At 62.4% G+C, this 55,538-nt stretch carries 55 protein-coding genes, 1 tRNA gene and 1 pseudogene (1 of these 57 running past the window's edge); 34 read left to right on the top strand and 23 right to left on the bottom strand.

The window, feature by feature from the left end; translation table 11 throughout:
• A protein-coding gene (gene purB / locus SOQ14_RS02280) for an adenylosuccinate lyase (RefSeq protein WP_322896425.1) crosses the window boundary here: on the bottom strand, positions 1–967 show its 5' portion. Its footprint begins 344 nt before the window's first position; 967 of the gene's 1,311 nt are visible here — the first part of the coding sequence; its start codon is at positions 965–967; its stop codon lies off the left edge, out of view.
• A gap of 90 nt (positions 968–1,057) precedes the next feature.
• Positions 1,058–1,747, bottom strand: a complete 690-nt coding sequence (gene radC, locus SOQ14_RS02275) for a RadC family protein (protein ID WP_322896707.1) — start codon at positions 1,745–1,747, stop codon at positions 1,058–1,060.
• A gap of 139 nt (positions 1,748–1,886) precedes the next feature.
• Between radC and SOQ14_RS02270 the strand changes: the two genes are divergently transcribed.
• The 8 genes from SOQ14_RS02270 to SOQ14_RS02235 all read left to right on the top strand — a co-directional run bounded on the left by SOQ14_RS02270 (position 1,887) and on the right by SOQ14_RS02235 (position 8,564).
• Complete coding sequence (locus SOQ14_RS02270) at positions 1,887–5,132, top strand: intermembrane phospholipid transport protein YdbH family protein (protein ID WP_322896424.1); 3,246 nt, start codon at positions 1,887–1,889, stop codon at positions 5,130–5,132.
• Positions 5,129–5,392: a YnbE family lipoprotein gene (locus tag SOQ14_RS14450; protein ID WP_416232716.1), complete on the top strand. Its 264-nt coding sequence runs from the start codon at positions 5,129–5,131 to the stop codon at positions 5,390–5,392. The genes SOQ14_RS02270 and SOQ14_RS14450 overlap by 4 nt, the downstream gene beginning before the upstream one ends.
• Positions 5,393–5,489: 97 nt before the next feature.
• Positions 5,490–5,819 (top strand): YdbL family probable chaperone protein, encoded by a 330-nt coding sequence (locus SOQ14_RS02260; RefSeq protein ID WP_322896423.1) that lies wholly within the window; start codon positions 5,490–5,492, stop codon positions 5,817–5,819.
• Between the two features lie 165 nt (positions 5,820–5,984).
• Positions 5,985–6,332, top strand: coding sequence for an AtpZ/AtpI family protein (locus SOQ14_RS02255; protein WP_322896422.1), 348 nt, complete (start codon positions 5,985–5,987; stop codon positions 6,330–6,332).
• 93 nt (positions 6,333–6,425) lie between these two features.
• Positions 6,426–7,181 carry a F0F1 ATP synthase subunit A gene (locus SOQ14_RS02250; RefSeq protein ID WP_527194245.1) on the top strand — a complete coding sequence of 252 codons (756 nt, stop codon included), beginning with the start codon at positions 6,426–6,428 and terminating at the stop codon, positions 7,179–7,181.
• Between the two features lie 50 nt (positions 7,182–7,231).
• Positions 7,232–7,459, top strand: coding sequence for a F0F1 ATP synthase subunit C (locus tag SOQ14_RS02245; protein ID WP_027442220.1), 228 nt, complete (start codon positions 7,232–7,234; stop codon positions 7,457–7,459).
• An 87-nt stretch (positions 7,460–7,546) separates the two neighbouring features.
• On the top strand, positions 7,547–8,041 hold the full coding sequence (locus SOQ14_RS02240) for a F0F1 ATP synthase subunit B family protein (protein WP_322896420.1): 495 nt from the start codon (positions 7,547–7,549) through the stop codon (positions 8,039–8,041).
• A complete protein-coding gene (locus tag SOQ14_RS02235; RefSeq protein ID WP_322896419.1) occupies positions 8,034–8,564 on the top strand; it encodes a F0F1 ATP synthase subunit B family protein in 531 nt (176 codons plus the stop codon). The genes SOQ14_RS02240 and SOQ14_RS02235 overlap by 8 nt, the downstream gene beginning before the upstream one ends.
• Before the next feature lie 61 nt (positions 8,565–8,625).
• On the opposite strand, the gene SOQ14_RS02230 is transcribed toward SOQ14_RS02235, so the two are convergent.
• From SOQ14_RS02230 to aroA, 6 genes are all read right to left on the bottom strand, one after another.
• Complete coding sequence (locus SOQ14_RS02230) at positions 8,626–9,606, bottom strand: NADPH:quinone oxidoreductase family protein (protein WP_322896418.1); 981 nt, start codon at positions 9,604–9,606, stop codon at positions 8,626–8,628.
• A 106-nt stretch (positions 9,607–9,712) separates the two neighbouring features.
• A complete protein-coding gene (gloB, locus tag SOQ14_RS02225) occupies positions 9,713–10,468 on the bottom strand; it encodes a hydroxyacylglutathione hydrolase (RefSeq protein ID WP_322896417.1) in 756 nt (251 codons plus the stop codon).
• Between the two features lie 122 nt (positions 10,469–10,590).
• On the bottom strand, positions 10,591–12,297 hold the full coding sequence (rpsA, locus tag SOQ14_RS02220; protein ID WP_322896416.1) for a 30S ribosomal protein S1: 1,707 nt from the start codon (positions 12,295–12,297) through the stop codon (positions 10,591–10,593).
• A 381-nt stretch (positions 12,298–12,678) separates the two neighbouring features.
• Complete coding sequence (locus tag SOQ14_RS02215; RefSeq protein ID WP_322896415.1) at positions 12,679–13,299, bottom strand: (d)CMP kinase; 621 nt, start codon at positions 13,297–13,299, stop codon at positions 12,679–12,681.
• Positions 13,296–13,568: a CBU_0592 family membrane protein gene (locus SOQ14_RS02210; RefSeq protein ID WP_322896414.1), complete on the bottom strand. Its 273-nt coding sequence runs from the start codon at positions 13,566–13,568 to the stop codon at positions 13,296–13,298. Before SOQ14_RS02210 ends, SOQ14_RS02215 begins: the two co-directional genes overlap by 4 nt.
• A complete protein-coding gene (gene aroA / locus SOQ14_RS02205; protein WP_322896413.1) occupies positions 13,565–14,881 on the bottom strand; it encodes a 3-phosphoshikimate 1-carboxyvinyltransferase in 1,317 nt (438 codons plus the stop codon). Before aroA ends, SOQ14_RS02210 begins: the two co-directional genes overlap by 4 nt.
• 223 nt (positions 14,882–15,104) lie before the next feature.
• Here aroA and SOQ14_RS02200 point away from each other — a divergent pair, with 223 nt between their 5' ends.
• The 13 genes from SOQ14_RS02200 (at position 15,105) to rimK (ending at position 25,835) form a co-directional block, all read left to right on the top strand.
• Positions 15,105–15,437 (top strand): TIGR02300 family protein, encoded by a 333-nt coding sequence (locus SOQ14_RS02200; RefSeq protein ID WP_322896412.1) that lies wholly within the window; start codon positions 15,105–15,107, stop codon positions 15,435–15,437.
• Positions 15,438–15,593: 156 nt separating this feature from the next.
• A tRNA-Ala gene (locus SOQ14_RS02195) sits at positions 15,594–15,669 on the top strand.
• 160 nt (positions 15,670–15,829) lie between these two features.
• Positions 15,830–17,293: a signal recognition particle protein gene (gene ffh, locus SOQ14_RS02190; protein ID WP_322896411.1), complete on the top strand. Its 1,464-nt coding sequence runs from the start codon at positions 15,830–15,832 to the stop codon at positions 17,291–17,293.
• A 52-nt stretch (positions 17,294–17,345) separates the two neighbouring features.
• A complete protein-coding gene (gene rpsP / locus SOQ14_RS02185; protein WP_322896410.1) occupies positions 17,346–17,804 on the top strand; it encodes a 30S ribosomal protein S16 in 459 nt (152 codons plus the stop codon).
• An 8-nt stretch (positions 17,805–17,812) separates the two neighbouring features.
• Entirely contained in the window at positions 17,813–18,313 is a 501-nt protein-coding gene (rimM, locus tag SOQ14_RS02180; RefSeq protein ID WP_322896409.1) for a ribosome maturation factor RimM, read from the top strand.
• A 9-nt stretch (positions 18,314–18,322) separates the two neighbouring features.
• A complete protein-coding gene (trmD, locus tag SOQ14_RS02175; RefSeq protein WP_322896408.1) occupies positions 18,323–19,198 on the top strand; it encodes a tRNA (guanosine(37)-N1)-methyltransferase TrmD in 876 nt (291 codons plus the stop codon).
• Positions 19,195–19,563, top strand: coding sequence for a 50S ribosomal protein L19 (gene rplS, locus SOQ14_RS02170; protein ID WP_322896407.1), 369 nt, complete (start codon positions 19,195–19,197; stop codon positions 19,561–19,563). Before trmD ends, rplS begins: the two co-directional genes overlap by 4 nt.
• A gap of 185 nt (positions 19,564–19,748) precedes the next feature.
• Positions 19,749–21,995, top strand: a complete 2,247-nt coding sequence (locus SOQ14_RS02165) for a S9 family peptidase (RefSeq protein WP_322896406.1) — start codon at positions 19,749–19,751, stop codon at positions 21,993–21,995.
• A gap of 80 nt (positions 21,996–22,075) precedes the next feature.
• On the top strand, positions 22,076–23,101 hold the full coding sequence (locus SOQ14_RS02160) for an aspartate-semialdehyde dehydrogenase (RefSeq protein ID WP_322896405.1): 1,026 nt from the start codon (positions 22,076–22,078) through the stop codon (positions 23,099–23,101).
• A 5-nt stretch (positions 23,102–23,106) separates the two neighbouring features.
• Positions 23,107–23,676 carry an aspartate-semialdehyde dehydrogenase gene (locus SOQ14_RS02155; protein WP_322896404.1) on the top strand — a complete coding sequence of 190 codons (570 nt, stop codon included), beginning with the start codon at positions 23,107–23,109 and terminating at the stop codon, positions 23,674–23,676.
• A 10-nt stretch (positions 23,677–23,686) separates the two neighbouring features.
• Entirely contained in the window at positions 23,687–24,451 is a 765-nt protein-coding gene (locus SOQ14_RS02150) for an alpha/beta fold hydrolase (RefSeq protein ID WP_322896403.1), read from the top strand.
• Positions 24,448–24,885, top strand: a complete 438-nt coding sequence (locus SOQ14_RS02145; RefSeq protein ID WP_322896402.1) for an ATP-dependent zinc protease family protein — start codon at positions 24,448–24,450, stop codon at positions 24,883–24,885. The genes SOQ14_RS02150 and SOQ14_RS02145 overlap by 4 nt, the downstream gene beginning before the upstream one ends.
• A gap of 44 nt (positions 24,886–24,929) precedes the next feature.
• Positions 24,930–25,835 carry a 30S ribosomal protein S6--L-glutamate ligase gene (gene rimK, locus SOQ14_RS02140; RefSeq protein WP_322896401.1) on the top strand — a complete coding sequence of 302 codons (906 nt, stop codon included), beginning with the start codon at positions 24,930–24,932 and terminating at the stop codon, positions 25,833–25,835.
• Positions 25,836–25,862: 27 nt separating this feature from the next.
• Here the strand turns inward: rimK and SOQ14_RS02135 are convergent, their stop codons facing one another.
• The 4 genes from SOQ14_RS02135 to rpsF form a co-directional block, all read right to left on the bottom strand.
• Positions 25,863–27,299 (bottom strand): AMP nucleosidase, encoded by a 1,437-nt coding sequence (locus SOQ14_RS02135; protein WP_322896400.1) that lies wholly within the window; start codon positions 27,297–27,299, stop codon positions 25,863–25,865.
• A gap of 148 nt (positions 27,300–27,447) precedes the next feature.
• On the bottom strand, positions 27,448–28,053 hold the full coding sequence (rplI, locus tag SOQ14_RS02130) for a 50S ribosomal protein L9 (RefSeq protein ID WP_322896399.1): 606 nt from the start codon (positions 28,051–28,053) through the stop codon (positions 27,448–27,450).
• A gap of 14 nt (positions 28,054–28,067) precedes the next feature.
• A complete protein-coding gene (rpsR, locus tag SOQ14_RS02125) occupies positions 28,068–28,292 on the bottom strand; it encodes a 30S ribosomal protein S18 (protein WP_322896398.1) in 225 nt (74 codons plus the stop codon).
• Positions 28,292–28,657, bottom strand: a complete 366-nt coding sequence (gene rpsF / locus SOQ14_RS02120) for a 30S ribosomal protein S6 (protein WP_322896397.1) — start codon at positions 28,655–28,657, stop codon at positions 28,292–28,294. Before rpsF ends, rpsR begins: the two co-directional genes overlap by 1 nt.
• Before the next feature lie 198 nt (positions 28,658–28,855).
• On the opposite strand from rpsF, the gene SOQ14_RS02115 reads away from it, so the two are divergent.
• Positions 28,856–29,794: a DUF808 domain-containing protein gene (locus tag SOQ14_RS02115; protein ID WP_322896396.1), complete on the top strand. Its 939-nt coding sequence runs from the start codon at positions 28,856–28,858 to the stop codon at positions 29,792–29,794.
• 10 nt (positions 29,795–29,804) lie between these two features.
• On the top strand, positions 29,805–30,452 hold the full coding sequence (locus SOQ14_RS02110) for a glutathione S-transferase family protein (protein WP_322896395.1): 648 nt from the start codon (positions 29,805–29,807) through the stop codon (positions 30,450–30,452).
• Here the strand turns inward: SOQ14_RS02110 and SOQ14_RS02105 are convergent.
• Positions 30,449–31,975, bottom strand: coding sequence for a class I adenylate-forming enzyme family protein (locus SOQ14_RS02105; RefSeq protein WP_322896394.1), 1,527 nt, complete (start codon positions 31,973–31,975; stop codon positions 30,449–30,451). The two genes, SOQ14_RS02110 and SOQ14_RS02105, sit on opposite strands and share 4 nt — an antisense overlap.
• Before the next feature lie 61 nt (positions 31,976–32,036).
• The gene (locus SOQ14_RS02100) at positions 32,037–33,392 is read right to left on the bottom strand and encodes a glutamate ligase domain-containing protein (protein WP_416232715.1); all 1,356 of its coding nucleotides are present in this window, start codon (positions 33,390–33,392) and stop codon (positions 32,037–32,039) included.
• A 127-nt stretch (positions 33,393–33,519) separates the two neighbouring features.
• Between SOQ14_RS02100 and SOQ14_RS02095 the strand changes: the two genes are divergently transcribed.
• The 5 genes from SOQ14_RS02095 (at position 33,520) to SOQ14_RS02075 (ending at position 38,554) form a co-directional block, all read left to right on the top strand.
• The gene (locus SOQ14_RS02095; protein WP_322896392.1) at positions 33,520–34,350 is read left to right on the top strand and encodes an LD-carboxypeptidase; all 831 of its coding nucleotides are present in this window, start codon (positions 33,520–33,522) and stop codon (positions 34,348–34,350) included.
• A gap of 46 nt (positions 34,351–34,396) precedes the next feature.
• Positions 34,397–35,335: an ACP S-malonyltransferase gene (gene fabD, locus SOQ14_RS02090; RefSeq protein WP_322896391.1), complete on the top strand. Its 939-nt coding sequence runs from the start codon at positions 34,397–34,399 to the stop codon at positions 35,333–35,335.
• A gap of 41 nt (positions 35,336–35,376) precedes the next feature.
• Positions 35,377–36,129, top strand: coding sequence for a 3-oxoacyl-[acyl-carrier-protein] reductase (gene fabG / locus SOQ14_RS02085; RefSeq protein ID WP_322896390.1), 753 nt, complete (start codon positions 35,377–35,379; stop codon positions 36,127–36,129).
• A 177-nt stretch (positions 36,130–36,306) separates the two neighbouring features.
• Positions 36,307–37,434 carry a DNA polymerase III subunit beta gene (gene dnaN, locus SOQ14_RS02080; protein WP_322896389.1) on the top strand — a complete coding sequence of 376 codons (1,128 nt, stop codon included), beginning with the start codon at positions 36,307–36,309 and terminating at the stop codon, positions 37,432–37,434.
• Positions 37,435–37,471: 37 nt separating this feature from the next.
• The gene (locus SOQ14_RS02075; protein ID WP_322896388.1) at positions 37,472–38,554 is read left to right on the top strand and encodes a DUF2855 family protein; all 1,083 of its coding nucleotides are present in this window, start codon (positions 37,472–37,474) and stop codon (positions 38,552–38,554) included.
• Positions 38,555–38,570: 16 nt separating this feature from the next.
• Here SOQ14_RS02075 and SOQ14_RS02070 read toward each other — a convergent pair whose 3' ends face one another.
• From SOQ14_RS02070 to SOQ14_RS02060, 3 genes are all read right to left on the bottom strand, one after another.
• Positions 38,571–40,337 carry an N-acyl-D-amino-acid deacylase family protein gene (locus SOQ14_RS02070; protein ID WP_322896387.1) on the bottom strand — a complete coding sequence of 589 codons (1,767 nt, stop codon included), beginning with the start codon at positions 40,335–40,337 and terminating at the stop codon, positions 38,571–38,573.
• Positions 40,338–40,393: 56 nt separating this feature from the next.
• Positions 40,394–41,239 (bottom strand): alpha/beta fold hydrolase, encoded by an 846-nt coding sequence (locus tag SOQ14_RS02065; RefSeq protein WP_322896386.1) that lies wholly within the window; start codon positions 41,237–41,239, stop codon positions 40,394–40,396.
• Between the two features lie 132 nt (positions 41,240–41,371).
• Positions 41,372–43,069: a PHA/PHB synthase family protein gene (locus SOQ14_RS02060; protein WP_322896384.1), complete on the bottom strand. Its 1,698-nt coding sequence runs from the start codon at positions 43,067–43,069 to the stop codon at positions 41,372–41,374.
• Between SOQ14_RS02060 and SOQ14_RS02055 the strand changes: the two genes are divergently transcribed.
• From SOQ14_RS02055 to lepA, 3 genes are all read left to right on the top strand, one after another.
• Positions 43,063–43,281, top strand: a complete 219-nt coding sequence (locus tag SOQ14_RS02055) for a hypothetical protein (protein WP_322896382.1) — start codon at positions 43,063–43,065, stop codon at positions 43,279–43,281. The genes SOQ14_RS02060 and SOQ14_RS02055 overlap by 7 nt on opposite strands.
• Before the next feature lie 68 nt (positions 43,282–43,349).
• Entirely contained in the window at positions 43,350–45,542 is a 2,193-nt protein-coding gene (locus tag SOQ14_RS02050) for a sensor domain-containing protein (protein ID WP_322896380.1), read from the top strand.
• Positions 45,543–45,617: 75 nt separating this feature from the next.
• A complete protein-coding gene (gene lepA / locus SOQ14_RS02045; RefSeq protein ID WP_322896378.1) occupies positions 45,618–47,435 on the top strand; it encodes a translation elongation factor 4 in 1,818 nt (605 codons plus the stop codon).
• 273 nt (positions 47,436–47,708) lie between these two features.
• On the opposite strand, the pseudogene SOQ14_RS02040 reads toward lepA, so the two are convergent.
• The 6 genes and pseudogenes from SOQ14_RS02040 to SOQ14_RS02015 all read right to left on the bottom strand — a co-directional run bounded on the left by SOQ14_RS02040 (position 47,709) and on the right by SOQ14_RS02015 (position 53,291).
• Positions 47,709–48,008 (bottom strand): annotated as a pseudogene (locus SOQ14_RS02040) (GIY-YIG nuclease family protein).
• A gap of 90 nt (positions 48,009–48,098) precedes the next feature.
• Positions 48,099–48,668 (bottom strand): acyltransferase, encoded by a 570-nt coding sequence (locus SOQ14_RS02035; RefSeq protein ID WP_322896376.1) that lies wholly within the window; start codon positions 48,666–48,668, stop codon positions 48,099–48,101.
• Positions 48,665–49,033, bottom strand: coding sequence for a hypothetical protein (locus SOQ14_RS02030; RefSeq protein ID WP_322896374.1), 369 nt, complete (start codon positions 49,031–49,033; stop codon positions 48,665–48,667). The genes SOQ14_RS02035 and SOQ14_RS02030 overlap by 4 nt, the downstream gene beginning before the upstream one ends.
• Positions 49,034–49,275: 242 nt before the next feature.
• Positions 49,276–52,329, bottom strand: coding sequence for a hypothetical protein (locus tag SOQ14_RS02025; protein WP_322896372.1), 3,054 nt, complete (start codon positions 52,327–52,329; stop codon positions 49,276–49,278).
• Entirely contained in the window at positions 52,326–52,703 is a 378-nt protein-coding gene (locus tag SOQ14_RS02020) for a hypothetical protein (RefSeq protein WP_322896370.1), read from the bottom strand. The genes SOQ14_RS02025 and SOQ14_RS02020 overlap by 4 nt, the downstream gene beginning before the upstream one ends.
• 12 nt (positions 52,704–52,715) lie before the next feature.
• Positions 52,716–53,291 (bottom strand): hypothetical protein, encoded by a 576-nt coding sequence (locus SOQ14_RS02015; protein ID WP_322896368.1) that lies wholly within the window; start codon positions 53,289–53,291, stop codon positions 52,716–52,718.
• A 100-nt stretch (positions 53,292–53,391) separates the two neighbouring features.
• Between SOQ14_RS02015 and SOQ14_RS02010 the strand changes: the two genes are divergently transcribed.
• The 3 genes from SOQ14_RS02010 to SOQ14_RS02000 form a co-directional block, all read left to right on the top strand.
• A complete protein-coding gene (locus SOQ14_RS02010; RefSeq protein ID WP_322896366.1) occupies positions 53,392–54,342 on the top strand; it encodes a GYD domain-containing protein in 951 nt (316 codons plus the stop codon).
• Positions 54,343–54,391: 49 nt separating this feature from the next.
• Positions 54,392–55,270 (top strand): CRISPR-associated endonuclease Cas1, encoded by an 879-nt coding sequence (locus tag SOQ14_RS02005; protein WP_322896364.1) that lies wholly within the window; start codon positions 54,392–54,394, stop codon positions 55,268–55,270.
• Between the two features lie 48 nt (positions 55,271–55,318).
• On the top strand, positions 55,319–55,538 hold a 220-nt coding region (locus SOQ14_RS02000; protein WP_322896362.1), incomplete at its 3' end, for a transposase.

Raw genomic sequence — 55,538 nt, 5'->3', positions numbered from 1 at the left:
TGATGGTCGCATCCGGCCCGATGAACCGTTCGACCGAGGAGTGCGAGATATCGCGTTCATGCCAGAGCGCGACATTTTCCAGCGCGGGCAGGGCATAGGCACGGATCATGCGCGCCTGCCCGGTGAGGTTTTCGGTGAGAATCGGGTTGCGCTTGTGCGGCATCGCGCTCGAACCCTTCTGGCCGGGCGAGAAATACTCCTCGGCTTCGAGCACTTCGGTGCGCTGGAGGTGACGGATTTCGACGGCAAGCCGCTCGATGCTGCCCGCGATCACCGCCAGCGTGGCGAAATACATCGCATGGCGATCGCGCGGGATCACCTGTGTCGAGACCGGTTCGATGGCAAGGCCAAGCTTCTCGGCGACATGGGCTTCGACGGCGGGATCAACATTGGCAAAGGTGCCGACGGCGCCGGAAATGGCACAGGTCGCGATTTCCTTGCGCGCGGCCACCATGCGTTCGCGGCAGCGGCTGAATTCGGCATAGGCCTGCGCCAGCTTGAGCCCGAAAGTCACCGGTTCGGCATGGATTCCGTGGCTGCGCCCGATGGTGGGCGTGTATTTGTGCTCCATCGCGCGGGTCTTGATCGCGACAAGCAGTGCATCGAGATCAGCGATCAGGATGTCGCTCGCGCGCGCCAGTTGCACCGCCAGCGTGGTATCGAGCACATCGCTGCTCGTCATGCCCTGGTGCATGAAGCGCGCTTCGTCGCCCACCTGCTCCGCCACCCAGGTAAGGAAGGCGATCACATCATGCTTGGTTACGGCCTCGATCGCATCAATCGCCGCAACATCAATCACAGGATTGGTCGCCCACCAGTCCCACAAGGCCTTGGCCGCGCTTTTCGGCACGACGCCAAGCTCGCCGAGCTTTTCGGTGGCATGGGCTTCGATCTCGAACCAGATGCGATAGCGGGCTTCCGGCTCCCACAAGGCGGTCATCGCGGGGCGGGCATAACGGGGGACCATGGTGGCTGTCCTTCAAGCGTAGGGCGGAAAAGTTGCGCTGCCGCTATGCGCCACGGCGCGCAATGGCAAGGGGGCTGGTGCGCGCCGGGTTCAGATCAGGCCCTTGGCGCGCAGGCTGACATGGCCTTCGCGCCCGATGATGACATGATCATGCACCGTGACACCCAGCAGCCGTCCGGCCTCGGCAATGCGCTGCGTGATCTGGATATCGGCGCGGCTCGGCTCGGGACTGCCGCTCGGGTGGTTGTGGACAAGGATCAGCGCCACCGCACCCAGATCCATCGCGCGGCGGATCACCTCGCGCGGATGGATCGCGGCCTCATCAATCGAACCATCGCCGAGATGATGATCGTCGATCAGGCGGTTGCGGGCATCGAGATAAAGCACGCGCACCCGTTCGACGGTGAGATGCGCCATGTCGATGGCAAGATAATCGAGCAACGCCTGCCAACTCGCCAGCACGGGCTTGGCCACGACTTCGCTGCGCGCCATGCGCCGCGCCGCCACCGCCACGATCCGCAGCGCCGCCGCGCTGGTTTCGCCCATGCCCTTGACCCGCATGAGCGCCGCCGGATCAGCATTGAGCACAGCGGCAAGGCTGCCGAATTGGGCAAGCAAGGCTTTGGCAATAGGCTTGGTATCGCCGCGCGGATTGCCGGCAAACAGCAGGAATTCGAGCACTTCGTAATCGGCGAGCGCTTCTGCCCCGCCTTTGATCAGCCGTTCACGCAGCCGTGCGCGGTGCCCGGCGCCGGCCACAACGCCCGCATCCGAATGCATGCCTGCCGCACCGCCGCTTTTGCGGGCCGGTTCGGGGAAATCGAAAAGCGCTTCATCTTGCGGCAAGTGCGACCCTCGCAAAGAAGTTTCCCGTTGCTTCATTGCCTTTGCCGGGAGTTGCTTGCAAGTGTCGCATCCGATGGAGCCGTCCGTTGAGCCCGAAACCGGTAACCCCTTGAAGTCACACAGCGGTGTGCGACTCTGGCCGCGCCGCTGGCGTTATCGGGTGCTGCTGGTGTGCGCCGTGCTGCTGATGATCTCGGGCAGCGCGACGTGGCTCGGGCGCGAGCAGATCGCGGGTAATCTGATTGATTCCTACCTTACCGAACGGGGCGTGGCAGCGCGCTACAGCGTGCTTGAGATCGGCCCCAACCGGCAGGTGATCGCTGATCTTGCGGTCGGCGATCCGGCGGCGCCCGATCTGACAGCCAAGCGAGTCGTGGTCGAAACCGGGTTCGGCCTGTTCGGGGCGACGGTTGAACGTGTGGTGATCGACGAAGCACGCCTGCATGGCACCATCCGCGGCGCCAGGCTCAGCTTCGGCGCGCTTGATCCGCTGATCTTCACTGACAGCACCGAACCTGCCCGGTTGCCCGCGATCCGCGTGGCCCTGCGCGATGCGCGCGCCCGGATCGCAAGCGACTTCGGCGTGATCGGTGCCAAGCTTGAAGGGAAAGGCCAGCTTGATGATGGCTTTGCGGGCGAGCTGGCATTAACCGCGCCGGGAATCGGCACGGCAGACTGTCGCGCTGCGCAGGCCAGCCTCTATGGGGCGCTGACCACCGCAGAAGGTGAGGCGACGCTCACCGGCCCGCTGCGTCTGGCCGAGGTCGCCTGCGGTCCGGCGCGGATGGCGCGCGCTGATATCGGCAGCACGATCACGCTGGGCGCAAACCTCGATAGCGCGCGTGGCACCTTCGCCATCACCGCGCAGCAGCTTACCGCAGATGGCGCCGCGCTTGACCGGGCGAGCGGGCAAGCAACGGCTGCAGTCTCGGCCAACGGCATCGCGCTCGATCATGAAATCGCCCTGCAAGGTCTCGCGCTGGCACCCGCCACCATCGGCCGCGCCAATGCCAAGGGCAGCTGGCGGATGGCGCGTGGGGCGGCCCGCAGCGAATGGACTGGCACGCTGACCGCGCGCGAGATTACGCTGATGGAGGCTGTTACCAGGGAACTGACGGCGGCGCGCAGCGCGGTAAAGGACACGCTGCTCGAACCCTTGCTGGCGCAAATCAGCAACGGCCTGGGGCGGACGCTTACGGGGGCGAGCTTCACCAGCGAGGCGATCCTCCGGATGACAGACGCCGATACGCGCCTCATCATTCCCGAAGCGCGGCTGCGCAGCGGCGCAGGGGACGTGATGGTCGCGCTGTCGCAGGTCAACTGGAGCCTTGGCGCGGGGCGTGAAGGGGCACGGCGCGGCAATTTCATCACCGGCGGTGCGGGCTTGCCCCGGATCAATGGCCGCATGTCGCAGGACAAGGCTGGCGGCTTTGCGCTGCGGTTGGCGATGGCGGATTATCAGGCGGGCGATAGCCGCGTGGCGATCCCGCGTTTCACGGCAGAGCGCAGTGCAGGCGGCGCGTATCGTTTCACCGGCCTCGTCGCGGCGAGTGGCCGCTTGCCCGGCGGACGAATCACCGGGCTCGAAGCGCCGCTCGAAGGGCGCTGGAGCGCCGGTGAGGGGCTGATCTTGGGGACGCGCTGCGCGGATTGGCGCTTTGCCGGATTGCAGCTCGGCACGCTGGATCTGGGCGCGCGCAAGCTCACCCTGTGCCCCGCCGAGGGCGCGCGCGCCATGCTGCGCTATGCCGATACACTGACGGTTGCGGCGGCGACGTCGCGGCTTGATCTTTCAGGTAGAATGGACGCGACACCGACCTGGCTTGTCGCGGCGCGTGCGGTGCTGCGCTATCCCGGCCCACTGGTGATCGAAGAGGTTGATCTGCAACTGGGCGAGGGTAGCGATCAGACCCGTCTGGCAATCGCGAGCCTGAGCGGGCGCCTTGGCGAAACCCCCGAAGGCACCTTTGCCGGCGGGGCAGGGCGGCTTGCAGGCGTGCCGCTTGATCTGGCAGCCTTGGAAGGGCGTTGGCGCTATGCCGATGGCGCACTGGCGATTTCTGACGCGCGCTTCCGCCTGTCAGACCGCAGCGATGGCCAGCCGCGCTTTGAACCGCTGGCCGGGGAGGAGGGGAGCCTGACGTGGCAAGGCGATGCGATCACGGCAGAAGCGGCGCTGCGTCACCCGGCCTCGGTAGCAAAGATCGCCGCGATCAGTCTCAGCCATGATCTGGCGCGCGCGGCGGGCCGCGCTGACATAAAGGTTGATGATCTGCGCTTTGGCCCCGGTTTGGATATCGAGGATCTCACCTATCTGGCGAAGGGTGTGGTGGCTTCGGCCAGTGGCACGGTGAACGGCACCGGGCGGATCATGTGGTCGGGCGACAAGGTCACGAGCAATGGCAGGTTCCGCACCGATGGCCTTGATTTTGCAGCAGCTTTCGGGCCGGTAAAGGGTCTCAAAGGAGAAGTCGTCTTCACCGATCTCCTTGCGCTGACGACAGCGCCCGATCAGCGGCTCGACATCGCAGCGATCAACACCGGTGTCGAAGTGCTCGACGGGCGCATCCGCTTTGCCCTGACCGATGGGACCCTGATCACGCTGGCCGATGCGCGCTGGCCTTTCATGGGAGGCGAATTGGTGCTTCGGCCGGTGACGCTCGATTTCGGGCGGCCTTCGGAAAAGCGCTATGTCTTCGAGATCACCGGGCTTGATGCCGCTGTCTTCATCGCCGAAATGGAGCTGACCAATCTGGGCGCAACGGGGGTGTTTGATGGCGTGGTGCCGATTGTCTTCGATGCCAGCGGCAATGGCCGGATCGAGAACGGGTTGCTCGGCGCGCGCCCGCCCGGCGGCAACATCGCCTATGTCGGCGATCTCACCTACGAGGACATGGGCGCGATCAGCAATTATGCGTTCCGTGCGCTGCGCAGCCTCGATTACCGTGAGATGAGCGTGGTGCTGGGTGGCAGCCTGACCGGCGAGATCATCAGCAAGTTCCAGTTTGATGGGGTGCGACAAGGGGTGGGCACCAGCCGCAATTTCATCACCCGGCGCCTCGCCAAGCTGCCGATCCTTTTCCGGGTCAATGTGAAGGCCGAAAGCTTCTTCGAACTTTCCACTGTGGTGCGATCATTCTTTGATGTCAGCTTCCTCGGCAATCCGGTTGATCGCGGCCTGCTCAAGCTGGAGAATGGCCGCTTCGTGCCGACCCAGCGCCCGTCTTCACCCGGCGATGTGCCAGCGGCCAAGGTGCCGCCCGCCTTGCGCCCCGGCGACAAATCCGTTCAACCTCCTGAAAGCGACGATCGACCATGACAGCATGCATAACAACCGCATCGCAGGCCCGTTCACGCAGGCCGCGCGGTGCCGCAACAGGCCGGACGGTGCAGGGCAGCCTCACGCGGGCCGGGATGGCGTTGGTGCTGGCCGGGGGCATGACCTCGGGCTGCATCAATATTGCCGCTCCCGATGAACCGATCGTGATCGAGCTCAACATCAATATCCGGCAGGAAGTGATTTACCGTCTGGCGGCGGATGCCGCCAACACGATTGACGAGAACGAGGACATTTTCTGATCTGGCTGCGCAACGCGGCACGATCATTTCGGGAGGCATTACCATGCACAGGCTATCGCGGTTTGCTCCGGCGGCCCTTTTCATCGCTCTTGGCCTGATGGCCGCACCGGCTCTGGCTGATCGGGACCCGGCCTATGCCAGCGCCCGCGCGGCCGGGCAGATCGGCGAACAGCCCGATGGCTATCTCGGGATTGTCGGGTCCCCCACAACGGAGCTGAGGAAGCTGGTTGATGACATCAACATCAAACGGCGCGCGCTGTATTCCACCAAGGCGCAGCAGAACAATGTGACGCTGGAAGCCTATGCACTCACCTCCGGGTGTCAGGCGATCCTGCGCACCACGCCGGGCGAGATGTACCGCACGCCCGAAGGCAAGTGGAAGGCTCGCACCAGTGACGCGCCCGAGCGGGATCCGCGCTGTCCGTAAGGCGCGGCGCAACAGATGCTGCGCGCGGCGCATCATATCTTGTGCAGATGCGAAGCTTTCTATGAAAGCCGCGGTTGACTTGCCATTTGCCCCCTTCTAAGGGGGCGGCGCCCTCGGCGGGCACCTCGTTTGCGCTTGCCCGTTTGCGCTTTAGCGGAGATTGGCATGAGCGATGAAAAGCCCGCCCGGGAGCCTGTTGCCGAAGATGCGCGGATGACTGCGCTCGAAGCGCGGCTTAAAGCCGCCCGCGAGCGTGAGGAAGAGCGCAACCGGCCAAAATCCGAGGGTGCCAGCGCGGATTACCGCATCGGCAACCGGGTTCTGGCCGATCTTCTCGGCGGGCTGTTCGGCGGCTTTGTGATCGGTTGGGTGATAGACACCTTCGCCGGAACATCGCCCTGGGGTCTGTTGGTGATGCTGGCCTTCGGGATCATCGTTGCCTTCAGGAATATCATTCGTACGGCTCAGACGCGTCCTGAGGGTGCGGCCGACGAGCAGAACACGGGCACTTGAACAGGTCCGCTGCTCGATGGCTTTGCCGGGGCGCGTTTCATGCAATTGACAGGGATCCAAATCGTGGCAGCCTCTGAAGGCAAGGTCGATCCGATGAAGCAATTCCAGATCGAGCCGCTGTTCGGCTCGGACTGGGCCATTGGCGGATACAACATCGCGTTCACCAATTCGGCTTTGTGGATGGCGATTGCGACTGTCCTGCTGTGGGTGTTCGTGGCCGGCGGCATGAAGCGCCAGCTGGTGCCCGGTCGTTGGCAGATGGCGGTGGAAACCTTCACCACCTTCATCGACGACATGCTCGAAGCCAATGTCGGCAAGGAAGGGCGCAAGTATGTGCCCTATGTCTTCAGCCTCTTCATGTTCATCCTGTTCGCCAACCTGCTCGGCTTGCTGCCGATTGGCCTGTTCGGCGTCCACCCCTTCACCTTCACCAGCCACTTTACCGTCACCGGCGTGCTGGCGATCCTCAGCTTCTCGATCGTGCTGATCGTTGGCTTCGGCAAGCACGGGCTGCACTTCTTCAGCCTCTTCGTGCCCCACGGCACGCCTGCGCCGATGATCCTCCCGATCGCGCTCATCGAATTCTTCTCGTTCCTGATCCGCCCGTTCAGCCTCGCGCTGCGTCTCTTTGTGGCGATGATGGCCGGGCACGTGCTGCTCAAGGTGCTGTCGAGCTTCGTGATCGACGGGGCCAATGCGGGCCTTGGCATCGGCGTGCTGGTGGGCATCCCCAGCTTCGCCCTGATGGTGGCGATCAGCGCGCTCGAAATTCTGGTGGCAGGCATCCAGGCCTATGTGTTTGCCCTGCTGACCTCGCTCTACATCAATGATGCCGAGCACCTTCACTGAGTTTTTCCCACCCTTTCTTCTCACAGTTTTTTCCCAAAGGAGTTTTTCAAATGGAAGCAGAAGCAGCCAAGCTCGTCGGTGCGGGTCTTGCAGCCATCGGCGCCGGCATGGCCGCCATTGGCGTGGGTAACGTGTTCGGCTCGTTCCTCGAAAGCGCCCTGCGCAACCCGGGCGCCGCGGATGGCCAGCAGGGCCGTCTGTTCATCGGCTTCGCCGCTGCCGAACTTCTTGGCCTGCTGGCGTTCGTCGTGGCGATGATCCTGATCTTCGTCGCCTAAGATCTGAAAGCGTTCGGAGCGTGGCGGGCTTGTTGCCGGCCGCGCTCCCGATGCCTGTTTTTTCCTGCTCATCGGGACCACGCGCTCATGCCCCAGATAGCCCAGCTTGCCGATACCTACGCCAGTCAGGTGTTCTGGCTGCTGATCTTTTTCGGCTTCACTTTCTTCGTGATCGGGATGGGCATGGTGCCCAAGATCATGGGGACGGTCGAGCTGCGTGACGCACAGATCACGGGCGATCTTGCCGCTGCGCAGGCCGCCCGCGATGCAGCCAATGCGCAGGAAGAGGCCTGGAAGAAGCGCGAAAGTGAAAACCGCGCTGCCGCCCAGGCTGTGATTGCCGAGGCCAAGACCAAGGCCGCCAAGGACAGTGAAGCCAAGCTGGCCAAGGCGCAGACCAAGATCGATGTTCGCATTGCCGAGGCAGAGGCCGAAATCTCAGCGGCGCGTACCAGCGCTATGGCGGAAATCGAAAGCGTCGCTGCCGAAGCTGCGCAGGATATCGTTGCCCGTCTGGCCGGGGCCAAGGTTGACAAGCGCAGTGCGCGCTCTGCCGTGAAGGAGGCTCTGGCTCATGGCTGACATTCTCATGCTTCTCGCGAGTGCGGCGGATGGTCACGCCGAACCGGCTGCGCTCGGGCTTGATTCCTACCAGTGGGTCGGCCTCGCGATGTTCCTGCTCATCGCCGTGATGGTCTGGAAGAAGGTTCCGGGCATGATCACCGGCGGGCTTGATGCCAGGATCGCCGAGATCGCCAAGCAGCTCGATGAAGCCAAGGGCCTGCGTGCCGAAGCCGAAGCGCTGCGCGATGAATATGTCGCCAAGATCGCAGCGGCTGAAAAGGATGCCGCCGCCATGCGCGAAGGCGCGCAGGCTGAAGCCGATGCTCTGGTCGCCAAGGCCAAGACCGACAGCGAAGCCATGGTGGCGCGCCGCCAGAAGATGGCTGAAGACAAGATCACCGCAGCTGAGCGTGAAGCGATTGCCGAGGTCAAGGCCAAGGTGGTGGCTGCCGCCGCGGCCGCTTCGGCCAAGCTGATTGCGGCGAAGCATGATGCAGCCGCGGACAAGGCGCTCGCTGACGAGGTGATTGCCTCGCTCTGAGATCAGCGCACGTTTGATGATTTGCGAAAGGCGGCCCTGCGAAGGGTCGCCTTTCGTGTTTTCAGGCACCGGGCTCGAACACGACCTTGCCGACCAACGCGCGGCACGCCATCGCTTCGAAGCCCTCGCGCCAGCGCGACAGGGGCAAGGTGCGGTCGATCGCGGGGGTGATGCGGCCCGCCTCGGCAAGCGCGCGGATTGCCTGATTGATTGCGCGTCCGCGATCCGGGAAGCGGCGGGCATATTCACCGGCGCGCAGGCCCACGATGCTGAATCCCTTGATCAACGGGATGTTGGTGGAGACATCGGCAATCCGTCCGCTGGTGAAGCCGACCACGATGAGCTTCCCGCCGAAAGTGACGCAGCGGGTTGATTCGTCGAACACGTCGCCCCCTACCGGATCGAACACGATATCGGCGAGCGCGCCGCCGTTGCGCTCCGCCACCGCATCGCGGAAGCGCCCTTCGGCGAGGATTACGGCGTCAGGGTGGGCGAGGGCGGCGATCCGTTCGATCTTGTCGGGTGAGCCGGTGGTGGCGATCACAGGCGCGCCGAGCGCCCGTGCGAGATCGCAGGCGGCAAGGCCGACCCCGCCGCTTGCGCCGTGAACCAGCACCCATTGGCCCTCGCGCAAGCCGCCCAGTTCGACAAGGCCGGTATAGGCTGTCGAATAGGCCGCCCCCATGGCGGCAGCGGCGGCGAAGTCCATCCCCACCGGCATGGGCGAGAGCTTGTCAGCGGGGACACTTGCGATTTCGGCAAAGGCGCCGGTCTTGTTGCCCCCCATCACCCGGTCCCCGGGCGCAAAGCCGCTGTCGGGATCGGCTTCGATCACTTCTCCGGCGAATTCCAGCCCGCTGGTGAAAGGCACCGCGGGTTTGAACTGGTATTCCCCGCGCGTCATGAGCAGGTCGGGGAAATTGAGCGAGGCGGCGCGCACGCGCACCAACACCTCGCCGGCAGCGCGGGTAGGCAGGGGAAGGTCGGCAAGGGCCACGCCAGACAGATCAGGCGTAAGCTGGGTGACGACGAGCGCTTGCATCAGGTTTCGCCGTCATTGCGAGCAAAGCGAAGCAATCCAGAGCGGACGGCGCAAAGCTCTGGATTGCCACGGCGACTGCGTCGCCTCGCAATGACAAAGGGCAGGATCAGAAATTGTCCTTTGCCGCCCGCAGCGCTGCAAAGGTCTCGTACGGCGCGCTGCCGCCCCATTTCGCCATCAGCGCAGGATCATCCGCGCGCAGGAAGGGATTGGTCGCCAGCTCCCGCTTGAGCGTGGTGGGCACCGTCCATTCGCCCTTGGCGCGCTTGGCGGCGATTTCATCAGAATAGGCCTGCAAAGCGGCGTTGTCGGGATCGGCATGGAGCGCGAACCTGGCGTTCGAGGCCGTATATTCATGGGCGCAATAGAGCAGGGTTTCAGGCGGCCATGCCTTGATGCGGCTGAGGCTGTCCCAGAACTGCTTTGGCTGGCCTTCGAACATCCGGCCGCAGCCCAGCGCGAAGACCGCATCGCCGACAAAGGCAAGGCCCGCTTGCGGCAGATGATAGGCGATGTGGCCATTGGTGTGGCCCGACACATCAACAACCTGTGCCGCTTCGCCCCCGATCAGCGCGGTGTCGCCATGGCTGACGATGCGATCAATCGGGAACTTGCCCTCGATCTCGGCAGGGCCGGTGATGCTGCACCCCGTCGCCGCCTTGATCGCTTCATTGCCGCCGGCATGATCCGGGTGCCAATGCGTGTTCCAGATCTGGGTGATGCGCCAGCCCTTGAGATCAGCTTGCCGGAGATATTCGGCCGCATCAGGCGTATCAATGGCGATGGTTTCGTGGCTGTCGGTATCGTGCAGCAGATAGCCGTAATTATCCGACAGGCAGGGAAATTGATGAACGGTCAGCATGGGCAGAGCCTAGTGCGTCCTGCCCGATAAGGAAAGGCCCGCCTGCCGGATGACAGACGGGCCTTGCCGTATTTGGGTTACCGGGAACGCCCGCCCCCAAAAAGGGGTGAGCGCTGCCAGGCTTAGTCCTTGCGCTTCAGGGCTTCGCCCAGAATGTCGCCGAGCGAAGCGCCGCTGTCGGACGAACCGAACTGGGCCACGGCTTCCTTTTCTTCGGCGATCTGACGCGCCTTGATCGAGAAGTTCGGCTTCTTCGAACGGTCGAAACCGATCACCATCGCATCGACCTTGCTGCCGACCTGGAAGCGATCCGGGCGCTGCTCGTCACGGTCACGGCCGAGATCCGAGCGCTTGATGAAGCCGGTCGCACCGTCTTCGCCAACCTGCACTTCGAGGCCGCCGTCGCGCACTTCGAGCACGGTGACGGTGACAGTCTGGTTCTTGCGCAGGTTGCCGCCGGTCGAGGCGCCTTCAGCCGAAGGTGCGCCCTTTTCGAGCTGCTTCATGCCGAGGCTGATGCGCTCCTTTTCGACATCGACATCAAGCACGATGGCCTTGACCATTTCGCCCTTGCGGTGAAGCGCCAGCGCGTCTTCGCCCGAAATGCCCCATGCGATATCCGACATGTGAACCATGCCATCGACATCGCCATCGAGGCCGATGAACAGGCCGAATTCGGTGGCGTTCTTGACTTCGCCTTCGACTTCGCTGCCGACCGGGTGCTTCTCGGCGAATTCGTCCCACGGATTGCGCTGGGCCTGCTTGAGGCCGAGGCTGATGCGGCGCTTGTCGCTGTCGACTTCGAGCACCATCACGTCGACTTCCTGCGAGGTCGAGACGATCTTGCCCGGGTGGACGTTCTTCTTGGTCCAGCTCATTTCCGAAACGTGGACAAGGCCTTCGATGCCCGGCTCAAGTTCAACAAAGGCACCATATTCGGTGATGTTGGTGACCATGCCCGAAAGCTTCGCGCCGACCGGATACTTGGCGGCCACGCCATCCCAAGGATCGCTTTCCAGCTGCTTCATGCCGAGGCTGATGCGCTGGGTTTCCTGATTGATGCGGACGATCTGGACGCGCACGGTGTCGCCGATGGCGATCACTTCGTTGGGGTGGTTGACGCGCTTGTAGCTCATGTCGGTGACATGGAGCAGGCCGTCGATGCCGCCGAGATCCACGAAGGCACCGTAATCGGTGATGTTCTTGACGACGCCGTCGATGATCTGGCCTTCGACAAGATCATTGATGAGCTCGCTGCGCTGTTCCGCACGGGTTTCTTCAAGCACGGCGCGGCGCGACACGACGATGTTGCCGCGGCGGCGGTCCATCTTGAGGATCTGGAACGGCTGCGGCACGTCCATCAGCGGGGTGACGTCGCGCACGGGGCGGATATCGACCTGCGAGCCGGGCAGGAAGGCCACGGCGCCATCGAGGTCGACGGTGAAGCCGCCCTTGACGCGGCCGAAGATGCGGCCTTCGACGCGCTTGCCTTCGCCGAATTCGCTTTCCAGCTTGTCCCACGCAGCTTCGCGGCGGGCGCGGTCACGCGAGAGCATGGCTTCGCCATCGGCGTTCTCGACGCGGTCAACGAAGACTTCCACTTCGCCGCCAACGGTCAGGCCGTGGTCGTCATCGCCGCGGGCGAATTCCTTGAGAGAGATGCGGCCTTCCGACTTGAGGCCGACGTCGATCACGGCGAAGCCGTTTTCGATGGCGGTCACGGTGCCCTTGACGACACGGCCTTCAAAGCCGCCGTCGGCTGCGCCGCCGAGTTGTTCGTTGAGCAGCGCCTCGAAATCGGCGCGCGTGGGGTTGGGCGAAGTCGCCATAGGTCAGGTATATCCTGTGTTCGTTGTGCTACCGGCCACCGGTTTTTCCGGGGTCTTTCTCCGCTTCCGAGGCACCATTGCCAGGGCTGGCGGGGCAAGAGGCCGACAATCTCCGCATGGCCGAATGCCTGTGCGAAGGTTCCGGTGGGCTTTCAGGGCCTTTGGGAACGGCCGCGCGCCTAGGCGAAAGGGCCGCAAATGGCAAGGCAAATCGGCATTTACCTGAACAGCAGCGATGTTGGAGACAATTGAGACACTGTCTTAAGCTGAAAAGTCAGGCGATCACCGCCGGGCGTCCAGGCGATCGGGCAAAAAGGGCGGTAAGACTGATCCATTGTGCAAGAATACCGCTCTCCTCGCAGGCAGGAAAACAGACGGGCGTCAGCGCAGTTTGCTTTCCACCGCTTCGATCGCCGCTTCGATCGCTTCTTCGCGGTTGAAGGCGCTGGTATCAAGCGTGAGCGCATCAGCTGCCGCGACCAGCGGTGCATCCTTGCGGCCCATGTCGCGGGCATCGCGGGCGGTGATATCGCGCTCCATCGCCGCGCGTTCGACCTCAAGCCCGCGCGCTTGCATTTCCAGCCAACGCCGCCGCGCGCGTTCGGCCACACTGGCGGTTACAAACAGCTTCACATCGGCATCCGGCGCAATCACGGTGCCGATATCGCGGCCATCGAGCACCGCGCCGCCCGGTTGCAGCGCGAAAGCGCGCTGGCGTTCGTAAAGCGCTTGCCGCACCGCCGGATGCACCGAGACGCGGCTTGCAAGGCTGCCGCTCTCTTCCGAACGCAGCGCTTCATCATCAAGCAGCGCATCGGCAAAAGCGCAGGCCGCCAGCGCATCGGCCGGATCATCGGGGTTGCCGCCCAAAAGGGCCACTTGCCGCCCCACCGCGCGGTAGAGCAGCCCGGTATCGAGATGCGGCAGCCCGAAATGCGCGGCGAGCGCCTTGGCAATCGTGCCTTTGCCCGAAGCGGTGGGGCCATCAACGGCAATGATCACTGCGCTTGCTCCCCGCTGGGGCCGCGATCGCGCAGCGCTTTGATGATGCCGAAAATGGCGATCGAGGCCCAGAAGCCTTCGAGCACGAGGCTAGCCCAGTTGGTGTGGACCAGCAGCGACACGGTCAGCAGCGCTGCCCCCAGCAGATTGGTGCTGTGCAGCAGCAGCGGATTGGTGCGCGTCGCCAGTGTGAGATAGGCATAGGCGCCGATGATGCAGGCCGTGCCGCACAGGCCGACAAGGCTTGCCCAGTCAAACGGCGCATTCATCGGGTTGCCTCGGCCAGCAAGGCAAGGAAGGTCGGGAAGCTGGTCGCAATCGGGGCGGTGTCATCAATCTGCACACCATTACGGCTGACGAGCCCGGCGATTGCCATGCTCATGGCGATGCGATGATCGAGCCGGGTGGCGACTTCGGCACCCGGCGGCGTGCCGGGCAGGGGATCGCCGCCGGTGCCGTGGATGGTGAGGCCGTCTTCGTGCTCTTCGACCCGCGCCCCGGCAAGCGTAAGCGCGGCCGCCATCGTGGCGAGCCGATCGCTCTCCTTGACGCGCAATTCATCCAGCCCGGTGGTGGTGGTGGTGCCTTGGGCGAGGGCGGCCGCCACAAACAGCACCGGAAATTCATCAATCATCGCAGGGGCCACGGCCGGATCAATCGCGATCCCGGTGAGCGCGGAATGGCGTACCCGCAGATCGGCGACCGGTTCGCCGCCGACCTCGCGGCGGTCGAGCAGGGTAATATCCCCGCCCATTGCCTGAAGCACCGCGATCAGCCCGGCGCGGGTTGGATTGATGCCAACATTCTCGATCACAAGATCGCTGCCCGGCACCAGCAAGGCGGCGACGATGAAGAAGGCCGCCGATGAAGGATCGCCCGGCACGATCACGTGCTGCGGGCGCAATTCCGCCTCGCCATGGATGCGGATGATGCGCGTGCCGGCTTCTTGCGTCACCTCAAGCCGCGCGCCGAACCCTGCCAGCATCCGTTCCGTGTGATCGCGGGTCGGCACAGGCTCGATCACCGTGGTGATGCCGGGCGTGTTGAGCCCCGCGAGCAGGACCGCGCTTTTGACCTGCGCCGAGGCAACCGGCAGGCGGTAGGTGATCGGCACCGGCGTTGCCGCGCCGCGCTGGAGCAGGGGCAGGGTGCCCCCGCTCGATGCTTCGATCTGCGCGCCCATCTGGCTGAGCGGTTCGATCACCCGGCCCATCGGGCGGCGCGACAGGCTCGCATCGCCGATAAAGGTGGCGGTGATCGCATGGCTCGCCGTCAGCCCCATCAGAAGCCGGGTCGAGGTGCCCGAATTGCCCATGTCGAGCGCAGCCTTGGGTTCCAGCAGGCTGCCGATACCGACGCCGTGGATGCGCCATTCCGCGCCTGTCTTTTCGATCTGTGCTCCCATCGCGCGCATCGCGCCGGCGGTGGCCATCACATCCTCGCCTTCAAGCAGCCCGCTGACACGCGTCTCGCCCACGGCGAGGGCACCGAACATGATCGCGCGGTGGCTGATCGACTTGTCGCCGGGAACCTGCAACGTGCCGCCAAGCGGGCCGGAGGGATGAAAGGTGTGGGCAGGCATGGCGCGGGCGAGGCCCCCTCGTCAGACAGTCGCTAGGGAAATGGCCGCGCTCTTTGACAGCGCGCATCCCTTCTGGCAAGGCGCGCCGCGCAGTTGCACCAGCGTTGCGATTCCCGAAGGTCTCTCCCGACAATCTTGAAACCCGCGCTGGCGCGATCCAACTATCACACTGTCATGGGCTGCCCCCAAGCGTTGCGGGGAGCACCAAAGCTGAGGAACACCAATGGCCAAGCCTGAATGGGGCACCAAGCGCACCTGTCCGAATTGCGGCACGCGCTTCTATGATCTGGGCAAGGAAGACCCGGTTACCTGCATCGAATGCGGCAACACTTGGACGCCCGAGCCTGTGCTTAAGTCCAAGCAGCCGATCCCGTTCGAGGAAGCCGAGAAGAAGGTTGATGTCGAGGCAGATGCCGATCTCGGCGGTGATGATGATCTCGACGATATCGGCGATATCGACGAGGACGGCGATTCGCCCGACAATGATGTCGATCTCGGCGGCGATGATGATCTCGGGGTCACCACCGGCGGTGATGACGACGACGACGAGAATTGATGCGCCAGGCGCTCGCGTGCTGCCAAGCGGCACGCGGGCGCTGGCCCACCCGGCTTTGTCGGGTGTGGTCAAAAAACAGGTTGCAAATGGGAAAAGCGCCTTTTAAGGGGCGGCTCCCGCAGCGAGACGACAAGCTTGCTGCACGAAAATTGGCGCGGGGCCTTAGCTCAGCTGGGAGAGCGCTACAATGGCATTGTAGAGGTCAGCGGTTCGATCCCGCTAGGCTCCACCAATTTTCAAAAATCCGGTAGCCAAGGCTGCCAAAGGCGCGGTTGATCCCGCACATTTCGAGGTGCAACCGCACGCTGGCCGACGAGGTTTCGTCCGCCGGCGTTTTTCGCTTGTGGTGGCTGCAAGGTATCCTTGCAGCGGCCGGTTTGGAGACGATTGGCATGTTCGACACTCTGTCCGACCGTTTGGGAGGCGTGTTCGATAAGCTCAAGGGCCGCGGCGCGCTGAAAGAGCAGGATGTCCGTGATGCGATGCGCGAAGTGCGCATTGCCCTGCTCGAAGCCGATGTCGCGCTGCCGGTTGCTCGCCGCTTCATCGATGCCGTGACCGAAAAGGCTGTCGGGCAGGAAGTGCTGCGCTCGGTGACACCGGGTCAGCAGGTCATCAAGATCGTCCACGATGAACTGGTTGCCATGCTTGGCGGGGCGGAGACCGAAGGGCTCCTGCTTGAAGCGCGGCCGCCGGTGGTGATCATGATGGTCGGCCTGCAAGGCTCGGGTAAAACCACCACCACTGCCAAGCTCGCCCGTCTGATCCGTGAAAAGTACGGCAAGAAGGCGCTGATGGCCTCGCTCGACGTAAACCGTCCGGCAGCGCAGGAACAGCTCGCCGTGCTGGGCACGCAGGTCGATGTGGCGACCTTGCCGATCATCGCGGGCCAGCAGCCGGTTGATATCGCGCGGCGCGCGATGGAAGCGGCCAAGCTCCAGAATTTCGATGTCCTTCTGCTCGACACCGCGGGCCGCCTGCATGTCGATGATGCGCTGATGGCCGAAATGAAGGCGGTCGCCAGTGTGTCGGCTCCCAACGAAGTGCTGCTGGTGGTCGACAGCCTCACCGGGCAGGACGCCGTCAACGTCGCGCAGAGTTTCAGCGGCGAAGTGCCGCTCACCGGCATTGTGCTCACCCGCATGGATGGCGATGCGCGCGGCGGGGCGGCGCTGTCGATGCGCGCTGTCACCGGCAAGCCGATCAAGTTTGCCGGGACGGGCGAAAAGCTCGATGCGATCGAAGCCTTCCGGCCCTCGGGGATTGCTGATCGCATTCTCGGCATGGGCGATGTTGTCAGCCTCGTCGAGAAGGCGGCGGCGACGATCAAGGAAGAAGACGCCGAAAAGCTGGCCCGCAATATCGAGAAAGGCAAGTTCGACCTCGATGATCTCGCGATGCAGCTGCGCCAGATGCGCCAGATGGGCGGGATCGGCATGCTCGCTGGCATGATGCCGGGCATGAAGAAAGCCAAGGCCGCGATGGCGGCGAGCGGCATGGATGACAAGGTGCTGGTGCATCTCGAAGCGGTGATTTCCTCGATGACGCCCAAGGAGCGGCGCAATCCCGAACTGATGAATGCCAAGCGCAAGAAGCGCGTGGCGGCAGGCAGCGGCACCGATGTGCAGACTGTCAACAAGCTTCTGAAAATGCATCAGGAAATGGCCCGCGCCATGAAGCAGATCAAGAAGATGGGCGGGCTCAAAGGCCTCGCATCCATGTTCGGTGGCGGCATGGGCGGTATGGGCGGCATGCCGGGCGCGATGCCGCCGGGTGGAATGCCCGGCCTGGGCGGCCCCGGTGGCCCGCTGGGCGGTCTGCCGGGCTTGGGTGGCCCGCCAAAGTTCAAGAAGTAGTTCTCACGAAAACACATTGGTTCAATTGATTATATTCGAAAGGTGAAATCTCATGGCAATTGCAATCCGGCTTTCGCGCGGCGGCGCCAAGAAGCGTCCTTATTACCGCATCGTCGTTTCCGACGTGCGCAGCCCGCGCGACGGCAAGTATCTCGAACAGATCGGCACCTATAATCCGGTGCTGGCCAAGGACAGCCCCGAGCGCGTGAAGCTCAACGAAGATCGCGCCCGCTACTGGCTTGGCGTCGGCGCCCAGCCGACCGATCGTGTCGCCCGCTTCCTCGATGCCGCCGGCATCAAGGAACGCGCTGCACGCAACAACCCCAAGAAGGCCGAGCCGGGCGAAAAGGCCAAGGAACGCGCCGAGGAAAAGGCTGCCAAGATCGCTGAAGCCGAAGAAGCTGCACGCGCTGCCGAGGAAGAAGCCAAGGCTGCTGCCGCTGCACCGGCTCCGGCTGAAGAAGCACCTGCCGCTGAAGAAGCCGCTGCTGAAGAGCAGAGCGAAGGCTGATTGACGTCATGACCAAGCCCGTCACCCTCGCCGCCATCGCCGGCGCGCATGGGGTGGCGGGCGAGGTGCGTCTCAAATTGTTCGGCGAGGGCGTAGCCGCACTCGCTGCGCATAAGACCTTCAATGATGGTGCGCTCACGCTCCTCAAGGTGCGTGAGGATGGCAAGGGCGGCGCGATTGCCCGGCTGGCCGAAAGCACCTCGCGCGCCGATGCCGAGCGCTTGCGCGGCACGGTGCTCAGCGTCCCGCGCGAAGCCTTGCCGCCGCTTGGCGAGGGCGAATTCTATCATGCCGATCTGATCGGATTGCCGGTTGTCACCGATACGGGTGAGGCGGTCGGCACGGTTAAGGCGATCGAGAATTTCGGCGCGACCGATCTGGTCGAGATTGTCCGTGATCCCGTGCCTGAAAAAGGCCCCAAGACCTTCATGGTGCCGATGATCCCCACAGCGGTGCTGGGATGGGATGAGGCGCGCATGGTGATCGCGGCAGGTTTTGCGGAAGATTAGGCGCAGGTCATGACCTTCGCTGCCACGATCCTCACGCTCTATCCCGAGATGTTTCCCGGGCCCTTGGGCGTGAGCCTTGCCGGTCGCGCGTTGGCCGAAGGCAAGTGGTCGTGCGAAAGCGTGCAAATCCGCGATTTCGCCACGGACAAGCACCGCACGGTCGATGATGCGCCTGCGGGCGGCGGCGCGGGCATGGTGCTCAAATGTGATGTGCTGGCGGCGGCGCTTGATAGTGTAATCCTCCCCGAAACGGGGAGGGGGACGGTCGAAGACGGTGGAGGGGCGCCATCGGCTGTTCAAGACCTCGGCGGTTCGGATCACTCGCGCCTGCCCCTCCACCATCCTGCGGATGGTTCCCCTCCCCTTGCAGGGGAGGATGCGCGCCCCATTCTCGCTATGACGCCGCGCGGCAAGCCGATCACCCAGCAGCGCATCCGCGAACTCGCCGCCGGTCCGGGGGTCATCATGCTATGCGGACGGTTCGAAGGCTTTGATGAACGCCTCTTCGAAGCGCGTCCCGAAATCGAGCAGGTGAGCCTTGCCGACATCGTCCTGTCTGGCGGGGAGATGGCCGCGCTGACGATACTTGATGCTTGCATTCGCCTTCTTCCCGGCGTAATGGGCGCGGCTTCTAGCGGGGTCGAGGAAAGCTTCGAAACGGGGCTGCTCGAATACCCGCATTACACCCGGCCAGTAACATGGGAAGGGCGCACGATCCCCGAAGTGCTGCGATCAGGGGATCATGCGAAGATCGCGGCTTGGCGAAAAGCCAGAAGCGAACATGACACACGGCTACGCAGGCCGGACTTGTGGGAGCGCCATGAGGGCGCTCGGGTCCAGTCTGCCTCTGGCGCGCAGCGAACAACGAAGGAACCGGACCAGTGAACCTGATCCAGCAGATTGAAGCCGAAGAAATCGCCAAGTTCGGCAAGGACATTCCTGAATTCCGCGCCGGCGACACCGTCCGCGTCGGCGTGAAGGTGAAGGAAGGCAACCGCGAGCGCGTTCAGAACTATGAAGGCGTCGTGATCGCCCGTTCGAACCGCGGCATGGGTTCGAACTTCACCGTGCGCAAGATGAGCTTCGGCGAAGGTGTCGAGCGCGTCTTCCCGCTCTATTCGCCGATCATCGAAAGCATCACCGTGGTGCGTCGCGGTGTCGTGCGTCGTGCGAAGCTCTATTACCTGCGCGGCCGCACCGGCAAGAGCGCGCGTATCGCCGAGCGCAAGGTCAACGCACCCAAGGCGTAAGGCGTCAAAGCCAGCAATTTCGAAGGGCGGTGCCGCAAGGTGCCGCCCTTTTTGCTTTCGGGCACTTGCCAACAACTCTCGTCATTGCGAGGAGCGTAAGCGACGAAGCAATCCAGAACGGCACGCGCTGGATCTGGATTGCCGCGCCGCCTTGAGGCGGTTCGCAATGACGAGGTGAGCTTTGGATGCGTTCGGTTCTTGCTGCGGTTACCCTGTGTTTTTCGACCTGTCTGACAACACCGTTGCAGGCGGAGACTTCCGCCATGTCTGAGCCGGCCCCCACGCTGACTTTTGAACGCGTCTTTGGCTCGCCCGGTCTTGATGGGCCTGCGCCGCGTCAGGTCAAGCTTTCGCCCGATGGCCGCTGGCTCACTCTGCTGCGCAACCGCGCTGATGATCGCGAACGCTATGATCTGTGGGGTTATGATACCCAGACCCGTGCATGGCGGATGCTGGTGGACAGCGAGAAGCTGGGTTCAGGTCGCGAGTTGTCCGAAGATGAAAAGATGCAGCGCGAGCGCGCGCGGGTCGCGGGGCTCAAGGGGATCATCACCTATCAATGGGCGAATGATTCCGCAGGCGTGCTGGTCCCGCTCGATGGCGATCTGTTCCTCGCACGGCTGGATGGCAGCGCCCAGCGTCTGACCGATACGGAAGAGACCGAGCTTAATCCCAAGCTTTCGTCCAAGGGCCGGTTTGTCTCCTTCGTGCGCGATCGCCAACTGTGGGTTGGCGCGGTTGGCGCGGCGGCGGTTCCGGTAACGCCGAAGGAAGGCGAGCTGATCCGCTGGGGCGAGGCGGAATTCGTCGCGCAGGAGGAAATGGCGCGGCTCCAGGGTTACTGGTGGTCGCCCGATGACAGCCGCATCGTTGTCCAGCGTACCGATGAAGCCCCGGTCGGCGTTGTCACCCGCGCAGCGATCGGCGCAACCGGCACCAAGGTGTTTGATCAGCGCTATCCGGTGGCGGGCAGCGCCAATGCGATTGTCGATCTGTTCGTGATGGATCCCGATGGCGGCAACAAGGTCAAGATCGATCTCGGTCCCGATCCCGATCCCGATATCTATGTCGCGCGGGTCGATTGGGCACCCGATGGCTCGGCGATCTATGTCCAGCGCCAGAACCGCGCGCAAACCGTGCTCGACATGCTCAAGGTGGATCCGCGCACCGGCGCCTCGCAGGTGTGGTTCACCGAGAAAGCGGCGCGGCCCGATTACTGGATCAACCTGTCGGACAATTACCGCTTCCTCAAGGATGGCTCGCTGCTGTGGTGGTCCGAGCGCAGCGGTTACGGCCAGTTCTACCGCTTTGATGGCAGCACCTGGGCGCCGCTCACCAGCGGCAGCGCGCCCGCCAGCGATCTCGTCGGTGTCAACGAGGGTGAAGGCAGCTTCTTCTTCCGCCGGATCGATAATGTGCTGACCGGGCAGATCTACCGCGCCAGCCTTGCTGGCGAGAGCGCGCCGGTGCTGCTGACCGATCCGGCCTTTACCTATGCCGCCAGCATGGACGGGGCGGGCAAGAACCTCATCCTCACCCGCTCGGCCCCCGATCAACCGCCGCAGCACCTTTTGGCTGACAGCGCAGGCAAGCCGGTCATGTGGATCGAGGAAAACGCGCTGTCGGGCGATCATCCCTATGCGCCTTATCTGGCAGGGCATGTCATGCCGGAATTCGGCACGATCCCGGCCGAGGATGGCACCCCGCTGCACTGGATGATGCTCAAGCCCGCAATGGAGCCGGGCAAGCAGTATCCGGTGTTCTTCAGCCATTATGGCGGGCCGGGGCCGCAGATGGTGACCAAGGGCTGGGGCGGCACGCTGGCGCAGGCCGTGGTCGACAAGGGTTACATCTATTTCGTGCTCGACAATCGCGGTTCGGCCAATCGCGGGGTTGATTTCGAACAGCCGATCTACCGCGCGATGGGCGGGGTCGAAGTGCGCGATCAGAAGAAGGGCGCGGAATTCCTCAAGACGCTGCCCTTTGTCGATCCGGCAAAGATCGCGATCTATGGCTGGTCTTATGGCGGCTATATGACGCTCAAGCAGCTGGAGGCTGATCCGGGACTCTACGCTGCCGGGATTTCCGGTGCGCCGGTGACGCGCTGGGAGCTTTATGACACCCACTATACCGAGCGCTTCATGGGCGATCCGCGGCAGGTGCCCGAGGCCTATGCCAAGGCCAGCGCGATCCCCGATGCGACCAAAATCAGCGATCCGCTGCTGCTGATCCACGGCATGGCGGATGACAATGTGGTGTTCGAGAATTCGTCCGAACTCATCAGCGTGCTCCAGGAAAGCAACACGCCGTTCGAGATGATGCTTTATCCCGGCTACACTCACCGGGTGTCCGGTCTGAAGATCGGCCCGCATGTCTGGAACAGCATTTTCCGCTTCCTCGCGGCGCACGGCGTGACGCCGCCCGCCGAATAGGTCTGCAACCGCGCGCTTAGTGGTTGCGCTTGGCGCACCCTGCGCTATTTCGCAGGCGCAACATCGTAGGAGTACACCAAGTGGGCTATCGGGTGGCAATCGTCGGGGCGACCGGCAATGTCGGGCGCGAGATGATGCAGGTTCTCGCCGAGCGCGAATTTCCTTGCGACGAGATCGCCGCGGTGGCCTCGCCGCGTTCGACGGGCAGCGAAGTCGAATTCGGCGACACCGGCAAGATGCTCAAGTGCAAGAATATCGAGCATTTCGACTTTGCCGGTTGGGATATTGCGCTGTTCGCGGCGGGTTCCGGCCCGGCCAAGGAATATGCCCCCAAGGCGGCCGCCGCCGGGTGCATCGTGATCGACAATTCCTCGCTCTACCGGATGGACCCGGATGTGCCGCTGATCGTGCCGGAAGTGAACCCGGACGCGATCGACGGCTACACCGCGCGTAACATCATTGCGAACCCCAACTGCTCGACCGCGCAGCTGGTGGTAGCTTTGAAGCCGCTCCATGATTTCGCGACGATCAAGCGGGTGGTGGTGGCGACCTATCAGTCCACCTCGGGCGCGGGCAAGGCGGGCATGGACGAGCTGTTCGCGCAAAGCCGCGCGATTTTCGTCGGCGATCCGGTCGAGCCGCAAAAGTTCACCAAGCAGATCGCCTTCAACGTCATCCCCCATATCGACGTCTTCCTCGATGATGGTTCGACCAAGGAAGAATGGAAGATGGTGGTCGAGACCAAGAAGATCCTCGATCCCAAGATCAAGCTGACCGCGACCTGCGTGCGCGTGCCGGTGTTCGTCGGCCACTCGGAAGCGGTGAACATCGAGTTCGAGAACGAGATTTCGGCCGAACAGGCGATGGACATCCTGCGCGAGGCACCCGGCGTCATGCTGATCGATAAGCGCGAGGATGGCGGCTATATCACCCCGATCGAATGCGTCGGCGATGCCGCGACCTTCGTCAGCCGGGTGCGTGAGGACCCGACGGTCGAAAACGGCCTGACCCTTTGGTGCGTCTCGGACAACCTGCGCAAGGGCGCCGCGCTCAACGCGGTGCAGATCGCCGAGCTCCTGGGGCGGCGCCACCTGAAGAAGGGGTAAGGGCCATGCGGTTCGCGCTTGTTGTGCTGACAGCTCTTGCGCTGGCCGGGTGCGATAGCGGCGCGGTCCCGAGCCCGGCGGAAGGCGATCCCGGCGGCGCTGGCGGCGGTGTTGCCGTGGCAGAGAATGTCGTCGATCTGCGTAATGACGGCCTCGCTGCCGGGCCCGAAGCCTTCTACTTTGCCGCAGGACGCAGCGAAGTCGAAGCGGCGCTCGCCCGCACGCTGGGCGAGGCGACGGGCCGCACCGCGAATGGCGAATGCGGCGCAGGGCCGATCGAATTCACCGATTTCCCCGGTGGGCTTGCCGTCCATTTCCAGCAGGGCCGCCTGGTCGGGTGGAACTGGCGCATGCCGCAGGATGGCGATCAAGCTCCCAAGGGCACGATCCGGCTGGCTGATGGCGATGTCGTGCTTGGCACCGCTCGTGCAGTGGCCGAGGCTGCGCCGGGATTTGCGCGCATCACGGCCAGCACGCTCGGCGAGGAATTCTCGCTCGGGCCGAGCATTGGCGGCTTCATCGAGAATGATGCCGTGGCGATGCTCTACGCCGGCACGCAGTGCTTTTTCCGGTAAGGTTGCCGCGATGAACGCCGCCACCCTTTCGCATTTCGCCACCTTCGACGGGACGCAGCTTGCCATCCACCGCGAAGGGCAGGGGCGGCCGGTGATCCTGCTCCACGGGCTGTTCTCGTCAGCCCACATGAACTGGATCAAGTGGGGCCATGCAGCGCGGCTTGCTGAAGCCGGGTTCGCGGCGATCATGCTCGATTTCCGGGTGCACGGGCAAAGCGAGGCGCCGCATGATCCGGCGCGCTATCCCAAAGGGGTGCTGGTGCGCGATGTCGCCGCGCTGATCGATCATCTCGGGCTGGCGGCGGGCGAATATGATCTCGTCGGGTTCTCGCTCGGTGCGCGCACCGCCTTGCATGCCTGTGCGAACGGTGTGCTGGCGCCGCGCCGACTGATCGCCTGCGGCATGGGGCTTTCGGGCATTGCCGATTGGCGGCGCCGTGCGGGCTTTTTCGCGCGGGTGATCGATGAATTTGATACCATCACCCGCGATGATCCGGCCTGGCTTTCGCGCCAGTTCCTCAAGAGCCAAGGGGTGGATCGCGCCGCGGCGCGGCTTTTGCTCGGCGCGTTTGATGATCTCGATCCGGCCTTGCTTGCCAGGATCACCTCGCCAGCGCTGGTGCTGTGCGGGGATCGCGACACGGATAATGGTTCGGCGCAAGAGCTTGCCGCGCTGATCCCCGGTGCCGCCTATGAAACCGTGCCCGGCGGACATCTTGACAGCGCGACCAAGCCGGAACTGGGCGAAGCCATCTGCCGGTTCCTCACCGCGTGAGCGCCCGCAGCGCTTTGATGGTGGTGGGTTGGCGCGAGCTTGTCAGCCTGCCCGAGATCGGCATTGCCAGCATTCCGGCCAAGATCGATACCGGCGCGCGCACCAGCGCGCTCAATGCCCGCGTGATCGAGACCTTCGCCCAAGGCGACAGCATGATGGTGCGCTTCGCCGCGCTTTGGGACGGGCAGGAACAGCTCTGCGCAGCGCCCGTGGTGGATCGCCGCAGCGTGCGCAGTTCCAATGGCGAGATGCAGGAACGCTTTGTCATAAAGACGCCGCTTCGCATTGGTAAGCTTACCTGCAAGGTTGAAGTGACCTTGGCGGATCGCTCCGAAATGCAGTTTCCCATGCTGGTGGGGCGCACCGCGCTCCGGCGGCGGATGGTGGTGGATAGCAGTCATTCGTGGCTGCAATCTCCGCAGGCTGGCGTATAGGGCGCGGCTCCTGCCGGCACGAGACCGGATTCGAAAGGGTTTCCATGAAAATCGCGATGTTGGCGCGCAACGCCAATCTCTATTCGCACCGGCGGCTGAAGGAAGCGGCTGAGCAGCGCGGGCATAGCCTTGATATTCTCAACACCTTGCGCTGCACGGTGCACATTGCGAGCCATCGCCCGCAGGTGTTCTATAATGGCGAGCCGGTGGCGCATTATGACGCGGTGATCCCGCGCATCGGCGCGTCGATCACCAATTATGGCCTTGCGATCCTGCGCCAGTTCGAGATGCGCGGCATCTGGTCGCTCAATGAAAGCGTCGCGATCGGGCGCAGCCGCGACAAGCTGCGCAGCTTGCAGATCCTTGCCAAGCATGGCCTCGGCCTGCCGCTGACAGCCTATGCCAATGATCCCAAGCAAGCCGAAGAAATCATCAAGGCGGTCAAAGGCCCGCCGGTGGTGATCAAGCTGATCGAAGGCACGCAGGGGATCGGTGTCGTGCTCGCCGAAACGATGAGCAGCGCCAAGTCGGTGATCGAGGCGTTTCGCGGCGCCAACGTCAATATTCTGGTGCAGGAATTCATCAAGGAAGCGGGCGGCACGGATATCCGCGCGCTGGTGGTGGGCGGCAAGGTGGTGGCCGCGATGAAGCGCACCGGCGCGCCGGATGATTTCCGTTCCAACCTGCACCGCGGCGGCAGCGCGCAGGTCATCAAGATCACCCCCGAGGAACGCTCAACCGCGGTGCGCGCGGCCAAGCGCATGGGGCTGAATGTCTGCGGGGTCGATATGCTGCGCAGCAATCACGGCCCGGTGATCATGGAAGTCAATTCCTCACCGGGGCTCGAAGGCATCGAAAGCGCGACCGGCAAGGATATTGCCGGCACGATCATCGATTTCATCGCCGCCAATGCCAAGGACGGCAAGACCAAGACCAAGGGGACGGGCTGACGCGCGTCCCCGCAGGCGGAGGCAGGTTTACCGGAACGGCGGTTCGTTGAACGCGCGCAGTTTGCGGCTGTGCAGCCGATCGCCTTCCTCGCGCAGCTTCTCGCAGGCGACGATGCCGATCTGGAGGTGGGCCGCGATGGCTTCCTCGTAGAACTTGTTGGCCTGCCCCGGCAGCTTGATCTCGCCATGCAGCGGCTTGTCCGAGACGCACAACAAAGTGCCGTAGGGCACGCGGAAGCGATAGCCCTGCGCCGCAATGGTCGCGCTTTCCATCTCGACGGCAATCGCCCGGCTTTGCGAGAAGCGCTTGGCCGAAGTCGAATAATGCAGTTCCCAGTTGCGATCGTCGGTGGTGACGACCGTGCCGGTGCGCATCCGCTGCTTGAGGTTCGCGCCTTGCACGCCGGATACTTCCTCGGCGGCTTCGGCGAGCGCAAGCTGCACTTCGGCAATCGGCGGAATCGGGATTTCGGGTGGCAAGACAGCGTCGAGCACGTGATCATCGCGCAGATAGGCGTGGGCGAGCACGAAATCGCCGATCTTCTGTGTCGGGCGCACGCCGCCGCAGTGGCCGATCATCATCCAGGCATGTGGGCGCAGCACCGCAAGGTGATCGCAGATCGTCTTGGCGTTGGACGGGCCGACCCCGATATTGACGAGCGTGATCCCGCGTCCGTCCTCGCGCAGCAGGTGATAGGCGGGCATCTGGTGCTTACGCCACGCGGTGTCGTTCAACTGCCCTTGGGCATTTTCCGCCGCCGCGCGGATATCGAGCCCGGCCGCGCCTGTCAGTCCAACATAGCCGTTCCGGCCGATCTGGCGGGCACCCCAGTTCACGAATTCATCTACATAGCGGTGATAGTTGGTAAACAGGATGAAGTGCTGGAAATCAGTGACATCGGTGCCGGTATAGTGCTTGAGCCGGGCGAGCGAATAATCGGTGCGCAGCCCATCGAACAGCGACAGAGGCATGGCTTCGGCGCCGGTATATTCGATCCCGTCAGCCAACTCGTCACCGATCAGCGCAAGATCGGTCGAAGGGAAATGCTGCGCGATCTCCTGCGGTGCGATCCCTGCCATCGCGGCACCCGCATCACCATCGAGCACATAGGGGAAGGGGATTTCCTGCTTTGACCGCGTGACGGTGATATCGATTTCATACTCACTGGCGATCAGTTCGAGCTGTTCGGTGAGGTAATCGGCGAACAGATCGGGGCGGGTGATCGTGGTGGTGTAGGTGCCCGGCAGTTCGAGCCGCCCGAAGGCGCGGCTGCGATCGCTTGTCCCGCCATTGCCGGCGTAGTGCAGGGTCAGTTGCGGATAGGCATAGCTGCCATCCTCGCGCTTGCGCGGCGGCGGGATCGTTCCCTCGCGCCCGAAGGCGATCACATCGGCGCGCAAGGTGGCGACGGCCTCGTCATAGTGGCGCTGGAGTTCTTCGAGGATTTTCGGGATCGCGATCATGGGCAAGAGCAGTAACCTACCTGGGGTGATGTTTCAAAGACATCCGCAGTGATCCCGCAGATGCCGTTTACAAAAAGGGCGCGGAAAGGTTTCCCCCTCCCGCGCCTCATTTTGCGGATCAGAACGGACGCGGCTGCGCCCGTGCCAATCAATCTTCGCCGCGCTCTTCGAGCAGCTCGGCCGGAATTTCACCCGGTTCGAGATTGGTGTCGATGCGGGTGGCATCGGCCTGCTCTTCGATGGCGCGCTGTTCGTCTTCGAACATCTGCGCCAGCACGTCGACGCCTTCGCTCTGCAGCTTGGCTTCGTCGTCCGAACGCGCGACATTGGCCTTCACCGTCACGCGCACTTCGGGGTGCAGGGCGATGGTCACATCATGCATGCCGATTGTCTTGATCGGCGCGCCGAGGATGACCATGCGCTTGTCGATGTCGTGACCTTGCTCGGCAAGGCCAGCAGCCATGTCGCGCACGCTGACCGAACCGTAAAGCTGCCCCGCATTCGAGGCAGCGCGGATCAGCACCACTTCGGCACCGGCAACATTTTCACCGAGCTTTTCAGCATCGGCGCGGCGGGTGGCGTTTTCGGCTTCGAGGCGATCACGGTTGGCTTCGAAAACCTTCTTGTTGGCTTCGTTGGCGCGCAGGGCCTTCTTCTGCGGGAGCAGGAAGTTGCGGGCGTAGCCGTCCTTCACGGTGACGATGTCACCGATCGAGCCGAGCTTTTCGATGCGCTCAAGGAGAATGATATCCATGTCTCGTTCTCCTCTTACTTCACAATGTAGGGAAGAAGGCCGATCTGGCGTGCACGCTTGATGGCCTGGGCCAGTTCACGCTGCTTCTTGGCAGAAACGGCGGTGATGCGCGAAGGCACGATCTTGCCACGCTCGGACATGAAGCCCTGAAGCAGGCGCACGTCCTTGTAATCGATCTTCGGGGCGTCCTTGGCCGCGAACGGGCAGGACTTGCGGCGACGGAAAAACGGGCGGGCCATCAGTCACGCTCCTCACGGGTTTCGCGGCGCTTACGCTCGCGTTCATTCTTGCGCATCATCACCGACGGGCCGGCCTCATGCTCATCCACGCGGATGGTGAGGTAGCGGATGACATCTTCGTTGATGCGGGTCTGGCGTTCGAGTTCGGCAACCACCGAGCCGGGGGCTTCGATGTTGAGCAGCACAAAGTGCGCCTTGCGGTTGCGTTCGATCTTGTAGGCGAGCGACTTGAGACCCCAGGTTTCCACCTTGGTGACCTTGCCGTTATTCGCTTCGATGATTTCGGTGGCTTGGGCAGCCAGCGCATCAACCTGAGCCTGGCTCAGATCCTGACGCGCGAGAAAGACGTGCTCGTAGAGCGCCATCCCCGTGTCCTTTCACTTCCATGCCGATCGCTGGCTGATCCGTTCACACGAACGGGGCCCCTCCGGCTTTCTTCGATATTTCAGCGGGCGGATCCCGGTGAAGGCCGTGCCCATACAGATTTCGGGCAGGTTTGCAAGCATCCCCTTGCGCTGCAACTCCGTGGCAGGCATTTGACGCGCACAACAAGGGATATTCTCATGCCATCAGGATTGGTCGCGCTGCTCGATGATATATCGGTGATTGCCAAGGCGACAGCGGCTTCGATTGATGATGTCAGCGTGGCTGCGGGCAAGGCCGGCACCAAGACAGCCGGTGTGGTGATAGATGACGCCGCCGTCACGCCAAGCTATGTCACCGGCCTTTCCCCGGCGCGCGAATTGCCGATCATCTGGAAGATCACCAAAGGCTCATTACGCAACAAGCTGCTGATTCTGCTGCCGGGCGCCTTGCTGCTGTCCGAATTTCTCCCGCAGGCGATCATCTGGCTATTGATGCTGGGCGGGGCGTTCCTGTGCTATGAAGGCGCGGAAAAGGTGATGGAGAAACTCGGCGCGGCCAAGCATGGCGCGACGCTTGAGGACGAGATCGCCGATCCCGTCGCCTTCGAGAATGCGCGGGTGGCAGGGGCCGTGCGCACTGATTTCATTCTCTCCGCCGAAATCATGGCGATCGCGCTCAACGAAGTGGCTGATGAAACCCTAGCCATGCGCGCGGCGGTGCTGGCGGTGGTGGCGATTGTGGTGACCGTGGCCGTTTATGGCGCGGTGGGCGGGATCGTGAAGATCGATGATCTCGGCCTCTATCTCACCAAGCAGGCCAGCGCAGCCAAGCAGGCTTTCGGGCGGTTCCTGCTGCGCTTTGTGCCCAAGCTGCTGGTCGCGCTGTCGCTGATTGGCACGCTGGCAATGCTGTGGGTCGGCGGCGGGATCATCGTGCACGGCACGCATGAGGTGGGCTTCCATGCGATTTATGATCTGATCCACGGCGCGGAATATGCGGTCAAGGCTGCGGCCGGAGGTGTGCTCGGCTGGCTGACCTACGCCACGCTGTGTGCGGTGCTCGGGCTGGTGCTGGGCGGGGTTATCGCCGTTGTCCTGCACAAAGTGCTGGGTGTCGGCGCGGACGAAGCGCACTAGAGGACAGGGGATGAGCACGCCTGTCCTTTACACTTGCGCGCGTTCGCGCGGCCTGCGCGCAACCTGGGCAGCCGAGGAAGCGGGCGTCGATATTGATCTGAAGATCTTGCCGTTCCCCCCGCGCTTTCTCGCGCCGGAATATCTTGCGATCAACCCGCTTGGGACGGTGCCGCTGCTGGTGGATGGCGATAGCCGCCTGACCGAGAGCTGCGCCATCGCGCATTATGTGGCGACGAGTTCCGGCTACACGCCGCTGGCCATCGCGCCCGGAGAGCGCGATTACGCCGAATATTGCGATTTCACCTACCACGCCGATGCGACGATCACCTTCCCGCAGACGGTCTACATGCGCTTCGTCCTGTTCGAAAAGGACAAGGGATTGCAGGAGGCGGGGCACGCCTATGCCAAGTGGTTTCACAAGCGGCTGATCAAGGTCGAGCAGCGGCTTGAGGGCCGCGAATATCTGTGTGCTGACCGCTTTACCGTGGCGGATATCTGCGTCGGTTACGCGCTGATTTTGGCCGAGAGCGTCGGGCTGGACGAAGGCGTGCCGCAATCCTTGAAGGACTACCGCGCCAGACTCACGGCACGGCCAGCCTATCAGCGCGCGCTGGAACGCGAAGAAGCGGGGCGCAAGGCGCTCGGGCAGTTAGCCTAGGCCGCCTGATCCGGCGTGACCGGCCGTGCCGACAATTCCCGCCGCAGCAGCTTGCCGATCGGATCGCGCGGCAGGCTTTCGACAAATTCGATGTAGCGCGGGCGCTTGTATCCGGCGATCTGGCCTTTGAAGCGGCGGGTGATCTCCGCGCGCGTCAATGCCATGCCGGGTTTGAGCACCACGAAGGCTTTGACCGCTTCGCCCCATTGCCGGTCGGGAACCCCGCAGCTGCCTGCATCCGCCACTTCGGGCATGGCGGCAAACACCGCATCCACCTCGGCCGGATAGACATTCTCGCCGCCGGTCTTGATCAACTCCTTGGCCCGGCCCAGCAGATAGCCAAGTCCGCGCGCGTCCATCGTGCCGAGATCGCCGGTGCGCAGCCAGCCGTGGCCAAGCGCGGCCTCGCTCGCTTCGGGATTGCGCCAGTAACCGAGCATTACCGAGCCGCCCCGCAGGCAAATCTCGCCTTCTTCGCCCGGTGGCAAGGCGCTGCCATCGGGATCGAGGATTGCCATCTGAAGATGCGGCAAGGTCCACCCGATCGAGCGGGGATGTTCGAGCATGTCGGGATAGGCGATGAAGGTCGCAAAGCCGCAGATCTCGGTCTGGCCATAGCCGCCGACAACGCGGGCATCCCACTCCTGCTCGATGAAGTCATACATTTGCGGGCGGCCCATGCCTGCACCGCCGGTGTAACTGGTCAGCGGCATGTGACCATCGCGGATCGGGTTCATCGCCTGCCACGGGAAACAGATCGTCGGAAAGGCGCTGGTGGTGGTGCAGCGCTCGCGGTGGACAAGATCGAGCACCGCGGCGCTATCATCATCGCGGCCCGCAAAGACGCTGCATCCGCCGCATGCCAGCATCGCCGCGATCTGCTGCATCCCGACGACATGGAACAGCGGGTTGATCGAGAGCAGGCGCTCGTCCGGCCCGAAGCCGCGGTGCAGCGCAAAGCTGAGCGCCGAGGTTGCCACCGCGCGGCCCGATTGCAGGCAGCCCTTGGGCCGCCCCGTCGTGCCGCTGGTGTACATCATGTACAGTGCGCGCTCCGGCGCCAGCGCGGGCAGGGGGAGGGTGGCTTGCTGCGTGGTGACGAGGGTTTCGAAGGCACCATGCGGATCATGCGCCTCGTCGACTGAGATGATCGCACCCGCCGGAGCCTCTGCAAGCAAGGCGGCAAAGCGCGGGTTGGCAAAGGTCAAAGCGGGGTCGGCATCACCGCAAATCCACGCGATCTCCGCAGGCGCGAGCCGCCAGTTGAGCAGCACGGCAATCGCCCCGATCCGATCACAGGCCAGCAACACGGTGAGAAAAGGCGTCCCGTCGGTGAGCAGCAGCGCCACGCGATCACCCGGCGCGATCCCGCGAGCAAGGAGGTTCTGGCTGAGATTGTCGACCCGCGCTGCCAGTTCCGCCCATGTCAGGCGCTGCGTTCCATCGACCGCTGCCTCACGCGCGGCATGGCGGGTGGCATTGGCCCAGAGCAGGGTGCTCAGCGAAAAATCCGGCGCGGTCATAAGCTCTGGCTAGCGTCCGCGATTGCGCCTCGCCATCCGCGTTTTTGGCAAGCCTGCTGCATCAGGGGAGGCCAGCGAGCAGCGCGCGGGCAAATTCGGTCAGCGTGTCGTCCCGCGCGCCCATCACCACGATGCGATCACCGGGCTGGGCGAGGGCGATGATCCGCTCTGCACAATCTGCGCGCGCGGCGATATGTTCGGCGCGCCCACCGGCCGCCTTGATCGCCTCAACGATCCGCTCCGACCCCACGCTCCGATCCACCGTCCCGCCGAAATAGACCGGATCGCACAGGATAATGATATCGTCGGGCCCCAACTCGCGGGCGAAAGTCTGCGCCAGTTCGTCGCCCATCTGGCGCAAGGGGCCGTAGCCATGGGGCTGGAAGAAGGCGATGACTCGGCCCGGCGTCGCCTTGAGCGTGCGCAAGGTCGCGGCGCATTTTTCGGGATTATGGCCGAAATCATCAATCACGCTGATGCCGCCAGGCGAGGTGCCGATCACATCAAACCGCCGCGCGAGGCCCGCAAAAGTGCCCAGCGCGCGGATCGCGTCCCCGATCCCGATGCCCGCCGCATCCGCCGCGGCAATCGCCGCCAAAGCATTCGACAGATTATGCCGCCCCGGCATGGGCAGCGTGAGCGGGAAGCGCGCCCCGCTGCGTTGATCCCTCACCACCGCCTTGATCCCGAGCGCGCCGGGTTCCACCGATGCGGGGTCGATCGTGATATCGGCTTGCGGATGGTCCAGTGCGAAAGTCACGCGGGATGGCGCCCGGCTTGCCAAGGCGGCCGCTTCGGCGCTGTCGAGATTGATCGCCGCCGTACGAGCGCTGGCGATGAAATCACCGAACAGCACCCGCAATTCGGCCAAGCTCTTGTGATCAAGGCTGACATTGAGCAGCACCGCAATGGCCGGGCGATAGAGCGCGATCGAGCCATCGCTTTCATCGACTTCGCTCACGAACATTGCCTGCGTTCCGACCCGCGCACTGGCGAAGGGATTGGCGGGCGTGACAAAGTTCTTCATCACCGCGCCGTTCATCACCGTCGGATCCTTGCCGCACTGATCGAGGATCCAGGCGATCATGCCGGTCGTGGTCGATTTGCCTGATGTCCCGCCAATCGCGATGCCCGTGCCAGCAGCGTTGAACAGCGTGCTGAGCAGTTCGGCGCGGCTCATCCGCTGGCAGCCGAGTTGCTTCGCGCGCGCGACTTCGGGCACGCTGTCCTCGATCGCGGCAGAGGCAACCAGCACCTGATCGGGCGAGGTCACCCCGCTGCCATCCTGCGGGAACAGGTCGAAGCCATGGGCTTTCATCCAGGCGAACTTCTCTGGCGTGCGCCCTTGATCGCGCGAGCGGTCAGACCCGGCGACGCGGTAGCCGAGGCCCGCTGCAATCTGGGCGAGCGGGAGCATCCCCGATCCGCCAATGCCGCAAAAGAATAAAGGCCGGCCTGCAAGCGTCCCGGCGACAACCTCTTGTCCCATGGGCGCCATGCCTATGGGCTTGCACAAGCCCTGACAAGCGCCCTAGTCTGCGGTCATGACGAATATCGCCATTTGTGCACCGGCAACCCCGATCACGCGCGAACAGGCCGCCGCGCTGGAGGCGCTGGTCGCGGCAGAGTTTCCCGCACACCGGGTGACGTTCCACGAACAATGCTTTGCACGGGCCGGGCATTTTGCCGGCGATGATCTGGTGCGGCTCACCGCGCTGCTCGATTGCGCCAATGATCCGGCCTTCGATGCGGTGTGGTTTGCCAAGGGCGGCTATGGTTCGAACCGCATTGCCGAAGCCGCCATCGCGCGGATGAACAGCCACGCCCGCGCCAAAAGCTATGTCGGCTTTTCCGACTGCGGCTATTTGCTGGCCGCGCTCTATCGCAACGGGATCGGGCAGAGCGTGCATGGCCACATGCCGGTCAGCGCGCGCTCGGAAGGCGGGCGTGAGGCGATCCGGCGGGTGCTGCGCTGGTTTCAGGGGGACACCAGCGGGGTCGAGCCGAGCCTTGACGGAGCGACTCCGGCTGCGGCCTTCAACCTCATCACGCTGGCGATGCTGTCCGGCACCCCGCTCATGCCGGATCTGTCCGGCCATGTGGTGATGGTGGAGGAGGTATCGGAACATCTCTATGCGATTGACCGCATGTTCTTCCACCTTGCCGGCGTGCTGCCCCGCCTCAAAGGGCTGCGGCTCGGCAGCGTCACCGACATTCCCGAAAACTATGTCGCCTTCGGCCAGAGCGAGGAAGAGATCGCACAATTCTGGTGCGCGCGGGCGGGCATTCCCTACCTCGGCCGGGCCGAGATCGGCCACACCTCTGCCAACACGGTTGTGCCCTTCGGGCTTGCCAGCCCGCCCCAGCGCCACTAGCGAGCCGCGCCACAAGCAGCAGCCATAAGCGATAAGAGGGTCCATCATGCGCGCTTTTGTATTTCCGGGGCAGGGCAGCCAGAAGGTCGGCATGGGTGCCGAACTCGCCGCAGCCAGTGCGGCCGCCCGCGAGGTGTTTGGCGAGGTTGACGAGGCGCTGTCGCAGCACATGTCCACCCTGATGCGCGAAGGGCCGGAAGACGAATTGCTCAAGACCGCCAATGGCCAGCCCGCGATCATGGCCAATGCAATGGCGACCTTGCGCGTCCTCGAACGCGATTTCGGTGTCCGGCTTGCCGAACATGGCGCTTGTGTGGCGGGCCATTCGCTGGGCGAATACACCGCGCTCTGCGCTGTCGGCGCTTTCGGGTTGGCGGATACGGCGCGGCTGCTCCGCCTGCGCGGGCAGGCGATGCAAGAAGCCGTGCCCATCGGGGAGGGCGCGATGGCGGCCCTGCTCGGCGCGGATATGGACAAAGCCGCCGCGCTCGCCGCAGCCGCCGCGCAAGGCGAAGTGTGCGAAGTGGCGAACGACAATGATCCCTCGCAAGTCGTGATTTCCGGTCACCGCAGCGCGATCGAGCGGGCGGTGGAACTCGCCAAGGAACACGGCATCAAGCGGGCCCTGCTTCTGCCGGTTTCGGCACCGTTCCATTGTTCGCTGATGGCGCCTGCCGCCGATGTCATGGCGCAAGCGCTTGAGACGACCCCGCCGGGGACGCTCACCTTGCCTGTATATGCCAATGTCACCGCTGCGCGCGTCACCGACCCGGAGGAAGAGCGCGAACTTCTGATCAAGCAAGTCACGGGGCAGGTGCGCTGGCGTGAAAGCGTCGCGCAGATGCACGCGGATGGTGCCGAAGAATTTGTCGAACTCGGTGCCAAGGTGCTCGCCCCGATGATCGGACGCACGGTGAAGGAAGCGGCAAGCCGCAGCCTTGTCACCATGGCTGATCTTGAGGCTTTCGCCAAAGAAATCGTGTAACCCTGCCGTTTGTTCGCAAGGCCAGCAAAGGATCCCAAGCCATGTTCTCACTTTCCGGCATGAATGCACTGGTGACAGGCGCAAGCGGCGGCATTGGCTCGTCGATTGCCGAGGCGCTGGCACGGCAGGGTGCGCGGGTTGCGCTCTCGGGCTCGAACGGCGCCAAGCTGCGCGCCTTCCGCGAACAGCTGATCGAGGATGTGGGCGGCGATCATGTCGAAATCACCTGCAATCTGGCAGACAAGGTGCAGGTGGAAGAGCTGATCCCCGCGACGCTCGATACGCTCGGCAGCATTGATATCCTGGTGAACAACGCCGGGATCACCCGCGACAATCTCGGCATGCGGATGAAGGACGAGGAATGGGACGAGGTAATCGCGATCAACCTTGCCTCCGCGTTCCGCCTGATGCGCGCGGCGGCCAAGCCGATGATGAAGGCGCGCTTTGGCCGCATCATCAACATCACCAGCGTCGTCGGGGCAACCGGCAATCCGGGCCAGATGAATTACTGCGCGGCGAAAGCCGGCCTCACCGGGATGACCAAGAGCTTCGCGCAGGAAGTGGCGAGCCGCGGGATCACCGCCAATTGCGTCGCCCCCGGCTTTATCCGCACCGCGATGACAGCCGCGCTCGATGAAAAGCAGCAGGCCGCGATCAATGGCCGCATTCCGATGGGGCGGATGGGTGAAGGCGCCGAGATTGGCGCGGCGGTGGCCTTCCTCGCCAGCCGCGAGGCAGCCTACATCACCGGCGAGACCGTGCACGTCAACGGCGGGATGGCGATGCTCGGCTAAGGGATGCAGGGCGCGTCTGGCCGCGCCCTGTTACCCCTTATCCCCAACCCTTTGGGCCGCCACAATCAGCCATGCTTGCCCGTGGGTGCAGGTGCGCTAAGGTTTCATCCGACTTTCTGGCGCTTGAGGGCGATTCCTTCGCTTTCTTGCCACATGGGGAAACGATAGGCGAAAGCTATGAAAGCTACGATCGAACGCGCCACGCTGTTGCGGTGCCTCTCCCACGTCCAATCCGTGGTCGAACGCCGCAACACCATTCCGATCCTTTCCAACGTGCTGATCGATGCGAGCGATGGCGGCAGCGTGCGGGTCATGGCGACCGACCTTGACTTGCAAGTGGTGGAAACCATGTCAGCCGCTGCGGTGGAACAGGCCGGCGCGATCACCGTTTCGGCGCACCTGCTGTTCGATATTGCGCGCAAGCTGCCCGAAGGCAGTCAGGTCAGCCTGACGACCAGCGAAAACCGGCTTGAGGTCAAGGCCGGACGTGCCAACTTCAAGCTGCCGACACTGCCGCGCGATGATTTCCCGGTGATTGTCGAGGGCGATCTGCCGACCAGCTTTGAACTGCCCGCCCGCGTGCTGGCCGAGCTGATTGATCGCACCCGCTTTGCCATTTCAACCGAAGAAACGCGGTATTACCTCAACGGCATTTTCCTGCATGTGACCGATGAGGATGAGCCGCTGCTCAAGGCGGCGGCAACCGACGGCCACCGCTTGGCGCGCTTCACCTTGCCGCGCCCCGAAGGCGCCGCCGGGATGCCCGACGTGATCGTGCCGCGCAAAGCCGTGGGCGAGCTGCGCAAGCTGCTCGACGAAGCAATGGACGGCAATGTGCTGATCGATCTTTCGGCGAGCAAGATCCGCTTCACGCTCGGCGGCGAGGGTGGGGTGGTGCTCACCTCCAAGCTGATTGACGGCACCTTCCCCGATTACAGCCGGGTGATTCCGACCGCGAATGACAAGCTGCTCAAGGTTGATCCCAAGCTGTTCTTTGCCGGGGTTGATCGCGTCGCCACCATCGCCACCGAAAAGACCCGTGCGGTGAAGATCGGGCTTGAGGCGGACAAGGTCACGCTCTCGGTGACGTCGCCGGATAATGGCACCGCCGCCGAAGAGCTTATGGCCGATTATGGCGCGGAAGGCATGGAGATTGGCTTCAACGCCAATTATCTCAAGGACATCCTCAGCCAGATCGAAGGCGATACGGTGGAAATGCACCTTGCCGATGCAGGCGCGCCGACACTGATCCGCCAGAATGATCACAGCCCGGCGCTCTATGTGCTGATGCCGATGCGGGTGTGATCGTGGCTCAATGCCGCGCACCTTTGGGCCTTGGGGCATGATGTTCAGCGAAGTCCATGTCCGCAAGGGCGCGGTTCAGGATGCGGTGCTGGCCGAGCGTGAAGCGCTGGCGCTGGCGGACGGCATGGTGCGCCTCGCGGTCGAGAGCTTCTCCGTCACGTCCAACAACGTCACCTATGCCGTGGTGGGCGATGGCTTTGGCTACTGGGATTTCTTCCCCGCGCCTGAAGGCTTCGGCATTGTCCCGATGTGGGGCCATGCGCGCGTGATCGAAAGCCGCTGCCCGGACATTGCCGTCGGCGAGCGGGTCTATGGCTATCTCCCGATGGCGAGCCATCTCGATGTCCGCGCCGGCAAGATCACGGCCAGCGGCTTTGCCGACATGGCGGAACACCGCCAGCCGATGAGCCCGATCTACAACCAATATGCCCGCCTTGCCGCTGATCCGGAGCATGATCCCGCGCATGAGGCCGAGCGGATGATCTTCGGCCCGCTGTTCCGCACCGGGTTTCTGATTGCCTTTTTCATGAAAGCCAATCACTGGTTTGGCGCAAGCCAGCTGGTGATCACTTCGGCGTCCTCCAAGACGGCACTTGGCCTCGCCAGCGCGGCACGCGATCAGTCCCCGCAGATCAAGCGGATTGGCCTGACCTCACCCAGCAATGTCAGCTTTGTCGAGGCGAGCGGGCTCTATGATCAGGTCGTCGCCTATGATGCGGTGGGCACGCTGGCGGCCCAGCCTTCGGTGAGTGTGGACTTTGCCGGCAATGCGGGGTTGCTCGGGCAGGTGCACAAGCATCTGGGCGATAGTTTGCACTATTCCTGTCTGGTCGGTGCCACGCATATCGAGGCGCGCAGCACGCTTGGCGGCGGATCGGCCATGCCGGGGCCCAAGCCGGTGCTGTTCTTCGCGCCCGATCATGCCGTTGCGCTGTTCCGTGAACTGGGGCCGGAAGAAGCGACCCGGCAGATCGCGGCAGCCTGGCAGGGCTTTCTCGCGGCGATGCAAGGTAGCATTGCCATCACCCGGCTACACGGTCTCGGCGAAGCCCGCCGGGTGTTCTGCGACATGGTGGGCGGCAAAGTCGATCCCGCGCAGGGGATCGTGATCGAACCTTAGGCGCCCACTGGCCCTGCTATTCCGCTGCCTCGCGCATCTCGGCGCGCTGCGGCCCGCGGATCAGTCCGCCGGGCGTCGCCCCCGTCCATTGCCCGTCGCGAAAGGTCACAACGCCGCTCTTGATCGTCGCGACATAGCCCTCGGCCTTTTGCAGCAAGCGCTTGCCGCCCGCGGGCAGATCAAATGCCAGCCACGGCTTGCCGAGCTTGAGCCGCTCAAGATCAATGACATTGAGATCGGCGAGATAGCCGGGCGCGATCACGCCGCGATCCTCCAGCCCGTACAGCAGCGCCGTATCGCGGCATTGCCGCTTGATTGCCTGTTCGAGCGCAATGCGCGCGCCGCGTTTGCGGCTTTTCACCCAATGCTCCAGCATGAAGGTGGGCGAGGCCGCGTCGCAGATCGTGCCGCAATGCGCGCCGCCATCGGACAGCGAGTTGACGGTGTCCTCGGCGTGCTGGAGCGGATGGAGGAAGTCAAGATTGCCTTCCGCGTAATTGAGAATAGGCAAATAAATGAAGCCCTTGCCTTCGTTTCTGCACAGGAGATCATAGGCATATTCCTGCGGGCTGACACCCGCAGCGGCAGCGCGGGCGTTTATGCTGGCTTCGGGGCCCGGTTCGTAATCGAAGTCCGGGTCCATTTCGTATTGCAGCGCCCAGCCTTGCGAAATCACCATGACCACGCCGAGGATATCCTTGGGCGCGGCGGAATAATCATTCGGCTCGCTCAGCAATCGGGCTTTGAACGCGGGATCGAGCAGCTTTGCGCGCTGCGCCTCCCACGGCCATTCCTTGATCACCTGCCATGAGGGGCGGAAGGCAAAGGGATTCACGGTGCCCTGCCACGCCATGACGATGCCATTGCCGCGCAGGGCAATTTGCGCGACGATGTTGGCGCCGTTGTCATTCTCGGCGCGCATCGCGGCGATCTGTTCGTCGAGCGGCATTTCCTTGGCAATGGATTGGAGCGCGGCAAAGGTGACGGGAATGCCGGCCTCGCGGCTCAACTGGCCCATCCATGCAAATTCGTTCCACTCACGCTTGAGATCGCTTGCCATTTCGAACACGGCGTGGCCGCCCGCGGCCTTGGCCCGTCCCATCGCCTTGCCGATCGCGATCAGCTCTTCGGCCGTCGCCGTGGTGCCGGGGACGAGTTCGCCATCAACCGATTTGTGCAACACCGTGCGCGAGGTGGAAAAGCCGAGCGCGCCCGCGCGCACGCCCTGTTCGACAATGCGCGCCATTTCGGCAATGTCGTCTTCAGTCGGCACGGCGCCGGGTTGTTCCCGATCGCCCAGCACATAGGCGCGCACCGCACCGTGGGGCACATGCGTGCCTACATCGACCGTGCGCGGCAGCTTTTCGAGCGCGTCGAGATATTCGGGGAAGGTTTCCCAGTCCCACGTCATCCCTTCGGCGAGCGCGGTGCCGGGAATATCCTCAACCCCTTCCATCAGGCTGATAAGCCATTCGTGACGGTCAGGCTTGGCGGGGGCAAAACCGACCCCGCAATTGCCCATGATCACGGTGGTGACCCCGTGCCAGCTTGAGGGTGCCATTTCCTGATCCCAGGTGGCCTGCCCGTCATAATGGGTGTGAATATCGACAAAGCCGGGCGCGACGATCTTGCCCGTCGCGTCAATCACGGTGTCCGCACTCCCGGGAACCGTGCCGACCGCTGCGATCAGCCCGTCCTTGACCGCGACATCGCCGGTAAAGCCCGCAGCCCCGGTGCCATCGACAATCGTGCCGCCCCGGATGATGAGGTCGTAATGCGCCATGTCTATCTCCCCTTTATGGGAAGAACATGTCGCAATCACGCGGACCTGTCCACCGCTCAGGCGGCGGCGGCAATGTCCGGAGCGTCGAGGAATTCGCGGATCGCGGCGACGCTTTCATCGGCATGGGTCAGCAGGAACAGGTGCCCGCCGCCGGCAAAGGTCACCAGCCGTGATCGCGGGATCATTGCATTGAGGATCTTGCCGTTGATGACGGGGACAATCTGATCATCCTCGCCCATCATGATCAGGGTTTCCTTGTTGAGGAAGGGCAGGGCCGGCAGGCTTGTCCAACCCATCATGCACATGAGCTGATAGAGATAGCCGCGCGGGCTCGGCGGTTTCAACCGGCCGATATGGCTGTCTTTCTGGTGCGCTGCGCCATCCTTGTCGACCCCGCCATAGAGCGTGGCGAAGTGCTCGTTCATGAATTCCGGATCAATATAGCGACGCGGATTGGCCATCTTGGTGAAGGCCGCCGGATTGCCGGGCACCATCGCCATGCCCGGCGTGGTGGCGATCAGCGTGAGTTTGCGGGTGCGCCCGGGATGCTGCAACGCAAAGTGCTGCGCCATCGCGCCGCCCCACGAAACCCCCATCACATCGACCTGATCAAGACCATATTTCCCCAGCAACTGGGCCGCGGTCCAGCTCATGGTGAAGGGGTTGTAAGGGATCAGCGGATCGGGTGATTCGCCCGTGCCCGGCATGTCGAACATGATGAAGCCGCGTTCGGGCAGAGCAGCGGCCAGCGGGGCAACCGCTTCGATATTGGCACCGATCCCGTTGAAGAAGAGGATCGGGAGATGATCCGATGGCATATCGAGCCGCCAGGCCGCAGTCCGTAGCGTCCGCCCGCCGATTTGCTCCATCGCAATGGTCGCATCATTCATTGCATCTGCCATGCAATTGGTCCTTTCGCGTGCCCCGCCGGAGCACCGGGTGGGCGCGTTCATCGATCCCTCACGAACGCGCCCATAAGTGGTGTGGCCTGCTGATCGGGCGTGCTTGCCGGGGCACAGGCTGGGGAGGCTGTATCAGACTTCCTCGACAACGTAGAGTCCCGGTGCGGGATCCAGCGGCGTGAAGGTCTTGTTGCCAAGCGTGGCGGGCGCCGGCTTCTTCTTGCCCGAGCGCGCCTGCACCCATTCCATCCAGAACGGCCACCAGCTGCCTTTGACTTCCTCGACACCCTGCAACCATTCGTCGGCGGTTTCGGGCAGCGGGCCCTTCCTGGACTGGACGAAATACTTGGCCTTGGGGTTGGTCGGCGGGTTGAGGATCGCCTGCATGTGGCCCGATTGGCTGAGCACGTAAGTCACGTCCTTCGAGCCAAACAGCTGGGTGGAACGGTAGGTCGCCTTCCACGGCGTGATGTGATCGGTCACCCCGCCAAGGATGAACAAATCGCTCGTCACCTTGGACAGATCGATCTTGTGATCGACCATCTCGACTTCGCCTTTCTTGGTGAAGGCGAGGGTTTCGTAGATCGTCAGGAAATCGCCCATCAGACTGGCGGACAGGTTGGTGGCATCGGCATTCCAGAACAGCACGTCAAACGCGGGCGGATCAGCGCCGAGAAGGTAGTTGTTGATCACATAGTTCCAGATCAGATCATTGGGCCGCAGCCAGGCAAAGCCGCGCGCCAGATCATCCGCCTTGATCACGCCTGCCTTCGCCGCACGTTGGCGGGCGAGCTTCATGCCATTCTCGCTGACCAGCGATCCGGCTTCGATGTCGGTCGCCTTGGGGTGGAGCACGCAGACCATCAGGGTAAGCGCGCCGAGCAGATCGGATTTGTCTGCCGCAAGCTTGCTTGCCAGCATCGCGGCCGTTTGCCCGCCCGAGCAACCCGCCGAGACATTGACCTTCTTCGCGCCGGTGATCGCCGCAACCGCTTCCATCGCTTCGCGGCAGGAATTGACATAATCGGCCATGTCCCAGCGGCCCTGTTCCTTGGTCGGATTGCGCCAGGAAATCACGAAGGTCTGGATGCCGTTGTCGACCTGCCACTTCACCACCGACTTGTCGGGCGACAAGTCATTGATATACATCTTGTTAATCTGCGGCGGGATGGTGAGCTGCGGGATTTCATAGACCTCTTCCGTCGAGGGCGCGTAATGGATCAGTTCCATCATTTCGGTGCGCAGCACCACCGCGCCTTTCGAGGTCGCGATGTTCTCCCCGAGCTTGAACGGGCGCTTGTCGACCTGGCTGACCATGCCCTTGTTGTTGACGAGATCATTGTAGGCGTTCTGCAAGCCCTTGATCAGCGATAGCCCGCCGGAATCAATCACCCGCTTTTGCGCGGTCGGATTGCCGGCCAGCGTGTTGGTGGGGGCAAGCCCGTCGAGGATGATGTTGGCGATGAAATTGGCGCGGTTGCGCTCCAGCTCGTCCAGCTCAAGCTCTTCCAGCCAGTTGCGCATCCCTTTCTGCACCGCGAGGTAATATTGCGCACCCGCGCGGAAGAAGGGGTTGTATTGCCATGCCGGGTCCATGAAGCGCTTGTCTTTGGGGTCCGGGGCAAGTTCGCTCTTGCCGGTCATAATCTTGACCATGTCCTCGGTCATGGCCTGGGCATGTTTGAAGGTCCGCATCGGATCGGATGCAGTCTCGCGCAGCAAGAGGGCAACTGCGCTCACGAAATCCTCGCGAGCGACACCGATCAAGGGGCCGAGCGCCGTGGTCGATTGGGCCGCTTCGTTTTCCAGTTTTATTTCGCCGCGTGCCATATCATCCCCTTTTTTCCAGCCCGGACGGTGAGCCGCATCCGGTGGTGCTGTTCTTGTCTTGGGGCGAACATGCCGACAGGCTCTGCAAAGTTCAAGCCTGCGACATGATTGCGCCAAAGGTTGGCCCGGACGGGCCGATCAGAGCCTCCCCGAAAAGCGATTTTTGGGTTCAAAATGGCGGTGATTTCCGCGCGGCGTTTAACAAATACTAACCAAGCTCTCCTAGGGTCGCAGCGCTAGCAGGCCGAGGCGGCGTGGTGATAGGAGTGGACGGCGCGTGTTGCTGAAAGGGATCCTGGGTGCGAAGCGCGCGGTGCCGTCGCCAGACACCCCCGCGCCAGATAACGGCGCCCCGCTTCAGCAAAGCGAGCGGCTGACCTTGCTTGACGAAGTCGAGCGGTCGGGGCTGGGCTGGTTCTGGGCGAGCGACGCCAAAGGCCATCTGACTTATCTGAGTGCGGCGCTTGCCGAACGTATTGGCAAACCGCTGGAAGACCTGCTCGGTCAGCCGATGGCGACAGTGTTTGTGCCGACCGATCGGGAAGGGCGCGGCAAATCGCTGGCGCTGATGCTGGGGGCGCACAAGGCTTTCAACGGGCTAGCGGTCGAAGCGGTCCATTTACAGGGCGGCGCGGTGTTGCGCTTTTCCGGCCAGCCGATGTTCGGCGAAGAAGGCCGCTTCATCGGATTTCGCGGAACCAGTGCGGACATCACCGAGGAATTCCGCCGCGAGGAAGAAACCGAACGCCTCGCAAAGTACGATTCGCTCACCGGCCTGTCGAACCGTCATCGCATGGCGCACAAGATCGAGAACACGCTCAAGGCCTTTCAGGCCGCGCGCCGCAATTGCGCGGTGATGATGCTCGATCTCGACCGGTTCAAGCAGGTCAATGATACGCTGGGTCATGCTGCGGGCGATGAATTGCTGCGGCAGGTGGCCGAGCGCTTGACCCGTGCGGTTGATCGGGATTGTGAGATTGGGCGGCTCGGCGGCGATGAATTCCAGGTTCTGCTGCCCGATATGGATGATCGCGGTGAGCTTGGCGAAATCGCCATGCGGATCATCACCATGCTGCGTCAGCCCTATTCGCTCGCCGACGGGCGCTGTGTGATCGGCGCGTCGGTGGGCGTAGCCATCGCCCCGCATGATGGCGTGACCCGCGAAGAAATTGTCCGCGCGGCGGATCTGGCGCTGTATTCGGCCAAGAACAGCGGGCGCGGGCAATATCGTTTCTATTCCGGCGAACTGGAAAATGACACGATCTTCCGGCGGCGGCTGGAGGAAAACCTCGGATCGGCGCTGGCCGATGAGGAATTGTTCCTGCGCTTTGAACCGATGATCGAAGCGGACAGCGGATATGTCCGCAAGCTGGAAGCCCATGTCTGCTGGAACCATGCGCAGCGCGGCGAGATCGACGAGGAGGAATTTGCCGAAATCCTCGAAGGCTCCAGTCATGTGTGCGATGTCGGCCTGTGGGCAATCCGCAGCGCTTGCCACCATGCCAGCACCTGGCCGGAATCCTTGCGGGTGGCTGTCAATGTGCCGGTCGCCTTGTTCATGCTGCCGGACTTCGTCGATGAAGTCGCGCAGGCACTCCATGAGGCCGGGCTTGCGCCGGGGCGGCTTGATCTTGAAGTCAGCGAGGCGGTGTTCCTTGGCGATAACGCGGTGGTCGACCGGGCGATGGGCGGCCTCAACCGGCTTGGCGTGCCGCTGACGCTCGACGAATTCGGCAGCGGCTTTTCCTCGCTTGCCTATCTGCGGCGCGCACCTTTCAGCGCCGTCAAGATTGATCGCAAGCTGATCGCCGCGGCCGAGCATGAGGAAGGCGATGATCTGGCGCTGGTGCGGGCGATTGTTGCACTGGCCGGCGCGCTTGCGATGCAGACCATCGCGGGCGGGATCGAGACCACCGGATTGCTAAGCGCTTTGCAGGGCGCCGGGGTGCAATTCGTGCAGGGGCCGATCTATTGCGAGCCGGTGGATCAGGCGACCTTGGCTGAAGTCCTCTCGGCCGGCGGCTGGCGGATCGAGCCATCGGCGAAGCGCAAATATCGCGCGCGCCGCCGCACGGTGTTCCGCAAGATCCATGTGATCCACGATGATCACTCCTACGAGGTGACCTTGCGCAACCTGTCGCGTTCGGGCGCGCTGATCCAGGGGCTTGCCGATGTGCCGAAGGGCACGCAGTTCGTGGTTGATCTGGGGGGCGGCCAGCTCGCGGTTGCTACCGTGATCCGCTCATCTGGCGATACGCAGGGGCTGGAGTTCGAACACCCGCTCATCGACGATGGTGCCGGCGGCCTGTGCACCCGCAACCGCGTGTCGCCCTATGCCTTGGCGGCGGCGGGCGCGCCGCTCGCAGCGTTGGGGCCGGGGGCCTATCAGGCGATGCCCGGCGGCAATCTTGGGCAGGGCGGCAGTGTGCCCTTGTTCGCCTATGCGGCACCGGGACGGAACGAAGCGGCGTAGCGGCAGGAACCTGAGGCGGGTGTTGCGTTTTTCTCGCATGACACATTCGCTCACCATCGCTAAGTCGCGGGACCAATGACCGACCTTTCCAAAATCCGCAATTTCAGCATCATCGCGCATATCGACCATGGCAAGTCGACCCTCGCCGACCGGCTGATCCAGTTCACCGGGGGCCTCTCCGCCCGCGAGATGTCCGAGCAAGTCCTTGATAACATGGACATCGAGAAAGAACGCGGCATCACCATCAAGGCGCAGACCGTGCGCCTCGCCTACACCGCCAAGGATGGTGAGACCTATCAGCTCAACCTGATGGACACCCCCGGCCACGTCGATTTCGCCTACGAAGTCAGCCGCAGCCTCGCCGCCTGCGAAGGCGCGCTGCTGGTGGTGGACGCCGCGCAAGGCGTCGAGGCGCAGACGCTCGCCAATGTTTACCAGTCGATCGAGCATGATCACGAGATCGTCCCCGTCATCAACAAGATCGATCTGCCCGCCGCCGAGCCGGAAAAGGTCAAGGCCGAGATCGAGGATATCATCGGCCTCGATGCCTCGGATGCGGTGCTGACCAGCGCCAAATCGGGCATAGGTATCGAAGATGTGCTCGAAGCCGTGGTCGCGCGCATTCCCCCGCCCAAGGGCACCACCGAAGCCCCGCTCAAGGCGAGCCTCGTCGATAGCTGGTATGATCCCTATCTCGGCGTGGTCATCCTGGTGCGCGTGATTGACGGCAAGCTCACCAAGGGCCTCAACATCAAGTTCATGCAGGGCGGCACCCAGCACCTTGTGGACCGCGTGGGCTGCTTTACCCCCAAGCGCACCGATCTGGCCGAGCTTGGCCCGGGCGAAATCGGCTTCATCACCGCCCAGATCAAGGAGGTCGAACAGGCGCGCGTCGGCGACACCATCACCACCGTCAAGAACGGCGCGACCGAAGCGCTGCCCGGCTACAAGGAAGTGCAGCCGGTGGTGTTCTGCGGGCTGTTCCCGGTCGACGCCGCCGATTTCGAAAAGCTGCGCGAGAGCATCAGCAAGCTGCGGCTCAATGACGCCAGCTTCTCCTACGAGATGGAATCAAGCGCCGCGCTCGGCTTCGGCTTCCGCTGCGGGTTCCTTGGCCTGCTGCACCTCGAAATCATCCAGGAACGGCTCAGCCGCGAATATGATCTCGATCTGATCACCACCGCGCCGAGCGTGGTCTATCGCATCCACCTTGGCCACACCAAGAACGAGGATGCCAAGGTCATCGACATCCACAATCCGGCCGATTGGCCCGATGTGAACCGGATCGAGATGATCGAGGAGCCGTGGATCAAGGCGGTGATCTACACGCCGGATGAATATCTCGGCTCGATCCTCAAGCTGTGTCAGGATCGCCGCGGCATCCAGACCGAGCTGACCTATGTGGGCGGCCGCGCGCAGGTGACCTATGAATTGCCGCTCAACGAAGTGGTGTTCGATTTCTACGACCGCCTGAAGTCGATCTCCAGAGGCTATGCCAGCTTCGATTACGAGCAGATCGGCAGCCGCGAGGGCGACCTCGTCAAGATGAACATCCTCGTCAACAACGAGCCGGTGGATGCCCTCTCGCTGATCGTCCACCGCGCCAATGCCGAAGAGCGCGGGCGCGGCATGTGCGAGCGGCTGAAGGATCTGATCCCGCGCCACCTGTTCAAGATCCCGATCCAGGCTGCGATTGGCGGCAAGGTGATTGCGCGCGAGACCATCGCCGCGCTGCGCAAGGATGTGACCGCCAAGTGCTATGGCGGGGACATCAGCCGGAAGAAGAAGCTGCTGGAGAAGCAGAAGAAGGGCAAGGCGCGGATGCGGGAATATGGCAATGTGAGCATCCCGCAGGAGGCGTTTATTGCCGCGCTGAGGATGGGGGAGGAGTAAGCTTCTCTAATTCTGAGGATGCGGGAGCGCCCAAGGCGCTCACCGCGTTCTGGCTTGCCTCTTGCCCGCATGTGAGTGGGCCGACAGTATCGATACAATCAATTCCATCGTCGCCCCGGGCTTGACCCGGGGTCCCGCTGGGGCGGTGGGTGTGAGAGCCGCTTTCAGGCAGGTTCAGGGCAGAGCCGTGGACAACCGTCATGCCAATGATTGAATGGTCCTTCATCGTCGCCCCGGGCTTGACCCGGGGTCCCGCTTGCTTTTTCGCCGGGTTCAGATGAGCAAGCCAAAAAGGCCGTCCCAGTCCGGGTTTCCCTGCTCGATCAGATCGAACTTCCACTGACGGTGCCAGCGCTTGATCCGCTTTTAATGCGCGATCGCCGCCGCGATAGACCCGCAGCGCTGCGCCCAGACGAGTCGCTTCAACCCATATCGCGCGCAGAAATCAGAACCGCTTCCTTCGCGATGCTGGTCTATCCGGCGGGGCAGATCGGCTGTCACACCAACATACAGCGTGCCGCGATAGCGATCCGCCATGATGTAAACCCAACCCTCTGATATTGCATGACTCATTTGCGAAATGAAGAACAAGCGGGACCCCGGGTCAAGCCCGGGGGGTATAGGGATAACTGACGAAATGCCGCAAGGTGACCACAGATGGGTTTAGCTATCGTTCCTTGGGGGTCCTTCGCTGCAGCTATGCGCTGTTTTTTTGGCAAACTGCCGGTTCAACGGCAAAGTGCTCCGCAACCGCTTATCGAACGCCATTCCAATTACAAGGGTCATAAAGATCGACCATGTGGCGGAGGAAAGCCAGCCATTTCCAAATCGCAGTAGGATCTCCTGAATTGGCCAGTGAAGCGCATAAAGTGGAAAAGACCATGCTCCCATGAACCGCGCTACAGCCACAGCAACGCCCGCCTGCTGCAACTGGAGGCCGCATAGCAAAATCACTGGATTGACCAGCAGGATTACAATGTAATCTGCCCACCCCAGATAGGAAGCAATTATGATCGACGCTGGAAGCAAGGTAAAACTCAGAAAAGCGCTCCCGCGCGGCGCAGCGCCATTTAGCCGCCAGAGCACGACACCTAAAGTGTATGAAAGTATCACGCGAGGGAAACCTGAAAGATATTCATCACCTTGACCGAGATCTGCGTCATAAACGCCTGTTGTCATGAGCAAAAGCGCTAAACAAAAACCAACCACGCTGACCAGAGCTACTGTTGTCATTTTGCGGAGTAAAAAAAATGAACAATATTTGCAAATATCTCAAAGTGAATTGACCACATCGGATTATTCAAATTGAATGCGCCGTCCCAATTTGGGAGAAATAATAAAGCGAGTCCAGTCTGAACCGTTACCAGATAGGGCTCGAAACCAGACGCAATTTTCCAAACAAAAGAAATGAAGACGCCTAGTGCTATTAGAGGCCAAAGCCGGGAAATTCTAATATCAAAGAACTTGCTCGCACCGAGGCTCGGCATGCGATCTTCGAATGCAGCCGAAATAACAAAACCTGAAAGCAAAAAGAAGAAGTCGACCGCCAAATAGCTTCGTCCAAATGGGGTCCAACCCCCAACCAAGAAACGCGGCATGATTTATCGCCACCATAAGTGCCGCGATGCCGCGAAGCATATCGAGACCATAATATCTTCCCACATCATGATGGAACACCTATCGTTCCGAATAGGCAAGGAAATTCATGCTTCGCGCACTGCGGCTAGCCACCTTACACGTTGGACGCCTCGAAAAACCTTCGCCTTTGATGCGCTGATCTGATTCATTGTCCCCGTCGATGAGCGGGGGCGATGATGGTTGGTCAAGCCTCTAACGCAAGTCACATTCGCCTCAGCTTTCGTCTCAAATTCGAAGCATCAACCCCATGCCGTCGCGCAGCTTCCCGCAAGCCAAGCTCTTTGATCATTTCGCGAAGGCGCTGCAATTCACCCTCGCCAGCAAGGGCAGCGCTTCGAGCCTTCGCAACTTCGACGGGCAGGCGCATGGATAGCCCGCCCGCCGCTGCACCTTCGAGCGCAGCCCTGTCTGACAGTATCGCGCCAAGCCGCCCCGGCGGAATGCGCAGCGCCTTAGCCGCACCGGCCTTGCCCACCAGCGCTACCAGCTCAACAAGCGCGACCCTGAATTGAGAGACGCTATCGGCGCTAAGCCCATATTCGGGATCAAGCTCGCTATCCGCCCCAAGCACCTGCTGCCGGTCAATTTCATTGGCCTCTTTGCCAATGTAGCGGATAGCGCTGGCACGAATATGCCGCCGGTTGGTGGTTCCACGGTCCAGATAATCGCCGTTCAAGAATTTGCTTTTCGGGTGCAGGTGATATCGCCCGATGGCTTCGCGATAGGTGTGCAAATCGCTGGCAGGGACGGCGTTGCCGGTGATGCGGTCAAAGGCGGTTGCGGCGATGGTGGCACTATCCTTGGAGAAAGGCGCGATGGGCTTCACCGGCGACACCTTGCGCGGCCTGCCCTTGCGAGCCTCCGGCGCGATTGTTTCTCCCTTCGCCCAATTGCGCTTGGCGCTGAGCGACAAGAGAAAGCCAAAGGGTTTGACCTGATCGCGATAGAGCCGGTTGGCATTGTGATGCTTGAACCATCCCAGCAATTCGGGCGCGGTGGCACCGTAGCGGCTCACTGCCGGGGCATTCATCGCAGGGTGGAAATCGAGCCGGGGCATATCGGGCTTTAGCCCAAGCCCCGCTAAGACAATTTCGAACCATAGATCGCAATGCCAGCGCTCTACGCCATCGCGCATCACGCTTTCATCGGCCGCGGGAATGTCGGCGGGCGGATTGGCTTGATCATAGGGTGAACGCAAATGGCCCAGCCCATGCGCCGATACCTTGCGCAATATAGGCGCGCCATCGCTTGCAAGGTTGAACAGGGCATAGCGCTTAGAAGATACTGCCCAGCAATAGAGCGGCTCCGGCTCGCCCGTTGCCAACCCGTCATTCTCGCTTTCGATTTTCAGGATCGATCCGGGAAAGGCGTAGGGGTTAAGGGCAACAAACCAGTTGGCGATTTCCTCCACGCGATTGCGGAATTCATCACCTGCCATGGTGCAGGGCTTGGCAATTGCCATGCTGTCCGTATCGCAGAAAGCCCATTCCAAACCCTGCCGTTCGATCAGGCTTTCGGTGATGGCCAGCATCAGCCGCGCCGCGCCGGTGATCAGCGCGCCTAGCAGCGGGTGAAAGAATTCACCGGGCTTTTCAGCCTTGTTGGTTTCGCGGTCAAAAGCCTTGCCATCATGGCCGATGATACTGGCAATGAAACGCTTTGAGCGCTTGGCGACATTGATTTGCAGCCAAATCCCGTAGCTGGTGGAGTTACCGCAGATTTTGAGATTGTGCTGAGCGCCATCGAGCATCACCTTTTCAGCGCCGCTTGCAGCTTTCATCCGGCCCTGCGTTTCCTTGCGCAGTTCGATCACCCGCTTGAAAAAGTCAGTCTCGACAGGATCAACCCGGTATTCGGCCTTCCCGCTGATATTTACCGGGCGCAAGCCATCCTGCATCGGTCCCGGATCGAAGGCGATGGCCTCCACCACTTTGGGCGCTTTGCCGGTCAAGAGCTTGGCGGCAATGCAATCAGCCAGGGTGAACCATAACGGCGCATCGGAGCTGAGATAATTGGCGGCAATGGTGGAGAGCTGTTCACCCTCATAGGCGGCGCGCACCGGGAATATGTCGGCATCGGGCAGCACCTTCACCAGCATGGACAGCTTTTGCCAAAAGTCTGGTGACTGCAAATCCTCGACCGACACACCGGCAAGCAGGCTTTGCGCCTCTGCCGTGGCATCGCGCCACCCCATGCCGCTGGCGGTCACATACCGCCAAAGCCCCATAAGGGTGCACACCGTGGGATACATCGAGAGGAAATCGCACAGGATCACTTGGCGCACCTCTCGCCTGATCCGCACCTCTGATCGCCCGCCATAATAGCTCGACATGAGCGCGCCCATAAGATCCTCGGGGAAATCGGGCTGCACCTCACGCCAAGGGGCAATGCCCATGGCGCGCAGATAGGCTTTGCCAAGGCTGGCTTCGCTAAAGATTTGCTCAGGTTGCAAATCGGGCAGCTCCAAGGCTTCGAGCTTAGACATCAATGCGGCGTAACATTCCCAAGTCGCCTGCACATCGCGCACCACATAGCGCAGCATTTCATCGCAAACCGGCCCGTCAAAATCATCGAATTCGAGCTTGGGATTAGGCACTTCAAGAAACCGGCTGAGCGCGCCGAGATCGAAGCCGCGTGACAGCAAGGAATGGGCAAGCGTGCTTACGTCCACGAAATAGCCGCGCCGAACAGGGGTTTTTTCGCCCCGGTTGCGCTGGCTGCGGCTATCTCGCTGCCGAAAGGGTGCGGCGAAATCCATGATGGCCGCCCGCCGCGACAGGTGCTTGATCCGCACATTCGGCCAGAATTTCTGGTGCGACAGCGTGAAGGTGAAGCCGCCATACATTGCGTCTTTGGCTAAGCCGTGCCTGACAGCGAGCCGGGATATGTCGAAAGGCAAATTGAAGCCCACAATCCGGGCGCGCAGCCGGTAGGCTCTGCCGAACAGGTAATCATCGACAAATTCATCGCGGGTCATGGCCAACAGCTTGTGCCGCTTGGCATAGGCTAGCAGGGTTTCAACCTCAGCCTTGCTCAGCTCTTGGGGATCATAGAACAGCCCCGCGAATTTGACCGCATCGCCCTTGCGCAGTTGGAACGCGCCAAAGCGCAGAGCTTGGCTTGCATCGGTCCGGGTCTCACAATCGAAGGTGAGCGTCCAATCGGATGCGCCGATACCGCGCCTTGGCTTTCTGGCCTTGGGGGCAGCGGCATAAGCGCGAAGCGCAATCGGCAAATGATCAGGAGCCGGGATCATGCGAATGCCTGCCCGGCTTGCTCGCCACCGGCAACGTTGGCCCGTTCGATCAGGGCAAGCCCAAAGGCGCTGAGCTTGTCGATCACCAGTTCAAGCAAGTCCACAAGGCCCAGCAAGAACATTCCAATAGCCGCAAGCATCGCATCGGCCTTGGCACCGATGGCGGGATGATCCTTTTGATCATCGGTCACCTTGCGATGGCAATTGGCGCAGATAAACACCGTATCGGGATCATGCTTTCGCCCTGCGACATGGTGCCGTTCAAGGGTGCGATAATCAGCCTCGCCGCAGGTGCCGCAAATGGGCTTGTCGGTGCCGAGCTTTTCCAATCGCCGCTGTTTGCGGATTTCGCGGGCAAGTTCTTTGTCAGTCATGGTCTTATCCTTTCAGGTGATGATCCGATAGATTTGGTGGTATTCTTCGCTGCCGCTGTAGGTGTAATCTATGCGAAACAAGGTGTTGGGATCGGTTTCGAGCGGGTGGGCTATGCCAGCGGCATCGATCACCGATTGGCCGATGAAGGGTGCGAGCAAGTCGGTCTCAATGGTGCGCAGGAATTCACTCACGGCAGCGAGGTGCTTGCCGTTCAACGATGCTTGCTCAAAATCGCGCAAGGTGAGTTCGACGGCATCGCCGCTGGTGATCACCGTCATGCGGCGGGTGCGATTATCGGCGATGCGCCATTGCTTGCCCCGCCTCTCGGCAAGGCCATTGCTGTGCAGAAACCGGCGAAAGCGCTCAGCGGATACCCCGGCATCCTTGGCGGCGAGGGATTGATTGCCCGTCTCGCGAAGCCGTCTCAACGCAGTCTCTAACCCGGCATCGCTCTGCACCGGCTTAGCCCGAATGGGCTTTTCACCAGCCCGCGCATGGCCGCGAGCCTGCGAGCGGCTCAGCCCACGTTTCAGAGCGTTGGCAATCCGGCGCTGATACTCAGCTTTATAGTCGCGTTGGCGGGGCAATCGTCATCTCCGAATCGGCGATGACGACCAAGTAAGGCATGGGATTCGGCAGATTGGGCTATTCTGCGCAGGTCTCTAACGATTCGCCGGGCGCAGTCTCTTGGAAAACAGCTGGATCACCGCGCAGGAATTCCAAGTGGGGCTGCAAAATGCAGGATCGAACGCCACGCAGGATCAAATCGAGCGATGGCGGCGAAATGGATTGTTGCCGAGACCCAAGCAGACCGGGCTAGGCAGAGGGCGCGGCAGTTTCATCAAAGTTCCCGCCATCAGCATTGCTCAGACCGTGGAGATCGAAAGGCTGTTCGCCATTCGCCGAAAGCTTGACTGGGTGGGCTGGCAGCTTTGGCTAGAGGGCTTCCCGGTTTCAGACCAACACTGGCGCGGTCCGCTCGAAATCGCACAGTCGAGGCTATTGGAGGCACAGGCAGCAGCGGGTCAGTTCGATTTCGTCCAAATCGATGAGGCCCCGGACCCTGAGGCCATCAAGCAAGCCATAGTAGCAGCATTGCGCAGCACCGCGTTGGATGGGCAACTGACCAAAATTTCTGCTGAGCTGGTCGAAACCTTGGCCGGTTTCTTGCAAGAAATGATAACCGGCAATTTTCAGGGATTTAGCCCGGACAGCGCTTCACGGCCGAACGCCAATGAACGCGACGCGGTTTTGAGCGCCATGGGCGTCAAATCGAAATCCGCACAAACAATTGCTCATTTCGCGGGATCAATCGAAATTGAACTTCAACAAATTTCCAAGGCTTTCAGCGTCATTTCGTCTAAAAATGCAATTACCGAACCTTCGATAGAAGCGCGACAAGGTTTGCGATACGCAATTGAAATTGGCTCATATTTATATCGCAATTCCAAGGCTCTGACGGGTGGGAAATCGCTAAAAGTCCTATCTCGAATTGCCGCTAATCCGTCGATCACCCTTCAAGCCATCATGCTTTTGCTTTGGGCAGAATATCGGGAAATCAGCAAAACCATGCTGCCCTTTTTCCAAATCGTAGAGATGCGCAGGCAGGTGCCGAAATTGCCTCAAATTCCTCATTGATAAATGCAATTTTGTCTCCGAATTTTCGCGGCTTATGGTATGGTTGCGAATGCTCGAAAACACGGAAATTACCCCTGATAATAGCGCCGATGAATGGGCAATTCGCTCCGAATTTTGGCTATCGGAATATGGGCAATCGCTCCCCATTCGAAAGGCCCGGCAGCGCAATCCAGCGCCGCTTATATTGAATGGCCACGGCGTTTCGATGTGCATCGAAAACGGGGCATTGGTCATTCGGGATGGCTTTACCCATTACCCGCAAAAGCAAATCCGATATCGATTTTTCCCGCGCGATTTCGAATTGCCGACGCGGATAATGTTGCTTGATGGCAGCGGCACGCTTTCCTTCGAAGTGCTGTCATGGCTGGCAGATCAGGGGGTGGCGCTTGCCCGGATCAAATCCAATGGCGACGTTGCGATTGTCGCCAGCGGGTCGGGTTATGCTGGCGACAGGCAAAAGATTGAATGGCAATTGGCGATGCGCGCCGACATGGCCAAGCGCCTTGAATTTGCCGCAGACCTTATCCGGCGCAAAATCGCGTCAAGCATCGCAACGCTAGAGGCACACATCCCAGCATCGCAATTGCGCGATATGGCGATTGCCAAAGCCTACACTGGAATTGAGCGGCTAGAGCGTGAAACCTTCACTGACATGAATGCCATATTCGCCATCGAAGGCGAGTGCGCCTCGGCCTATTTCCGCTCGTGGCAAGGTCTGCCCGTTCAATGGAAGGGCATCACGCGTCGCCCGATCCCTCAAGATTGGCACGCTTACGGATTGCGCAGCTCACTTGCGACCGGCGTGAAGGCTGAAAATCGCAATGCTTCTCACCCCGTCAATGCCATGCTGAATTATGCCTACGCGGTGAAGCTCGCAAAGGTGCAGATCGAAGGTAAGCGCTGTCCTGAGCCCACCTTGCGCGGGTGACGCGGACCGCGGAGTGTCCGCGCCCTGATTGTAGAGGGCGCTGATGCTATGACGATGTCATGTGATGATGCTGGTATCAGCGGTGTGCGTCGCTTCGAGGTTTTCACCGGTGTCGGCAAGCGTCGGGACTGGCCGCCGGAGGTGAAGGCCTCGATCGTCGCGGAGAGCTATTCGGGCACGGAGAGTGTGAGCGCGGTGGCGCGCCGCCATGGCATGTCGGTATCCCAGCTCTTCACTTGGCGCCGCCTGCTGCGCAAGGAGATGGAGG

Origin of the sequence: Erythrobacter epiphyticus, assembly GCF_034653295.1 — a bacterium.
Taxonomy (GTDB): Bacteria; Pseudomonadota; Alphaproteobacteria; order Sphingomonadales; family Sphingomonadaceae; genus Erythrobacter.
Note: the sequence above shows the minus strand (reverse complement) of the source record. Positions and strands in the feature narration are given on the sequence as shown.

What these genes read in the sequence shown, in the direction of transcription:
- rpsA (WP_322896416.1), bottom strand. Translation starts at nt 12,297, where the DNA reads ATGGCGACTTCGCCCAACCCCACGCGCGCCGATTTCGAGGCGCTGCTC.
- SOQ14_RS02240 (WP_322896420.1), top strand. Translation starts at nt 7,547, where the DNA reads ATGCCCCAGATAGCCCAGCTTGCCGATACCTACGCCAGTCAGGTGTTC.
- SOQ14_RS02155 (WP_322896404.1), top strand. Translation starts at nt 23,107, where the DNA reads ATGCGGTTCGCGCTTGTTGTGCTGACAGCTCTTGCGCTGGCCGGGTGC.
- SOQ14_RS02135 (WP_322896400.1), bottom strand. Translation starts at nt 27,299, where the DNA reads ATGATCGCGATCCCGAAAATCCTCGAAGAACTCCAGCGCCACTATGAC.
- SOQ14_RS02020 (WP_322896370.1), bottom strand. Translation starts at nt 52,703, where the DNA reads ATGACTGACAAAGAACTTGCCCGCGAAATCCGCAAACAGCGGCGATTG.
- rpsR (WP_322896398.1), bottom strand. Translation starts at nt 28,292, where the DNA reads ATGGCCCGCCCGTTTTTCCGTCGCCGCAAGTCCTGCCCGTTCGCGGCC.
- SOQ14_RS02105 (WP_322896394.1), bottom strand. Translation starts at nt 31,975, where the DNA reads ATGACCGCGCCGGATTTTTCGCTGAGCACCCTGCTCTGGGCCAATGCC.
- fabD (WP_322896391.1), top strand. Translation starts at nt 34,397, where the DNA reads ATGCGCGCTTTTGTATTTCCGGGGCAGGGCAGCCAGAAGGTCGGCATG.
- SOQ14_RS02200 (WP_322896412.1), top strand. Translation starts at nt 15,105, where the DNA reads ATGGCCAAGCCTGAATGGGGCACCAAGCGCACCTGTCCGAATTGCGGC.
- rpsP (WP_322896410.1), top strand. Translation starts at nt 17,346, where the DNA reads ATGGCAATTGCAATCCGGCTTTCGCGCGGCGGCGCCAAGAAGCGTCCT.
- ffh (WP_322896411.1), top strand. Translation starts at nt 15,830, where the DNA reads ATGTTCGACACTCTGTCCGACCGTTTGGGAGGCGTGTTCGATAAGCTC.
- SOQ14_RS02095 (WP_322896392.1), top strand. Translation starts at nt 33,520, where the DNA reads ATGACGAATATCGCCATTTGTGCACCGGCAACCCCGATCACGCGCGAA.
- SOQ14_RS02100 (WP_416232715.1), bottom strand. Translation starts at nt 33,392, where the DNA reads ATGCTCCCGCTCGCCCAGATTGCAGCGGGCCTCGGCTACCGCGTCGCC.
- SOQ14_RS14450 (WP_416232716.1), top strand. Translation starts at nt 5,129, where the DNA reads ATGACAGCATGCATAACAACCGCATCGCAGGCCCGTTCACGCAGGCCG.
- rimK (WP_322896401.1), top strand. Translation starts at nt 24,930, where the DNA reads ATGAAAATCGCGATGTTGGCGCGCAACGCCAATCTCTATTCGCACCGG.
- SOQ14_RS02070 (WP_322896387.1), bottom strand. Translation starts at nt 40,337, where the DNA reads ATGGCGCATTACGACCTCATCATCCGGGGCGGCACGATTGTCGATGGC.
- SOQ14_RS02270 (WP_322896424.1), top strand. Translation starts at nt 1,887, where the DNA reads ATGGAGCCGTCCGTTGAGCCCGAAACCGGTAACCCCTTGAAGTCACAC.
- lepA (WP_322896378.1), top strand. Translation starts at nt 45,618, where the DNA reads ATGACCGACCTTTCCAAAATCCGCAATTTCAGCATCATCGCGCATATC.
- dnaN (WP_322896389.1), top strand. Translation starts at nt 36,307, where the DNA reads ATGAAAGCTACGATCGAACGCGCCACGCTGTTGCGGTGCCTCTCCCAC.
- radC (WP_322896707.1), bottom strand. Translation starts at nt 1,747, where the DNA reads ATGCATTCGGATGCGGGCGTTGTGGCCGGCGCCGGGCACCGCGCACGG.
- SOQ14_RS02030 (WP_322896374.1), bottom strand. Translation starts at nt 49,033, where the DNA reads ATGCCGCGTTTCTTGGTTGGGGGTTGGACCCCATTTGGACGAAGCTAT.
- aroA (WP_322896413.1), bottom strand. Translation starts at nt 14,881, where the DNA reads ATGCCTGCCCACACCTTTCATCCCTCCGGCCCGCTTGGCGGCACGTTG.
- gloB (WP_322896417.1), bottom strand. Translation starts at nt 10,468, where the DNA reads ATGCTGACCGTTCATCAATTTCCCTGCCTGTCGGATAATTACGGCTAT.
- SOQ14_RS02165 (WP_322896406.1), top strand. Translation starts at nt 19,749, where the DNA reads ATGCGTTCGGTTCTTGCTGCGGTTACCCTGTGTTTTTCGACCTGTCTG.
- SOQ14_RS02110 (WP_322896395.1), top strand. Translation starts at nt 29,805, where the DNA reads ATGAGCACGCCTGTCCTTTACACTTGCGCGCGTTCGCGCGGCCTGCGC.
- rimM (WP_322896409.1), top strand. Translation starts at nt 17,813, where the DNA reads ATGACCAAGCCCGTCACCCTCGCCGCCATCGCCGGCGCGCATGGGGTG.
- SOQ14_RS02235 (WP_322896419.1), top strand. Translation starts at nt 8,034, where the DNA reads ATGGCTGACATTCTCATGCTTCTCGCGAGTGCGGCGGATGGTCACGCC.
- SOQ14_RS02005 (WP_322896364.1), top strand. Translation starts at nt 54,392, where the DNA reads ATGCTCGAAAACACGGAAATTACCCCTGATAATAGCGCCGATGAATGG.
- SOQ14_RS02025 (WP_322896372.1), bottom strand. Translation starts at nt 52,329, where the DNA reads ATGATCCCGGCTCCTGATCATTTGCCGATTGCGCTTCGCGCTTATGCC.
- SOQ14_RS02260 (WP_322896423.1), top strand. Translation starts at nt 5,490, where the DNA reads ATGGCCGCACCGGCTCTGGCTGATCGGGACCCGGCCTATGCCAGCGCC.
- rplI (WP_322896399.1), bottom strand. Translation starts at nt 28,053, where the DNA reads ATGGATATCATTCTCCTTGAGCGCATCGAAAAGCTCGGCTCGATCGGT.
- trmD (WP_322896408.1), top strand. Translation starts at nt 18,323, where the DNA reads ATGACCTTCGCTGCCACGATCCTCACGCTCTATCCCGAGATGTTTCCC.
- SOQ14_RS02035 (WP_322896376.1), bottom strand. Translation starts at nt 48,668, where the DNA reads ATGACAACAGTAGCTCTGGTCAGCGTGGTTGGTTTTTGTTTAGCGCTT.
- SOQ14_RS02230 (WP_322896418.1), bottom strand. Translation starts at nt 9,606, where the DNA reads ATGCAAGCGCTCGTCGTCACCCAGCTTACGCCTGATCTGTCTGGCGTG.
- SOQ14_RS02255 (WP_322896422.1), top strand. Translation starts at nt 5,985, where the DNA reads ATGAGCGATGAAAAGCCCGCCCGGGAGCCTGTTGCCGAAGATGCGCGG.
- SOQ14_RS02075 (WP_322896388.1), top strand. Translation starts at nt 37,472, where the DNA reads ATGATGTTCAGCGAAGTCCATGTCCGCAAGGGCGCGGTTCAGGATGCG.
- SOQ14_RS02150 (WP_322896403.1), top strand. Translation starts at nt 23,687, where the DNA reads ATGAACGCCGCCACCCTTTCGCATTTCGCCACCTTCGACGGGACGCAG.
- SOQ14_RS02210 (WP_322896414.1), bottom strand. Translation starts at nt 13,568, where the DNA reads ATGAATGCGCCGTTTGACTGGGCAAGCCTTGTCGGCCTGTGCGGCACG.
- SOQ14_RS02060 (WP_322896384.1), bottom strand. Translation starts at nt 43,069, where the DNA reads ATGGCACGCGGCGAAATAAAACTGGAAAACGAAGCGGCCCAATCGACC.
- SOQ14_RS02250 (WP_527194245.1), top strand. Translation starts at nt 6,426, where the DNA reads ATGAAGCAATTCCAGATCGAGCCGCTGTTCGGCTCGGACTGGGCCATT.
- SOQ14_RS02115 (WP_322896396.1), top strand. Translation starts at nt 28,856, where the DNA reads ATGCCATCAGGATTGGTCGCGCTGCTCGATGATATATCGGTGATTGCC.
- rpsF (WP_322896397.1), bottom strand. Translation starts at nt 28,657, where the DNA reads ATGGCGCTCTACGAGCACGTCTTTCTCGCGCGTCAGGATCTGAGCCAG.
- fabG (WP_322896390.1), top strand. Translation starts at nt 35,377, where the DNA reads ATGTTCTCACTTTCCGGCATGAATGCACTGGTGACAGGCGCAAGCGGC.
- SOQ14_RS02245 (WP_027442220.1), top strand. Translation starts at nt 7,232, where the DNA reads ATGGAAGCAGAAGCAGCCAAGCTCGTCGGTGCGGGTCTTGCAGCCATC.
- SOQ14_RS02065 (WP_322896386.1), bottom strand. Translation starts at nt 41,239, where the DNA reads ATGGCAGATGCAATGAATGATGCGACCATTGCGATGGAGCAAATCGGC.